Origin of the sequence: Microbispora hainanensis, from assembly GCF_006874475.1 — a bacterium.
Lineage (GTDB): Bacteria > Actinomycetota > Actinomycetes > Streptosporangiales > Streptosporangiaceae > Microbispora > Microbispora hainanensis.
Map to the genome: position 1 here is coordinate 56,703 of NZ_VIRM01000033.1, position 47,237 is coordinate 103,939.

39 protein-coding genes and 2 pseudogenes (1 of these 41 only partly in view) are annotated in these 47,237 nt (G+C 72.6%); 22 read left to right on the forward strand and 19 right to left on the reverse strand.

Annotated elements, in window-relative coordinates; genetic code table 11:
* Both FLX08_RS24825 and FLX08_RS24830 read right to left on the reverse strand, forming a co-directional pair.
* Window positions 1-332: the 5' end (the start) of an LCP family protein gene (locus tag FLX08_RS24825; protein ID WP_142621860.1), read on the reverse strand. 1,195 nt of this gene lie to the left of the window's left edge; the window shows 332 of its 1,527 coding nt (coding positions 1-332); the start codon lies at window positions 330-332; its stop codon lies beyond the left edge, outside the window.
* Between the two features lie 99 nt (window positions 333-431).
* Complete coding sequence (locus tag FLX08_RS24830; RefSeq protein WP_142621862.1) at window positions 432-1,937, reverse strand: alpha/beta hydrolase family protein; 1,506 nt, start codon at window positions 1,935-1,937, stop codon at window positions 432-434.
* Between the two features lie 127 nt (window positions 1,938-2,064).
* Here FLX08_RS24830 and FLX08_RS24835 point away from each other — a divergent pair, with 127 nt between their 5' ends.
* Genes FLX08_RS24835 through FLX08_RS24840 form a run of 3 tightly spaced genes read left to right on the forward strand, consistent with a single transcriptional unit; the run spans window position 2,065 to window position 6,757 of the window.
* Entirely contained in the window at window positions 2,065-3,165 is a 1,101-nt protein-coding gene (locus FLX08_RS24835) for an exonuclease SbcCD subunit D (protein ID WP_142621864.1), read from the forward strand.
* Window positions 3,162-3,284, forward strand: a complete 123-nt coding sequence (locus FLX08_RS43005; RefSeq protein WP_280117129.1) for a hypothetical protein — start codon at window positions 3,162-3,164, stop codon at window positions 3,282-3,284. Before FLX08_RS24835 ends, FLX08_RS43005 begins: the two co-directional genes overlap by 4 nt.
* The gene (locus FLX08_RS24840; RefSeq protein ID WP_142621866.1) at window positions 3,281-6,757 is read left to right on the forward strand and encodes an AAA family ATPase; all 3,477 of its coding nucleotides are present in this window, start codon (window positions 3,281-3,283) and stop codon (window positions 6,755-6,757) included. The genes FLX08_RS43005 and FLX08_RS24840 overlap by 4 nt, the downstream gene beginning before the upstream one ends.
* An 83-nt stretch (window positions 6,758-6,840) precedes the next feature.
* On the opposite strand, the gene FLX08_RS24845 is transcribed toward FLX08_RS24840, so the two are convergent.
* Window positions 6,841-8,124 (reverse strand): hydroxyacid-oxoacid transhydrogenase, encoded by a 1,284-nt coding sequence (locus FLX08_RS24845; protein ID WP_208761639.1) that lies wholly within the window; start codon window positions 8,122-8,124, stop codon window positions 6,841-6,843.
* A 187-nt stretch (window positions 8,125-8,311) separates the two neighbouring features.
* Between FLX08_RS24845 and FLX08_RS43455 the strand changes: the two are divergent.
* Both FLX08_RS43455 and FLX08_RS42340 read left to right on the forward strand, forming a co-directional pair.
* A pseudogene (locus FLX08_RS43455) lies at window positions 8,312-8,392 on the forward strand (GntR family transcriptional regulator); the annotation flags it as partial.
* 59 nt (window positions 8,393-8,451) lie between these two features.
* Entirely contained in the window at window positions 8,452-8,991 is a 540-nt protein-coding gene (locus tag FLX08_RS42340; protein WP_244312870.1) for a GntR family transcriptional regulator, read from the forward strand.
* Window positions 8,992-9,021: 30 nt separating this feature from the next.
* Here FLX08_RS42340 and FLX08_RS41495 read toward each other — a convergent pair whose 3' ends face one another.
* The gene (locus tag FLX08_RS41495; protein WP_208761642.1) at window positions 9,022-9,684 is read right to left on the reverse strand and encodes a MerR family transcriptional regulator; all 663 of its coding nucleotides are present in this window, start codon (window positions 9,682-9,684) and stop codon (window positions 9,022-9,024) included.
* A 41-nt stretch (window positions 9,685-9,725) separates the two neighbouring features.
* Window positions 9,726-10,445: a M50 family metallopeptidase gene (locus tag FLX08_RS24860; protein ID WP_425280640.1), complete on the reverse strand. Its 720-nt coding sequence runs from the start codon at window positions 10,443-10,445 to the stop codon at window positions 9,726-9,728.
* Between the two features lie 75 nt (window positions 10,446-10,520).
* Between FLX08_RS24860 and FLX08_RS24865 the strand changes: the two genes are divergently transcribed.
* Complete coding sequence (locus FLX08_RS24865) at window positions 10,521-12,308, forward strand: GNAT family N-acetyltransferase (RefSeq protein ID WP_142621870.1); 1,788 nt, start codon at window positions 10,521-10,523, stop codon at window positions 12,306-12,308.
* 113 nt (window positions 12,309-12,421) lie between these two features.
* Here FLX08_RS24865 and FLX08_RS24870 read toward each other — a convergent pair whose 3' ends face one another.
* Window positions 12,422-12,649, reverse strand: a complete 228-nt coding sequence (locus tag FLX08_RS24870) for a hypothetical protein (protein WP_142621872.1) — start codon at window positions 12,647-12,649, stop codon at window positions 12,422-12,424.
* Between the two features lie 24 nt (window positions 12,650-12,673).
* Window positions 12,674-13,759, reverse strand: a complete 1,086-nt coding sequence (locus FLX08_RS24875) for a hypothetical protein (RefSeq protein ID WP_142621874.1) — start codon at window positions 13,757-13,759, stop codon at window positions 12,674-12,676.
* A 204-nt stretch (window positions 13,760-13,963) separates the two neighbouring features.
* On the opposite strand from FLX08_RS24875, the gene FLX08_RS24880 reads away from it, so the two are divergent.
* On the forward strand, window positions 13,964-16,177 hold the full coding sequence (locus tag FLX08_RS24880) for a thiamine pyrophosphate-dependent enzyme (protein ID WP_208761643.1): 2,214 nt from the start codon (window positions 13,964-13,966) through the stop codon (window positions 16,175-16,177).
* On the opposite strand, the gene FLX08_RS24885 is transcribed toward FLX08_RS24880, so the two are convergent.
* The 3 genes from FLX08_RS24885 to FLX08_RS24895 all read right to left on the reverse strand — a co-directional run bounded on the left by FLX08_RS24885 (window position 16,103) and on the right by FLX08_RS24895 (window position 19,331).
* Complete coding sequence (locus FLX08_RS24885; protein WP_167530559.1) at window positions 16,103-17,008, reverse strand: helix-turn-helix domain-containing protein; 906 nt, start codon at window positions 17,006-17,008, stop codon at window positions 16,103-16,105. The two genes, FLX08_RS24880 and FLX08_RS24885, sit on opposite strands and share 75 nt — an antisense overlap.
* A 133-nt stretch (window positions 17,009-17,141) precedes the next feature.
* Window positions 17,142-18,632: a carboxylesterase/lipase family protein gene (locus FLX08_RS24890; RefSeq protein ID WP_142621876.1), complete on the reverse strand. Its 1,491-nt coding sequence runs from the start codon at window positions 18,630-18,632 to the stop codon at window positions 17,142-17,144.
* A gap of 108 nt (window positions 18,633-18,740) precedes the next feature.
* Window positions 18,741-19,331: an SACE_7040 family transcriptional regulator gene (locus FLX08_RS24895; protein ID WP_142621878.1), complete on the reverse strand. Its 591-nt coding sequence runs from the start codon at window positions 19,329-19,331 to the stop codon at window positions 18,741-18,743.
* Between the two features lie 46 nt (window positions 19,332-19,377).
* On the opposite strand from FLX08_RS24895, the gene FLX08_RS24900 reads away from it, so the two are divergent.
* The 4 genes from FLX08_RS24900 to FLX08_RS24915 are packed head-to-tail and all read left to right on the forward strand — an operon-like array spanning window position 19,378 to window position 24,985.
* On the forward strand, window positions 19,378-20,952 hold the full coding sequence (locus FLX08_RS24900) for a carboxyl transferase domain-containing protein (RefSeq protein WP_142621880.1): 1,575 nt from the start codon (window positions 19,378-19,380) through the stop codon (window positions 20,950-20,952).
* 13 nt (window positions 20,953-20,965) lie between these two features.
* Entirely contained in the window at window positions 20,966-22,936 is a 1,971-nt protein-coding gene (locus tag FLX08_RS24905) for an acetyl/propionyl/methylcrotonyl-CoA carboxylase subunit alpha (protein ID WP_142621939.1), read from the forward strand.
* A complete protein-coding gene (locus tag FLX08_RS24910) occupies window positions 22,927-23,835 on the forward strand; it encodes a hydroxymethylglutaryl-CoA lyase (RefSeq protein ID WP_142621882.1) in 909 nt (302 codons plus the stop codon). Before FLX08_RS24905 ends, FLX08_RS24910 begins: the two co-directional genes overlap by 10 nt.
* Before the next feature lies 1 nt (window position 23,836).
* The gene (locus tag FLX08_RS24915; protein ID WP_142621884.1) at window positions 23,837-24,985 is read left to right on the forward strand and encodes an acyl-CoA dehydrogenase family protein; all 1,149 of its coding nucleotides are present in this window, start codon (window positions 23,837-23,839) and stop codon (window positions 24,983-24,985) included.
* Window positions 24,986-25,158: 173 nt separating this feature from the next.
* On the opposite strand, the gene FLX08_RS24920 is transcribed toward FLX08_RS24915, so the two are convergent.
* Window positions 25,159-25,689, reverse strand: coding sequence for a GNAT family N-acetyltransferase (locus tag FLX08_RS24920; protein ID WP_142621885.1), 531 nt, complete (start codon window positions 25,687-25,689; stop codon window positions 25,159-25,161).
* A 291-nt stretch (window positions 25,690-25,980) separates the two neighbouring features.
* On the reverse strand, window positions 25,981-28,569 hold the full coding sequence (locus FLX08_RS24925) for a DUF222 domain-containing protein (protein ID WP_142621887.1): 2,589 nt from the start codon (window positions 28,567-28,569) through the stop codon (window positions 25,981-25,983).
* A gap of 571 nt (window positions 28,570-29,140) precedes the next feature.
* Between FLX08_RS24925 and FLX08_RS24930 the strand changes: the two genes are divergently transcribed.
* Window positions 29,141-29,722: a histidine phosphatase family protein gene (locus FLX08_RS24930; RefSeq protein ID WP_142621889.1), complete on the forward strand. Its 582-nt coding sequence runs from the start codon at window positions 29,141-29,143 to the stop codon at window positions 29,720-29,722.
* Between the two features lie 245 nt (window positions 29,723-29,967).
* Window positions 29,968-30,252, forward strand: coding sequence for a hypothetical protein (locus tag FLX08_RS24935; RefSeq protein ID WP_142621891.1), 285 nt, complete (start codon window positions 29,968-29,970; stop codon window positions 30,250-30,252).
* Window positions 30,253-30,261: 9 nt separating this feature from the next.
* Here the strand turns inward: FLX08_RS24935 and FLX08_RS24940 are convergent, their stop codons facing one another.
* Both FLX08_RS24940 and FLX08_RS24945 read right to left on the reverse strand, forming a co-directional pair.
* A complete protein-coding gene (locus FLX08_RS24940) occupies window positions 30,262-30,933 on the reverse strand; it encodes a response regulator (protein ID WP_142621893.1) in 672 nt (223 codons plus the stop codon).
* The gene (locus FLX08_RS24945; RefSeq protein WP_142621941.1) at window positions 30,930-32,600 is read right to left on the reverse strand and encodes an ATP-binding protein; all 1,671 of its coding nucleotides are present in this window, start codon (window positions 32,598-32,600) and stop codon (window positions 30,930-30,932) included. Before FLX08_RS24945 ends, FLX08_RS24940 begins: the two co-directional genes overlap by 4 nt.
* Window positions 32,601-32,809: 209 nt before the next feature.
* On the opposite strand from FLX08_RS24945, the gene FLX08_RS24950 reads away from it, so the two are divergent.
* Window positions 32,810-34,171 carry a cation:dicarboxylate symporter family transporter gene (locus FLX08_RS24950; RefSeq protein WP_142621895.1) on the forward strand — a complete coding sequence of 454 codons (1,362 nt, stop codon included), beginning with the start codon at window positions 32,810-32,812 and terminating at the stop codon, window positions 34,169-34,171.
* A 60-nt stretch (window positions 34,172-34,231) separates the two neighbouring features.
* Here the strand turns inward: FLX08_RS24950 and FLX08_RS24955 are convergent, their stop codons facing one another.
* Window positions 34,232-34,597 (reverse strand): YybH family protein, encoded by a 366-nt coding sequence (locus tag FLX08_RS24955; protein WP_142621897.1) that lies wholly within the window; start codon window positions 34,595-34,597, stop codon window positions 34,232-34,234.
* Between the two features lie 94 nt (window positions 34,598-34,691).
* Between FLX08_RS24955 and FLX08_RS24960 the strand changes: the two genes are divergently transcribed.
* Window positions 34,692-35,576, forward strand: coding sequence for a LysR family transcriptional regulator (locus FLX08_RS24960; protein ID WP_142621899.1), 885 nt, complete (start codon window positions 34,692-34,694; stop codon window positions 35,574-35,576).
* Window positions 35,577-35,632: 56 nt separating this feature from the next.
* A complete protein-coding gene (locus FLX08_RS24965) occupies window positions 35,633-36,076 on the forward strand; it encodes a GNAT family N-acetyltransferase (protein ID WP_142621901.1) in 444 nt (147 codons plus the stop codon).
* Here FLX08_RS24965 and FLX08_RS40815 read toward each other — a convergent pair.
* Genes FLX08_RS40815 through FLX08_RS24985 form a run of 3 tightly spaced genes read right to left on the reverse strand, consistent with a single transcriptional unit; the run spans window position 36,060 to window position 40,112 of the window.
* Window positions 36,060-38,237: a hypothetical protein gene (locus FLX08_RS40815; RefSeq protein WP_167530560.1), complete on the reverse strand. Its 2,178-nt coding sequence runs from the start codon at window positions 38,235-38,237 to the stop codon at window positions 36,060-36,062. The genes FLX08_RS24965 and FLX08_RS40815 overlap by 17 nt on opposite strands.
* Before the next feature lie 37 nt (window positions 38,238-38,274).
* Complete coding sequence (locus FLX08_RS24980) at window positions 38,275-39,213, reverse strand: carbohydrate kinase family protein (protein ID WP_142621905.1); 939 nt, start codon at window positions 39,211-39,213, stop codon at window positions 38,275-38,277.
* Window positions 39,210-40,112 carry a pseudouridine-5'-phosphate glycosidase gene (locus tag FLX08_RS24985; protein WP_142621907.1) on the reverse strand — a complete coding sequence of 301 codons (903 nt, stop codon included), beginning with the start codon at window positions 40,110-40,112 and terminating at the stop codon, window positions 39,210-39,212. Before FLX08_RS24985 ends, FLX08_RS24980 begins: the two co-directional genes overlap by 4 nt.
* Window positions 40,113-40,367: 255 nt before the next feature.
* On the opposite strand from FLX08_RS24985, the gene FLX08_RS24990 reads away from it, so the two are divergent.
* From FLX08_RS24990 to FLX08_RS25010, 5 genes are all read left to right on the forward strand, one after another.
* A complete protein-coding gene (locus FLX08_RS24990) occupies window positions 40,368-41,906 on the forward strand; it encodes a phytoene desaturase family protein (protein ID WP_142621909.1) in 1,539 nt (512 codons plus the stop codon).
* Between the two features lie 20 nt (window positions 41,907-41,926).
* The gene (locus FLX08_RS24995; RefSeq protein WP_167530561.1) at window positions 41,927-42,646 is read left to right on the forward strand and encodes a response regulator transcription factor; all 720 of its coding nucleotides are present in this window, start codon (window positions 41,927-41,929) and stop codon (window positions 42,644-42,646) included.
* Window positions 42,643-44,070 carry a sensor histidine kinase gene (locus FLX08_RS25000; RefSeq protein WP_142621919.1) on the forward strand — a complete coding sequence of 476 codons (1,428 nt, stop codon included), beginning with the start codon at window positions 42,643-42,645 and terminating at the stop codon, window positions 44,068-44,070. Before FLX08_RS24995 ends, FLX08_RS25000 begins: the two co-directional genes overlap by 4 nt.
* Window positions 44,071-44,158: 88 nt before the next feature.
* On the forward strand, window positions 44,159-44,665 hold the full coding sequence (locus FLX08_RS25005; protein ID WP_142621921.1) for a hypothetical protein: 507 nt from the start codon (window positions 44,159-44,161) through the stop codon (window positions 44,663-44,665).
* Between the two features lie 76 nt (window positions 44,666-44,741).
* On the forward strand, window positions 44,742-45,425 hold the full coding sequence (locus FLX08_RS25010; protein ID WP_142621923.1) for a hypothetical protein: 684 nt from the start codon (window positions 44,742-44,744) through the stop codon (window positions 45,423-45,425).
* Window positions 45,426-45,618: 193 nt separating this feature from the next.
* Here the strand turns inward: FLX08_RS25010 and FLX08_RS25015 are convergent, their stop codons facing one another.
* Window positions 45,619-46,725 (reverse strand): S1 RNA-binding domain-containing protein, encoded by a 1,107-nt coding sequence (locus tag FLX08_RS25015; RefSeq protein ID WP_142621925.1) that lies wholly within the window; start codon window positions 46,723-46,725, stop codon window positions 45,619-45,621.
* A 269-nt stretch (window positions 46,726-46,994) separates the two neighbouring features.
* Here FLX08_RS25015 and FLX08_RS25025 point away from each other — a divergent pair.
* Window positions 46,995-47,237: pseudogene (locus FLX08_RS25025) on the forward strand (hypothetical protein); the annotation flags it as partial.

The window sequence follows — 47,237 nt, forward strand, 5'->3', positions numbered from 1 at the left end:
CGCAGGACGACGTACGAACGGATGACCAGCCAGAACCAGGCGACGGCACAGGCCCCGAACACCAGCGAGATCTGGCCCAGCCATCCCAGCGCGCGTCCGGCGAGGCCGGCGTCCGCGCCGAGGGCCACGCACACGACGGCGACGACCACGGTCAGGTAGCCGCCGAGCAGGAGCAGCCCACTGCGCCACCGGCCCGCGCGCAGGTGCGCCGCCCCGGGCAGCACCGCCGACAGCGCCACCCAGCCGATGAGCGCGGTGGCGTCGAACGCCGGCCCGCCGCGACGCGTCGCCGGCGGGGCGCCGTTCCGGGGTGCGAGATCAGGGGTGACCACGCGTCAATTGAAGCGACACCGGCCGCGGAAAACCCGTCGGCGGCACCAGCCGGAACAGTCCATACCGGCATTTGACCGGGACTCGACCTTGGCCTCGGCCTACCAGGGGAAAGCGAACAGCCCGTAGTAGGCGGCGGTCAGCAGCAGCAGCGCGGTCCCGCCGAGCACACCGGCGAGGACGCTCTTCTGCCAGGGCGTCGGCTCCCAGCCGTCCCGCAGGCCGCCGGTCACCGCCGCGAACGTCGTGACCGTCTGCACGAGCATCAGGAGGGCGAGCAGGCGCACGACCAGCCACCCGGCCTGTACGGCGGGCCAGGCGCCGGCCTGGTTGACCGAGAACAGCACGATGAGCGTGATGAACGCCAGGACCGCGGCGAGCTCGCCGAGGCCGGTCCAGGCCATCCTGCGCAGCCGCCGCCGGAGGGCCGGCCACAGTTGCACGGTGGCCTCCAACCTGGCCTGCAGCCGCAGGTCGCGCCCGCGCAGCCGGACGACCATCTCGGTGACCGGCGCCGCGACGTAACCCACCGCGGCCAGGCAGAGCGTCAGCCACAGGATCGTGCTGTTGCCCCACCACGGCGCGGCCGGCACGTCGGCGGCCTCGAAGCGCTGCACCGGCGTCGCCCCCGCGATCGCCACCGAGGGCCTGGCCGTACGCGGCAGGTCGTTCATCCAGTTGGCCAGCGTGGGCAGGTAGTCCGGGACGTACGGCCCGCCGTGGATCCGCATGGCGTGGTCGGCCCCGGCGAGGAAGCGGATCGTGTAGTCGGTGTTGCCGCCCTCGGCCAGGGCCGTGGTGAGCGTCACGGTGCTCTCCACGAAGGGGATGGACGGGTCGTCGGTGCCGTACAGCGCCAGGACGGGCTGGGTGATCCCGCGCAGGGCGGGCACACCGTCGTAGCGCAGGAAGTCGAAGCCGACCCCGCCCATCGCCCGCGTGAGCAGGTCGCGTACGCCGGTCGGGGCGTGCAGGCGCAGCAGTTGCTCGTTCAGCGCCCAGGCGACCTGGCGCAGCGGGGAGACGTTCGGGGAGGAGACCAGCACCACGAACGCGGCCTGCGGATCACGCGCGGCGGCGATCGGGACGACCCAGCCGCCCTCGCTGACGCCCCACAGGCCGGCTCGCGCCGGGTCGACGTCGGGCCGTCCGCGCAGCACCCGCAGCATGCGCAGGGCGTCGTCGGCGAGCAGGCCGAAGTCGCGGCTGCGGAAGGAGTAGCCCACCGTCCGCTTGTCGTACGCCAGCGTGACGATGCCCGCGCCGGCCAGCCACTCGGCCTGCTGGGTGAACTCGCCACCGTCGCCCGACCCCGAGCCCTGCACGAACACCATCGCGGGATGGCGTCCGGGGGACAGGGGCGCCCTGATCGTCGCCTTCAGCGTCTCGTTCTTGGCCGGCACGAGGAGCGTCTCGGTGCGGAACCTGTCGGTGCGGGCGACGGGCCGCACTTCGGCGGCGGGCTGAGGAGGTAAGTCGCGGAACTGGGGCGAAGCGGATAGAGGCGGGGGATCGAAGGCCGGCGGGGAGAGCAAGTGACCGACGGCGGCGAGTGCCACCATCAGCACACCGGCGATCACTCCGAGAGTGCCCCGGCCGACGTTCATGAGGCCGCTCCCCCATGCGTACTCGCGATACCGAACCCAGGCTAAGTCATTACCCTTTCTTTGCGTCATGCACCAGAGGGGCCGTTGGGGCCGCGTTTGTCGGAGGGACCTGTTAGCTTCCTGCGACATGCGTGTCCTGCACAGCTCCGACTGGCACCTCGGCCGGTCGTTCCACCGGGAGAGCCTGCTCGGCGCCCAGGCGGCGTTCGTCGACCACCTGGTCGAGACCGTCCGGGCCGAGCAGGTGGACGTCGTCGTGGTCTCCGGCGACGTCTACGACCGCGCCCTTCCTCCCGTCGACGCGGTCGCGCTGTGCAACGAGGCGCTGGCCAGGCTCAAGGCGCTCGGCGTGCACACCGTGCTGATCAGCGGCAACCACGACTCCGCCGTACGGCTGGGCTTCGGCGCCGACCTCATGGAGCGGGTGCACCTGCGCACCGACCCCGCCAGGGCCTGGGAGCCGGTGATGATCGGCGACGTGGCGTTCTTCGGCATCCCCTACCTTGAGCCCGAGCTGGTCAGGGGGCCGTGGGAGCTGGCCGAGCGCAGCCACACGGCCGCGATCACGTACGCGATGGATCGGGTGCGGGCGCATCCGGCGGCACGCAAGGTCGTGCTCGCCCACGCGTTCGTCACCGGGGGAGAGGCCAGCGACAGCGAGCGGGACATCAGCGTCGGCGGGGTCGCGCACGTGCCGGTGAGCGCGTTCTCGGGGGTCGCCTACGCGGCGCTGGGGCACCTGCACGGCCGTCAGGTGATGAGCGAGACGGTCCGCTACAGCGGCTCGCCGATCGTCTACTCCTTCTCCGAGGCCGGCCACACCAAGGGCTCCTGGCTGGCCGACCTCGATTCGGGTGTGACGGAGTTCGTCCCGGCGCCCGTGCCCCGGCCGGTGAGCACGGTGCGGGGCCGCATCGACGACCTGCTGACCGACCCCCGTTTCGAGCGGTACGAGGACCACTGGCTGCAGGTCACGCTCACCGATCCGGTGCGTCCGCGCGAGGCGATGGAGCGCCTGCGCCGGCGCTTCCCGCACACGCTGGCGCTCGTCTTCCAGCCGGACGGCGTTGTCGAGGGACCCGCGGCCCGGGCGAGGATCACCGGCCGGGCCGAGATCGACGTGGCGCTCGACTTCGTCCGAGAGGTCCGCGGTGAGCCCGCGGACGACGACGAACGGCGCCTGCTGCAGGAGGCGGTCGAGGCGTGCCGCATCAAGGAGAGCACGTGAACGGCCGCCCGGTCGTGCGGGACGGCACGACGGCCGGGCGGGCGAGGCCGTCGTCCGCCGGGCGGCCTGAGGTCCGGGAGCGCGGGGTCGTCCCGCGGGCGAGCGAGGAGGTCCGGTGAGGCTGCATCGGCTGCGCATGGTCGCGTTCGGGTCGTTCCCCGGCACCGAGGAGGTCGACTTCGACGCGCTCGGCGAGGCGGGCCTGTTCCTGATCCACGGTCCGACCGGCGCCGGGAAGACGACCGTGCTCGACGCCGTCTGCTACGCCCTGTACGGCAGGGTGCCCGGTCAGCGGGAGAGCGCCCGGAGCCTGCGCTGCGACCACGCGCCGCCCGACCGCGGGCCGTCGGTCATGCTGGAGCTGACGATCCGGGGCAGGCGTCTGCGCATCACCCGTTCGCCCGCCTGGATGCGGCCGAAGCTGCGGGGTTCCGGCCTGGTCGAGGAGAAGGCCAAGGCCCGCGTCGAGGAGCTGACCGAGCCCGGCGGGCAGTGGGTCGTGCGCAGCACCCGCAGCGACGAGGCCGGCGACTTCGTGAACACGCTGACGGGCATGACCGCGGCCCAGTTCTGCCAGGTCGCGATGCTGCCGCAGGGCGAGTTCGCGAAGTTCCTGCGGGCCGGCGGCGAGGAGCGGCGGGAACTGCTGGAACGGCTCTTCTCCGTGCGGGTGTTCAGCGACGTCGAGCGGTGGCTGGCCGACCACCGCACGCGCACGTGGCGGGAGGAGCAGGAGCTTCGCCAGCGGGTCGAGTCGGTGCTCGACCGAATGCGCGGCGCGGCGGGCGACGACCTGCCGTTGCCGGAGGAGGCCGACGATCCCGCGGCCTGGGCGGGGGGGCTGCTCGACCTCGCCCGCGGTGTGCTCGCCGACGCGGTCGCGGCGCGCGCGGGGAGCCAGGAGACGCTGCTGTCGGCCCGCGCCCGGCTGGAGGAGGGCCGCGCCCTGGCCGACCGGCAGCGCAGGCACGCCACCGCCCTCGCCCGGCGGCAGGAGCTCGACGCGGCGGCGGACGAGCGGTCGGACCTGGAGGCGATGCTCGACGAGGCCGCCCGCGCCGACCGGGTGGCGCCGCTGATCCGGCAGGCCGTCCAGCGGGCGGAGACCGCCGCCAAGGCGCGGTGGGTGGCCGCCGACGCCGTGCTCCGCGTGCTCCCCGGCCTCGGCCCGGAGCCCGACGGGGAACCGGACGTGGACCGGCCGGAGAGCACGCGGCAACGTGTCGTGCGGCAGGGTGTCATGCGGCTGCATACGGAGCGGATCGACACCGAGCTGCCGGATCCGGAGCGGCTGGCCGGGCTGGAGCGGCAGCGGCGCGACGAGATCGCCCGGGTAAGCCAGATCCTCCCGGAGGAGGCGCGCCTGCGGCAGGTGCGAGGCGAGCGCGCCGACGCCGAGCGCGCGCTGGCGGAGCTGACCGAGGAGGAGGCGGAGCTGACGCGGCGGCTGGCGGCGCTGCCGGCCGAGCGGCTCGACGTCGAGGAACGGCTCGCCGGGGCGCGTACGGCGGCGGCGAGCCTGCCGGGCCTGACCGCCGTCAGGGACGCCGCGCTGCGCCTGCGGGAGGTCACCGGACAGGCCGAGCGGCTGGACGCCGACCTGGCACGGCTCGCCGAGGACGAGGCACGGGCCAGGGCCGCGCAGGCGGAGCTGCCGGAGCTGCTGGCCGGGGCCGAGGAGCGGCTCAGAGGCCTGCGCGACATGGCCGCGCGCGTCCCCGCGCTGGAGGCCGCCGCGCAGATGGCGGGCGACCGGCTGGAGGCCGCGCGGTTGCGCGACGCCCTGACCACCGAGCTGGAGGAGGCCGAGCACGACCGGCGCGCCGCCGTCGACCTGGCCCAGGAGCGTCGCGACCGGCTGCAGGAGGTCCGCCAGGCCAGGATCGACGGGATGGCCGCCGAGCTGGCGGCCGGGCTCGTGCCCGGGACGCCCTGCGCCGTCTGCGGCGCCACCGAACACCCCAGCCCCGCCGCGTCCGCCGCACGGGCCGCGACCGCGGACGACGAACAGGCGGCGCAGGAGGCGTTCGAGGCCGCCCAGCGAGCACGCGAGGAGGCGGAGACGACCGTCGCCGCGCTCTCGTCGCGGCTCGGCGACGCGGCGGCGCGCGCCGGGGACCTGTCCCAGGACGACGCGTCCGCCGCCCTCGCCGACGCCCGTGAGGAGCTGGCGCGGCTGCGCGCCGCGGAGACGGCGGTCGCGGCGGCCGAGGCGGAGGCCGGGCGGCTCGCGGCGGAGCTGGAGTCGGCCCGCGAGCGGGCGGCGGAGCTGACCGGGCTGCTGACCGAGACCAGGACCAGGCGGGACGCCCTGCTCGCGGAGGGCGAGCGGCTCGCCGCCGGTCTGGAGGGCGACCTCGTGACGGCGGAGGCGGAGCTGGAACGCGCCCGCTCCCTGGCGGCTGCCGAAGAGGACCTGGCCGCCCGCGCCGCACGGCTCGCGGCCGAGCTGGAGGAGCTGGGCGCGCGGGCCGCGCGCACCGGTGCGGCGCTCGCCGAGGCCCGCGCGCAGCGGGACGGGCTGGAGGCCGGCGAGCGCAGGCTGGCCGAGGTGATCGACGCCGCCCGGGGTGAGGATCCCTCGCTCGCCGCCCGCCTCGATCGGCTGCGTGAGGAGGCGGATCTGCTCAGGGAGGCCGCCGAGACGGCGGCCACGGCGGCCGCCGCCGATCGCGAGAGCGAGACCGCGCTGGCCGAGGCGGCCAGGGCCGCCGGCACGGAAGGGTTCGCGAGCGTGGAGCACGCCTCGGCCGCCGTGCGCACGCCGGAGGAACGGGAGGCGATGTCCGAGCGGCTGGGACACCTGGACGCAGAACGGGCCACGGTCGAAGGGCTGCTCGCCGATCCCGAACTGGTCGCGGCGGCGGCCGAGCCCCCCGCGGACCTGCGGGAGCTGGAAGCCGGTCACGAGCGCGCCGAGCGGGACCACACCGCCCGCACCTCCGCCCACGACCGGGCGAAGGCCAGGCTCGACCAGCTCACGGGGCTCGCCGCCGAACTGGACGCCGCGCTGCGCGCCTACCGGCCCGCCGAGGAACGGCACCGCCTGGCGCGCCGGCTCGCCGAGCTGGCGACCGGCACGTCCGGCGACAACCGGTGGCACATGAGGCTGTCGGCGTACGTGCTGGGCGAGCGCCTCCGCCAGGTCGTCGACGCGGCGAACGATCGGCTCGATCACATGTCGAGTGGGCGCTATCTGCTGCGGCACGACCTGAACCGGTCGGCGGGCGACCGGGGCCGGTCGGGCGGCGGCCTGGGCCTGCGCGTGCTCGACGCCTGGACCGGCGTGGAACGCGACCCGGCCACGCTCTCCGGTGGCGAGAGCTTCATCACCTCGCTCGCCCTGGCGCTGGGCCTGGCCGACGTGGTGACCGACGAGGCGGGCGGGGCGGAGATCGGCACCCTCTTCGTGGACGAGGGCTTCGGCACCCTCGACGACGAGACGCTCGACGACGTGCTCGACATCCTCGACGGCCTGCGTGAGGGCGGCCGGGCCGTCGGCGTGGTCAGCCACGTGGCCGAGCTCCGGGTGCGCATCCCCGCGCAGCTCCGTGTGGTCAAGGGCCGCTCCGGCTCCACCCTCCACCACTGAGCCCTGCCGGAGAAGCCCGCCCCCGAAGTCCTGCCGCCGCAGCCCGCCCCCGAAGCCCGTGCGGCGGGGGTGGCCGCGAGGCCTCACCAGAGAGCGAGCGAGCGGGTGAGGATGCGGGCGAGGTCCTCCTCTCGCACGGGCCTGGGGGAGGTGGTGAGCAGCCGCTGCTGCTTCATCGCTCCCTCGACCAGCGCCGGCACGTCGGCCTCCGTGTATCCCACGCCGCCGATGCCGTTCGGGATGCCGACGTCGCGCATGAGCGCGGTCAGCACGCCGGGCAGGAACTCCGACGGCTCGTCCGGCTTCGCCGCCGAGGGATCGAGCAGCTCGGCCACGCGCAGGTGCCGCGCGGGGTCCGCGTCGAAGGTGAACCGGAACGCCTCCGGAGCGGTCAGCGCCACGGCCATGCCGTGCGGCACCATCGGCTCGCCGCCGGGATAGCCGCGTGGGCGGAAGTCCTTCACCCGGCCCGCGATCGGATAGGCGGTGGCGTGCGGGATGTGCACGCCCGCGTTGCCGAACCCGAGCCCGGCGAACGTCGCCGCCAGCGCCATCGCGCCCCGCGCCTGCGCGTCGTCGCCGTGCCGTACGGCGGCGCGGAACGAGCCCGCGAGCAGCCGGATCGCCTGCTCCGACCACATGTCCGCCACCGGGTTCGACCCGCAGTAGGGCACGCGCTCCTCCGGCCGCCTGCGCTCATAGGATGTGTAAGGCCGGGCGGTGTAGCTCTCCAGCGCGTGACAGAGGATGTCCATCCCCGCCGCCGCGGTCACCTCGGGCGGCTGGGTCATCGTGAGGTCCGGGTCCACGACGGCCAGCACGGGACGGAGACGGGCGTGGCTGATCCCCGTCTTGACCTTCAGGCCGAGCACGTCGAGCACGCAGATCGTCGTGCTCTCCGAGCCGGTGCCCGTGGTCGTGGGCACCGCGACCAGCGGCTTGAGCGGCCGGGAGGGGGCACGCCCGGCACCGATCGGCGCGTTGACGTAGTCCATCAGCTCGCCCGGATTCGTCGTGAGCAGGTTGACGGCCTTGGCCGTGTCGATGCTCGATCCCCCGCCGACCGCGACGAAGGCGTCCCACGGGCCGCTCGCGCGGGCGTGCCCGATCGCCGCGAGCAGGCTCTCGTCGGCGGGCTCGACGTGCACGCCGTCGTACACCTCCGCATGGATGCCGAACCCGGCGATCTGTTCGGCGATCCGCGCCGGAGCGCCCGTCGCCGCCACGCCCGCGTCGGTCACCACCAGCACGCGGCGCACGCCGTACTGCCCGAGGTCGAAGCCGATCTCGGCGGACGCGCCGGGGCCGAACTTCAGGGCGGGGGCGCCGTACGTGAAGACGGACTCGGGAGTGCTCGGGACGATCACGATCGCTGGCCTTCCATCCGGGGCTCACGCGGGCAGGGCGCGATGCCGGTTGCGGGGCGTTCCCGATGGGAACCTGGCATGTGGCATGCTGCATGTCAATGCGCCGCCGTACGCGGGCGGGCCCACTCCGGAGGGTGATCAGACGGTGCGAGCGGTCGCCGGCACGTCCAGTCTCACCGAGCAGGTCATGGAGGCGGTCAGGGAGGCCATCCAGGCGGGGGAGCTGCGGCCCGGGGAGCTCTATTCGGTCTATCGGCTGGCCGCGCAGCTCAATGTCTCCCGCACTCCCGTACGCGAGGCGATGCTCCGGCTGGCGAGGCGGGCCTGGTGCGGTTCGAGCGGAGCCGGGGTTTCCGGGTGCTGCGCCGCGATCCCCGGGAGATCGCCGAGGTGTTCCACCTGCGGCTGCTGCTGGAGGTGCCGGCGACCAGGCGGGCGGCCCGCGACGCCGGTCCCGGCCTCGCCCGGTTGCTGCGCGAGGAGCTGGAGGCCATGCGCGCCGCCGCGGCCGGACACGACGAGCCGCGCTTCATGCGGCACGACAGGGCGTTCCACGACGCGATCCTCGCCGCGGGGGCCAACCGGCGGCTCGCCGAGGTCGTCGCCGGGCTCAGGGACGCCACGGTGACGCTGGGCGCCTCCACCGTGGACCGCTCCCGCTCCCTGGCGGACGTGGCCGCGGAGCACGAGCCGATCCTCGCCGCCGTCCTCGGCGGCGATCCGGACGCCGCCGCCGCGGCGATGCACGCCCACGTGGCGCACACCGGCGAGCTCCTCGTGTCTCAGGCCGCCGCCGAGAACGGCCGGCCTGCCGCCCCCGCCGACATCGCCCTCATCCGCGACGCAGCGGACGGATCTACAACGTAAAGGGCAAACCGCCCTCTGCCGCCGAACAGATCAGGAAGTGCCGCGCTCGCCCGTGGCCGTCGTGCTGAGCGCGGCGACGGCCCGCAGCGCCGCGGCCGGGTCGTCGGCGAAGAACCGCACCCGCCGCACGGCCACCGCAGGGCGGACGGCCTGCCAGGGACGGCGCGGAGGAGGCACCTCGATCGGTTCGCGCAGCTCGACCACGAGGTTGGTCTGGGACGAGACCGCGAGGGCGAGCTCGCCGTCCGACAGGCGCACGAGCTTCTTCTCGTCGTAGCGGCGGTCGATCCGCGCCGACGCGATGAGCTCCGCCGGGACGTCCAGGCCGAACAGCCGGCCGTACCGCAGGCGCAGCCCGTCCGGCGACGGCGACTCCTCGCGCAGCAGCGCGGCGAGCCGCTCGCGCCTGGACCGGATCTCCGCCTCCTGCCGGGCGAGGTCGGCGTCCAGCTCCAGCAGGATCTCCCGCAGCTCACGGGCGGAGTCACCGGTCAGCGCGTCGCGGACCTCGTCGAGCGACAGGCCCAGCTCGGTCAGCCTGCGCGCCCGGCCTAGGCGGAGGGCGTCGCGCAGGCCATACTCGCGATAGCCGTTGACCCGTCTCGGCGGCTCGGGCAGCACGCCCTGGTGGTGATAGTGCCGCACGGTACGGGTGGACACCCCGGCCAGCGCGGCGAGTTCTCCGATCCGCATGCCCCCATTAGAGACGTTGACGTCGCGTCAAGGTCAACGGCTCACAGAGGCAACCAGCGGGCGGTGAGGAGATAGCCGCCGTAGACGAACGCGGCGGCGGAGACGAGCAGGAACAGCAGCACCCACAGCGTGCCGGGCACGCGGGTCAGCCGGGCGAGCTGGTCGGCGTCGGAGTCCGGGGCGCGGCCGAGGCGGCGCTTGGCCTGCAGCTCCAGGATCGGCCGCACCCCGCCGAGCAGCAGGAACCACGCGGCGACGTACGCGCAGGACGACTGGACATGGGGCGGCGCGAACCACGACAGCGCGAAGACCGCGCCGCCCACGGCGAGCAGCGTCACGGCGCCGAAGAAGTTCCTGATCATCAGCAGCATGCAGGTCAGCAGCGCGAGCACGGCCCACAACAGCATCGTGATCCGGCCGTCGGAGACCAGCCAGGCCGATCCGAGCCCGATCAGCGAGGGCGCGACGTACCCCGCCGCGGCTGTGGCGACCATGCCGGGGCCCGTCGGCCTGCCCTTGGTGAGCGTCACGCCCGAGGTGTCCGAGTGGAGGCGGATGCCCCGCAGCTTGCGCCGGGTCAGCACCGCGACCAGCGCGTGGCCCCCCTCGTGCGCGATCGTGATCAGGCCGCGTGAGATGTGCCACGACGCCGGGTAGGCGACGACGGCGAGAGCGGCGAACCCGGACAGCACGACCAGCCAGAGCGGGGGCGCGATCTGGACGGCGGTCAGGTGGTTCCACAGGGCCTTCAGGGGGTTCACCCCGAGATCGTACGGCGGCGGCCCTCCGGCTGCGGACCTGTCCTCCCGGCCGGCGTCGATCGGTACGCTCCGGGCATGTCCACCGCCGAGCGAGCCGTCACCGTCGATCCGGCGGAGCCGGCCGACGCGGAGTCCGTCAGGAGCATTCTCGCCGAGTCATGGGACGGCCCTCATGTCGCCGTCCACGGCGAACTCATCGACGCGTCCGCGCAGCGGGCGCTCCTCGCGAGGGCGGAGGGGCGGCCCGTGGGACTGCTGACATACCGGGCGGTGTCGGACGCCGAGTGGGAGATCGTGACACTCGACGCGACGGAGGCCGGGCGGGGTGTCGGGCGGGCACTGCTGGACGGGGTGCGCGCCGAGGCGGAGCGCGCGGGCGTCAGGCGGCTCTGGCTGGTCACCACGAACGAGAACACCCGTGCCCTGCGCTTCTATCAGCGGTACGGATTCGACCTGGTGGCGGTCCACCGCGACGCGGTCGAGGCCGCGCGCCGGCTGAAGCCCTCGATCCCCACCCACGCCGACGGCATCCCGATCCGTCACGAACTCGAACTCGAACTGCTTCTCTGGTGTGACGGCCGAGACGGTGTGCGGCCGTCCTCGACGAGCCGCCCGAAAGCCGGGCCCCCCGGGCAGGAACAGCAGGATCGCCGCGATGACCAGCCGGTCCGCGTGGTCCGCCTGGGTAAGGGCGACGAGGGCGGTTACCTTCTACGTGTGGCTGAGCGGCGTATGCGTGGACTGCGCGGATTGAGTGGATTGAGCGGGCTGATGAGGGCGAAACCGGAGCAGGCTCCCGAGCACTCCATGGATCCCCGCGCGGACCAGGGGGAGACGTTCCGGCAGAGCGTGGTCGACAACGCCGTGTACGTGGACGGCGAGCGCGTGGACTCGCCGCCGTCGCTGGCCGACGCGATCGCCTCGCTGCGCTCGCGGCCGGGGGCGATGGCGTGGATCGGCCTCTACCGGCCGGAGGAGACCGAGCTGATCAAGGCGGCCGAGGAGTTCGGCCTGCACGAGCTCGCCATCGAGGACGCCATCGTCGCCCACCAGCGGCCCAAGGCCGACCGCTATGGCGACACGCTGTTCGTGGTGCTGCGGGCCGCACAGTATCTCGACCAGCCCGAGAAGGTCGCCTTCGGCGAGCTGCACGTCTTCGTCGGCCCCGACTTCGTGCTGACCGTACGGCACAGCGAGGCGCCCGACCTGTCCAAGGTGCGCCGCCGCATGGAGTCGGACCCCGACCTGCTCCGCCAGGGGCCGCAGGCCGTGCTGTACGCGATCCTCGACGCGGTGGTGGACGGCTACGCCCCCGTGGTCGCCGGGCTGCAGAACGACGTCGACGAGATCGAGGTGCAGGTCTTCGGCGGCGACCCGGCCGCGCCCCGGCGCATCTACAGCCTCTCGCGTGAGGTCATCGAGTTTCAGCGGGCGACCAGTCCGCTGGTCCCCATGCTCGACGGCTTCATCGCCGGCTCGCCCAAATATGGCGTGAACGAGGAGCTGCAGCGCTACCTGCGCGACGTGTCCGACCACGTCATCACGGTCACCGAGCGGGTGGCGGGCTTCCGGCAGATGCTCCAGGACATCCTCGTCGTCAACTCCACCCTCGTCAGCCAGCAGCAGAACGAGGAGATGACCAAGCTCACGGCCGCGAGCATCGCCCAGGGCGACGAGGTCAAGAAGATCTCGGCGTGGGCGGCCATCCTGTTCGCCCCGACGCTGGTCGGCACGATCTACGGGATGAACTTCGACCACATGCCCGAGCTGCACTGGCTGCTCGGATATCCCATGGCGATCATGCTCATGGGCGTCGTCTGCCTCACGCTCTATCTGGTCTTCAAACGCCGCGACTGGCTCTGACCCGGGCACGTGACGCGAACCGGCCCGGGGCGTGGGCACGCCCCGGGCCGGCTCTGACCCTCAAGCAGGATCCTCAAGCACGATCCTCAAGCAGGACCCTCAAGCGCGGTCCTCTAGCGCTTCACGCGCACCCAGTCGATCCGGCTCTTGGAGCCGTCGGCCTCGCCGTTGCCGCCGAAGACGACCCTCCAGTAGCCGGACGCCGACGCCGTGGTCTTGCCCCAGAACCTGCCGGTGCTGTTCGTCCACAGCGTCTTGACGTAGTGCCAGGAGCCGCCGGGCTTCTTGAACCACACGGTCACCCGCTGGTGGCCGTAGCCCTCCCAGGGGTGGTCCCACACCTGGAGCTGGCCGCGGAAGGTGAGCTACTTGTGGTACTTCACCGGCTCGGGCGAGGCGTTGAACTGGACGATCCGGGTGTCGGCCTTGGGCGCGGGCGGCGGAGGCGTCGGCCGCGGCACGCGGACCGTCACATAGTCGGTCGCGCTCGCCGAGTAGCCCGCGCCGGTGGCGCCCGCGAACTCGGCCCGCCACCAGCCGGAGGTCCTGGCCCTGACGTCCGCCGAGAAGCGGCCGTGGGAGTCGGTCCAGTCGGTGGTGACGTGCTGCCAGCGATCACCGCCGGCCGGCTTGAACAGGATCTTCACCTGCCGGCCTGGGTAGCCGCTCCAGCCGGCGAAGCCGGAGATCTCCAGCCGGCCGCGCAGGTGCAGCGTCTTACCGGCGTCGACGGGCTCGGGGGAGGCGTCGAAACCGGTGATCCGGGTGCGGCTGGCCCGGGCCCTGACGTCGACCCGGTCGCTGTCGCTCGTCGCGGGCTCGGCGTCGGACGCACCTGCGAACTCGGCGCGCCACCAGCCGGTCCTGTCCGCCGTACGCTCGACCGAGAAGCGGCCGTCGCGGTCGGTCGTCACCGAGCCGACCCGGCTGTAGGAGCCGCCGACCGGCTTGAAGGCGAGGTAGACCCGCTGCCCGTCGTACGCCTGCCGGCCGGCGCCGTCCCGGAAGGTCAGGGCGCCGGTCAGCCTGAGCCGGTCGCCCCGGTCGACGACGTCGGGCGCCGCGTCGAAGTCGAGGTCGGTGGTCCAGTGGACCTGGAACTCCTTGGTCGCGACCCCGCCGTCGGCCCGCACCTGCAGCCTCCAGACGCCCGGCTCGTCCCTGAAGGTGAAGCCGTACTTGGCCGTGTAGGCGCCGGAGCCCGCGGGGTCGGGATCGAGCCTGACGGTGCGGCCGTCGCGGTCGACCAGCCGCGCCGCGCCCTCCTCGGACGCCTTGTAGGTGAAGGTCGCCGTCGTGCCGGCGCCGCCGGCGACGACGACGGGGCTGGGGGAGACGGCCAGGTCGCTCGGACCCGCTGCCGTCGCCGCGCCGGCGGTGGCCGGGAGCGCGACGAGGACCGCCCCTCCCAGAGCCACTGCCGCGATCACGGCATGGATGCGTTTCAACATTCCGGTGAACCATCCTTCCGGTGGTTGAACGCGGCATGAGGGTGCCACGTCATTCGTAATGAGTAGACGGGCGAATACCCGGGGTGGTTTAACCCTCTGACTTATCGTCATCGTTTCGTGTCGGAGTGCGTGATCGATAACCGGTTGTGTACGGAGTTGTCGCTGTGCGGGACGGAGCGTGCATCGTGCGACATAATCGACCGTGTGGTGCGGGACGCTGTGGAGACCCATTTCGCCGAGGTTGTCGGGGCGCTGACCCCCGGACCGGCCCGGGATCCGGACCTGCCGGTGCGGCCGGGCACGGGCCTGACGGGCACGCGGTGCCGTGAGCTGTTCGCGGTGCAGCTGGGCAGCCGCCTCCTCGACGTCGCCGCCCGCGTCATGCGTGAGCGCGACGAGGGCTTCTACACGATCGGGTCGTCGGGGCACGAGGGCAACGCCGCCGTCGCCGCCGCGCTCCGGGTGGACGACCCCGCGCTGCTGCACTACCGGTCCGGCGCCTTCTATCTGACCCGTTCGGCACAGGCGGGGCGGCTGGCGGAGGAAGGGCTGCGCGACGTCCTGCTGGGGATCGCGGCGTCATCCGAGGAGCCGATCGCGGGCGGCCGGCACAAGGTGTTCGGTCACCCCGAGCTCGCCGTCATCCCGCAGACCTCCACGATCGCCAGCCACCTGCCGCGCGCCGTCGGCGTCGGCTTCGCGATCGAGCGGGCGCGCGTGCTCGGCCTGCCCTCACCCTGGCCCGGGGACGCCGTCGCCGTCTGCAGTTTCGGCGACGCGTCGATGAACCACGCCTCCGCGCTGACGGGGCTCAACACCGCCGCGTACGGCCGCTTCCGCGGGCTGCAGATCCCGGTGCTCTTCGTGTGCGAGGACAACGGCCTCGGCATCAGCGTGAAGACGCCGCCGGAGTGGGTCGCGCAGGCCCGGCACCCCCTGCTGGAGTATTTCCAGGCCGACGGCTGCGACCTGGCCGAGACCTACGACATGGCGCTGCGCGCCGTCGATCACGTGCGCGCCAACCGCGCCCCGGCGTTCCTGCACCTGCGCACCGTGCGGCTGATGGGCCACGCCGGCTCCGACGTGGAGATCGGCTACCGCACCCGCAAGGAGATCGCCGCCGACCTGGAGCGCGACCCCCTCGTCCGTACGGCGCGGCTGCTCGTGGAGGCGGGCCTGGCCGAGCCCGACGAGCTGCTCGCGCGCTACGAGGCCGAGCGCGACCACGTGCTGAAGCTGGCGTCGGAGTGCGCCCGGCGGCCCCGGCTCACGACGGCCACGGAGGTGATGGCCCCGCTCGCGCCGCGCCGTCCCGAGGCGGTGACCGCCGAGGTCGGGCGGTGCGCGCCCGCCGAGGCGCGCGAGCGCGCCTTCACCACCCTGCCGGAGCAGGAGGGCAGGCTGACGGTCGCCCAGGCGATCAACCGCGCGCTGGCCGACGCGATGGCGGTGGACCCTGGTGTCCTGGTGTTCGGCGAGGACGTGGCCCGCAAGGGCGGGGTGTACGGCGTGACGCGCGGGCTGCTGCGCAGGTTCGGGGCCGAGCGGGTCTTCGACATGCTCCTGGACGAGCAGGCGATCCTCGGCCTCGCGCTCGGGGCCGGGGTGTCGGGGCTGCTGCCGGTGCCGGAGATCCAATACCTCGCCTACCTGCACAACGCGCTTGATCAGATTCGCGGCGAGGCGTCGACCATGCAGTTCTTCTCGCAGGGCGCGTATCGCAATCCGCTTGTCGTACGAGTCGCCTCTTATGCCTACCAAAAGGGCTTTGGGGGACATTTCCACAATGACAACTCAATTGCCGCATTGCGCGATATTCCCGGTGTGATCGTCGCGTCTCCGGCCCGGCCCGACGACGCGGCCGCGATGCTGCGCACGTGCCTGGCCGCCGCCCGTACGGACGGCAGCGTCTGCGTGTTCCTCGAACCCATCGCGCTCTACCACACGCGTGATCTCTTCGACGAGGGTGACGACGGCTGGCTCGCGCCGTACGCGCCGCCCGCGCGCTGGGCCGAGACGCACGTCCCGGTGGGCCGCGCCCGCTCGTACGGCGACGGCCGCGACCTGACCATCGTCACGTACGGCAACGGCCTGCGGATGAGCCTGCGGGCGGCGGTCAGGCTCACGGCGGAGGACATGAGCTGCCGGGTGCTCGACCTGAGGTGGCTGTCGCCGCTGCCGGTCGACGACCTCATGCGCGCGGCCGAGCTGACCGGCCGTGTGCTGATCGCCGACGAGACCCGCCACAGCGGCGGCGTGTCCGAGAGCGTGATCGCGGCACTCGTCGACAACGGCTTCCGCGGCCCGATCGCCCGGGTGACCTCGCAGGACAGCTTCGTGCCGCTAGGCCCGGCCGCCGGCACCGTTCTGCTGTCGGAGTCCGACATCGAACGCGCCGCCCGCAAGCTGCTCGTCTGAGGGCCAGGCGACACCGTCGAGCGCGAGGAACGGCGCGACCGCGACCGCGGCCGGCGTCATCCCGGTGAAGGCCACGACGTCTCTGTGCAGGTGGGACTGGTCGGCATACCCGCTCTCCGCCGCGACCAGGGCCGTGCTGTGCCCGGCGGCGAGACGGTGGGCCACATGGTCGAAGCGGACGAGCTGCGCGCCACGTTTGGGAGTGAGTCCGATCTGGGCGCGGAACCGCGACCAGAGGCGCTTGCGGCTCCATCCGGTCTCGGCGGCCAGTTGTTCGACCCGCACCCGCCCCCGGGTGGCCACTATCCGTCCCCAGGAAAAGGCGACCTCCGGGTCGACGGTCCGGCGCGCGTCCAGCCGCCGGGCCAGCGCGGCCTCCGCGATCGCGAATCGGTCCTGCCACGAACCGGCCGCGCGCAACCGCTCCTGCGTCCGCACGGCCTCGCGTCCCCACAGGTCGTCGAGGGTGACCACGGCCCCGCTCAACTCGGAGGAGGCGCCCAGCACCGCGTGTGCGACCATCGGCGACAGCCGCAACTGGAGGCATTCGAAACTTCTGGCCGTGCCCCGTCCGCGAGCCCTGACGGGCGCGAGGCCGGCGACGACGCGTTCTCGCTGCCGGGAACCGCAGCCGTCTTCGATGACGAACGGCTGGCCGCCGAGGTCGAAGATCACCGTGACCGCGGGGTGCGGGACCATCGCGAGGTCGGAGAACTCGTTCGCGGGGTCGCCGAACCCCGCCATCACGACCCCCGGCACCCGGCCAGGGCGCGAGGGGACCGCGATCTCCCACCGAGGAGCACCGGCGCGAACCGGCTGGGCTGTTCGCACGCCTGCATGGTAGGAGGCGGGTCGCGGCGGCCACAACGCGCCGGCTTTCGAGACGGGTGCGGGACGATACGCACCGCGGGTGCCGGGCACGGGTCCTCCCGTCGGGCCGGTGGGTGGTGGCGGCGGCTTCCGGTCAGCCTCGTGCGGCCCACAGCTCGCGTTCGGCGCCGCCGGGGTCGCCGGCCACGGTGATCTTCTCGCCGATCAGGGCGGTGGACCGGTCGGTCAGGTCGTATCGGGGCCAGCCCGGGTCGCCGCCGGAGACGAAGCGAACCCAGGCGCCGTGGGCCGTGCCGGCGACGGCCTGTGACGGTTCGTCGCCGATGAGGGCGTGACCGGACTTCTCGTCGAGGAGGTCGAACACGTACGGGATCTCCACCGCGTGCGCGGCCCGCAGACGGCCGGCGAAGCTCGGCGACTCGTGGTCGAAGCGATACAGCCACGTGCCGGCCTCGCTTGTCTCCAGGCGTGCCTCGGCGACCCGGGTCACCGGGATGCGGATGAAACAGTCGGTGGTGATGTCGGCGAGCAGGTCCCCGCTGCTCGCTCCCGGCCGGGCCGCCCGGTAGCGCTCGACCGTCCCGTCTGGCGCGCCGAGGGCGCCCGCGATGGCGGGGAGCATGCGCTCGTCGATGAGGTCGATCATGCCGGTGGGGACGAGGCCGATCCGGGTGTCGTCCCGGTTCCAGCCGGTCAGGAGCCGCACGCCGCTGCCGGCGCCCTTTCTCAACGCGTCGAGCGGGTGGCCGGGGAGGGTGTCGCCGTCCACGACCGGGGCGAAGGGGAGGCGCGCCCACGCGGAGGCGTCCGCGGCGCTCTGGGCCTCGTCGGCGAGGGCGGACGCCGTCCGTGCGAGCAGTCCGGGCGGCACCTGCCTGAAGGCCTCGCGGTCCGGGGCGATCCCGAGCGAGCCGGCCAGGTGCGCGGCGACCGCCAGGGCGCTCTCGGCGGTGAGCGTCTGGGCGGCCGCCCCGCTTTGGGCGATCGCCTGGTGGAACAGGCCCCGGGCGCGGGGCATGGTCATGAGGGTGACGACGCTCATGGCCCCGGCGGACTGGCCGGCGACGGTCACCCTCCCCGGATCCCCGCCGAAGGCGGCGATGTTGTCCCGGACCCATTCGAGGGCGGCGATCTGGTCCAGCAACCCCAGGTTGGCGATGCCGTCGCCGAGGTGGAGGAAGCCCTCGGCGCCGAGCCGATAGTTGACGGTGACGCACACGACCCCGTCGCGGGCGAAGGAGGTGCCGCGATAACCGGGGATCGATCCGGATCCCTTCGTGAACACGCCGCCGTGGATCCAGACCAGCACCGGCAGGCCGGACGCCTGGGGGTCGGGGGTCCACACGTTGAGGTTGAGGCATTCCTCACCGGGGATCACGACCTCGGGGAACAGCGCCTCGATCTCCGGACCGTAGTCGCCTTTCGGGCAGGTCGGCCCATAATCGGTCGCGCTGCGCTCGCCCTCCCACGACGCGGGCGGCTCGGGAGGCCGCATGCGAAGCGCCCCGAAGGGCGGGGCCGCGTACGGAATCCCGAGGAACGCCGCCACCCCCTGGTCCAGGCGGCCCCGCAGCCGGCCACTCGCCACCCGGACCACCGGCGCGCTGTCCGTGTCGTTCGTCATCGCCCCTCCTGCCGCTCGCTCGCCGCGCGGCCCCCTGTCCGGGGCCGTGCCGGACGTCGAGCGTCGCAAGCTCAGGGCCGGGGTGTCTTGAAGAAATGTTCCGTCCGGTCAGAGCCGTGCCAGCGCGGCGCGGGCCATGTCGCGGAGCAGGCCGGCCATGGCCTCGGGGGCGAGCTCTCCGGCGCTGCGCGGGGTGGAGTTGAGCAGGCCGAAGACCGCGTGCGTCGCGGCGCGCAGCCGCGCGGGCGGGCACGCGGGGTGCAGCTCGGACAGCACGGTCACCCACTCCTCCACGTAGAGCCGCTGCAGCCGCCGGATGGCCCGCCGGGCCTGCTCCGGCACGTTGTCGAGCTCGCGCTCGTGGACGCGGATGAGCGCGGGGTGAGTCAGCGCGAACGCGATGTGCCCGGACAGCAGCGCGTCGAGCGCGGCCTCCGCGGTGTCCGGGTCGGCGGTGGTGGCCAGCCGCGCCCCCTGCTCGCGCAGCCGTTCGCTGATGTCGAGCAGCATCTCGGCGAGCAGCGCCTCCTTGCCGCTGAAGTGCCGGTAGAGCGCCGGTCCCGACACCCCCACGGCCGCACCGATGTCCTCGATGGACACCCCGTGGAAGCCGCGCGCCGCGAAGAGCTCTGCGGCCGCCTCCAGGATCTCGGCCCGCCGATTGCGGGTAGGGGTCTTCTCGGTCCTCCCGGTCTTCACGGCACCATGGTAGACGGAGTCTGTTAATGATGACTAACATCCGAGCATGAGTACGAGTGACTGGCCGGTGCTGGAGAGCCGGTGCGACCCGGGCGGCGAGCCGTACAAGCGCAACGCGGAGGCGAACGAACGCCTGGTCGCGGAGCTGCGGGAACGGCTCGCGGCGGCGGCGCGCGGCGGCCCCGAGCGGGCTCGGACCAGGCACGTCCAGCGCGGCAAGCTGCTGCCCAGGGACCGCGTCGACACGCTCCTCGACCCCGGCGGGCGCTTCCTGGAGCTGTCCCCGCTCGCGGCCACCGGCATGTACGGCGAGCAGGCCCCGGCCGCCGGGATCATCACCGGCGTGGGGCGGGTGAGCGGGCGCGAGGTCGTGATCGTGGCCAACGACGCCACCGTCAAGGGCGGCACGTACTACCCGATCACGGTCAAGAAGCACCTGCGCGCCCAGGAGGTCGCCCTTCACAACCACCTGCCGTGTGTCTACCTGGTCGACTCGGGCGGCGCTTTCCTGCCGAAACAGGACGAGGTCTTCCCCGACCGCGAGCACTTCGGCCGCATCTTCTACAACCAGGCCACCATGTCGGCGCGCGGCATCCCGCAGATCGCGGCCGTGCTCGGCTCCTGCACCGCCGGCGGCGCGTACGTCCCCGCGATGAGCGACGAGGCCGTGATCGTCCGCGACCAGGGCACGATCTTCCTGGGCGGGCCGCCGCTGGTGAAGGCCGCGACCGGCGAGACCGTCACGGCCGAGGAGCTGGGCGGCGGCGAGGTGCACGCCCGCGTCAGCGGCGTCACCGACCACCTCGCCGAGGACGACGCGCACGCCCTGAAGATCGTGCGCGACATCGTGTCGACGCTCGCGCCGAAGAGCCCCCGCCCCTGGGACGTCGCGCCCGCCGAGCCGCCGCTGCACGACCCGCACGACCTGTACGGAATCGTCCCCCAGGACACGCGGCAGCCGTACGACGTGCGCGAGGTGATCGCCCGGGTGGTCGACGGCAGCCGGTTCCTGGAGTTCAAGGCCGAGTACGGCCCGACCCTGGTCACCGGGTTCGCCCGGATCCACGGGCACCCCGTGGGGATCGTGGCCAACAACGGCATCCTGTTCAGCGAGTCGGCGCTCAAGGGCGCGCACTTCATCGAGCTGTGCGACCGGCGGTCGATCCCGCTGGTGTTCCTGCAGAACATCAGCGGCTTCATGGTCGGCAAGGCGTACGAGGCCGGGGGCATCGCCAAGCACGGCGCGAAGATGGTGACGGCGGTCGCCTGCGCCCGCGTGCCGAAGTTCACCGTGATCATCGGCGGCTCGTTCGGCGCGGGCAACTACGCGATGGCCGGCCGCGCCTACTCGCCCCGCTTCCTGTGGATGTGGCCGAACGCCCGCATCTCGGTCATGGGCGGCGAGCAGGCCGCCACCGTGCTCACCATGGTCGGCGACGCCGACGCCGACGAGATCCGGGCCCAGTATGAGCACCAGGGCAACCCCTACTACTCGACCGCGCGCCTGTGGGACGACGGGGTGATCGACCCCGCGGACACCAGGACCGTGCTCGGCCTGGCGCTCGGCGCCGCCGCGAACGCCCCCCTCGAACCCGTCGGCTACGGCGTCTTCCGGATGTGAGGTCGGCCTCGTGATGTTCACCAGTGTCCTGATCGCCAACCGGGGTGAGATCGCCGTCCGGATCATCCGTACGCTGCGGGCCCTGGGCGTGCGCGCCGTCGCCGTGCACAGCGACGCCGACCGCGACGCGCGCCACGTGCGCGAGGCCGACCTCGCCGTACGGCTCCCGCGCGGCTACCTCGACATCGACGGGATCATCGAGGCGGCCCGGGCGAGCGGCGCCGAGGCCGTCCACCCCGGCTATGGCTTCCTCGCCGAGAACGCCGGGTTCGCCCGGCGCTGCGCGGCCGAGGGCCTGGTGTTCGTCGGCCCGCCCGCCGCGTCCATCGAGGCCATGGGCGACAAGATCCGGGCCAAGGAGACGGTCGCCCGCGCGGGCGTGCCGGTCGTGCCCGGCGGCGCGGAACCGCACGACGACCTGGCCGAGGTCGCCGCGCGCATCGGCTTCCCGGTGCTGATCAAGCCGTCCGCGGGCGGGGGCGGCAAGGGCATGCTGCGGGTCGAGTCCGCCGACGCCCTGGCCGCCGCCGTCGAGTCGGCCCGCCGTACGGCGACGGCGGCCTTCGGGGACGGCACCCTGCTGATCGAGCGGTTCGTGGACCGGCCCCGGCACATCGAGATCCAGGTCATGGCCGACGGCCACGGCGACGTCGTCCACCTCGGCGAGCGCGAGTGCAGCCTGCAGCGCCGCCACCAGAAGATCGTGGAGGAGGCGCCGTCGCCGCTGCTCGACGAGGAGACGCGGGCCCGGATGGGCGCGGCGGCGGTGGAGGCCGCGCGGTCGGTCGGCTACGTCGGCGCGGGCACGGTCGAGTTCATCGTCCCCGGCGACCGGCCCGGCGAGTTCTTCTTCATGGAGATGAACACCCGGCTGCAGGTCGAGCACCCGGTCACCGAGATGGTCACCGGCCTCGACCTGGTCGAGCTGCAACTGCGGATCGCCGCGGGGGAGCCGCTGCCGTTCGGGCAGGACGCGGTGCGCCTGCGCGGCCACGCCGTCGAGGCCCGCGTCTACGCCGAGGACCCGGCCCGCGACTTCCTGCCCACGGGCGGGCGCGTGCTGCGGTTGCACGAGCCAGCGGGGGAGGGCGTGCGGTTCGATTCCGGGCTGGCCGAGGGAACGGTCGTGGGCAGCGACTACGACCCCATGCTGGCCAAGGCGGTCGCCTGGGCCCCCGGCCGGGCGGGCGCGCTCGCGGCCCTCGACCGGGCGCTCGGCTCGACCGTGATCCTCGGGGTCACCACCAACATCGGGTTCCTGCGCGCGCTGCTGGCCGACCCGGAGGTCGCGGCCGGGCGGCTCGACACCGGGCTGGTCGAACGGCGGATCGGCGGCCTGGTGAGCGGCGAGGTGCCCGGCGAGGTGCTCGCCGCCGCCGCGCTCGTCGTCCACTCCGGCTTTGATCACTCGGGCTTCGACCGCTCCGCCTCGGGCGATCCCTGGGACGTCGCGGACGGCTGGCGCGTCGGGGAGCCCGCCTGGACCGTGCACCGGCTCGGCGTGCCCGTACGCGTGCGGGGCGCCGCCGGCGATGCGGAGATCGAAGTTAACGATCGTTCACTCGGCCGTGCCCGGCTGGAGTGGACGGGCACGGATGAGGCGACGGATGAGGCGGCTGTCACCCTCGGCGGCGTCACCCGGAGATACGCGGTGGCCCGTGACCGCGACACGGTCTGGCTCGCCGAGGGCGGCCGTGCCTGGTCCGTCACGCGGCACGAGCCCGGCGACCCGAAGGACCGGCAGGGCGGGGCGCTCGCCGGCGACGGAGTCGTACGCAGCCCGATGCCGGGAACGGTGCTGCTCGTGAAGGCGGCGGAGGGCGACCGGGTCACCGCGGGGCAGCCGCTGGTCGTCGTGGAGGCGATGAAGATGGAACACACCCTGACGGCGCCGGCCGACGGCGTGCTCGCCGAGCTGCGGGCCCGGCCGGGACAGACGGTGGAGCTGGACGCGATCGTGGCCAAGGTGACGCCGTGCGAGTGACGATCTACGAGGTCGGCCCGCGTGACGGCCTGCAGAACGAGTCGGCCATCGTGCCCGTCGAGGTCAAGCGCGAGTTCATCGGACGGCTGGCCGAGGCGGGGCTGACGACCATCGAGGCGACGAGCTTCGTCCACCCCAAGTGGATTCCCCAGCTCGCCGACGCCGGGGAACTGCTGGAGAGCCTGCCCCGGGTGCCCGGGGTGCGCTATCCGGTGCTCGTCCCCAACGAGCGGGGCCTCGACCGAGCCCTTGGCTGTGCTCTCGGCCACGGGGGCGTGACCGACATCGCGATCTTCGGCAGCGCCACCGAGTCGTTCGCCCGGCGCAACCTCAACCGGACCGTCGAGTCGCAGTTCGAGATGTTCGCCCCCGTCGTCGAACGGGCCCTCGCCCACGGCATGCGGGTCAGGGCGTACGTGTCGATGTGCTTCGGCGACCCCTGGGAGGGGCCGGTCGCGCCCGAGCAGGTCGCCCGGGTCGGGCGCAGGCTGCTCGATCTCGGCTGTTACGAGCTGTCGCTCGGCGACACGATCGGCGTCGGCACGCCCCGGCACGTCGAGGCGCTGCTCGACGCGTTCGCCGAGGCGGGGGTCGGGCCCGATCGGCTGGCCGTCCACTTCCACGACACCTACGGACAGGCCCTCGCCAACACGCTCACCGCGATCAAGCGGGGGATCGCGGTCGTGGACTCCTCCGCGGGCGGCATCGGCGGCTGCCCGTACGCCAAGAGCGCCACCGGCAACCTCGCGACCGAGGACCTGGTGTGGATGCTCGACGGTCTCGGTGTCGAAACCGGGGTGGACGTCAGGTCGCTGACCGCCACCAGCCTCTGGCTCGCCGAGATCCTGGGCCGGCCGAGCCCCTCCCGCGTCGTCCAGGCCCTGGCGAAGGAGATCTGAGATGCTCAACGACGAGCACATCGAGCTGCGCAAGTCGGTCGAGGAGTTCGCCCGCGAGGTGGTGGCCCCCGTCATCGGGGACTACTACGAGCGGTGCGAGTTCCCGTACGAGATCGTCCGCAGGATGGGCGCGATGGGCCTGTTCGGCCTGCCCGTCCCGGAGGAGTACGGCGGCATGGGCGGCGACTACTTCGCGCTGTGCCTCGCCCTGGAGGAGCTGGCCAGGGTCGACTCCTCGGTGGCGATCACCCTGGAGGCGGCGGTCTCGCTGGGCGCGATGCCGATCCTGCGGTTCGGCACCGACGCACAGAAGGAGCGCTGGCTGCCGAAGATGGCGGCGGGGGAGATCCTCGGGGCATTCGGGCTGACCGAGCCCGGCGGCGGGTCCGATGTCCCGGGCGGCATGCGCACCACGGCCGTCCTCGACGGCGGCGAATGGGTGATCAACGGCTCGAAGGCGTTCATCACCAACTCGGGCACCGACATCACCGGCGTCGTCGCCGTGGCGGCGATCACCGGCCGCCGCGAGGACGGCAGGCCGGAGATCTCCACGATCCTCGTGCCGTCGGGCACGCCCGGCTTCACCGTGTCGAAGAAATACTCCAAGGTCGGATGGTCGGCGTCCGACACCCGGGAGCTGTCGTTCACCGACTGCCGGGTGCCCGAGGAGAACCTGCTGGGCGAGCGCGGCCGGGGCTACGCGCAGTTCCTCCAGACCCTCGACGAGGGCCGGGTGGCCATCGCCGCGCTGTCGGTCGGCCTCGCCCAGGGGTGCGTGGACGAGTCCCTCGGGTACGTGCGAGAGCGCCGGGCCTTCGGCCAGGAGATCGGCCACTACCAGGCCATCCAGTTCAAGATCGCCGATATGGAGGCCCGGGTGCACACCGCCCGCCTGGCCTACTACCACGCCGCCGAGCGCATGCTGGCCGGCCTGCCGTTCAAGAAGGAGGCCGCGATCGCCAAGCTTGTCTCGTCCAACGCCGCGATGGACAACGCCCGCGACGCCACCCAGATCTTCGGCGGCTACGGCTTCATGAACGAGTTCCCCGTCGGCCGCTTCTACCGCGACGCGAAGATCCTGGAGATCGGTGAGGGCACCAGCGAGGTGCAGCGCATGCTCATCGCCCGCGAACTCGGCCTGCCCGCCTGAACCCGTCCCGCCGTGGCCGGACCAGCCGGCCTCGGCGGCTCGCGCGTTGACCGCGATTCCTCCCCGTCGTCCCCAGCGACCGAATTTTCTGCGCCGTTTTTTCTGGGCCGTTTTTTCTGCGCCGCTTTTCTGCGCCGCTCTTCTGGGCCGCGTTCGTGATCGGCCTGGCCTCGTCACATGGCCGGCGGGCGCATGCCAAGCCACTGCTCGGCGTCCCAGGCATGGAAGCGCTCGACCTCGCTGAACCCCAGCTTCGCCGCGAGGCGCATCGAGGCGACGTTGGCGCTTTGGGTGGTGAGCACCACCGGCTCGCCGGGAAGAGCGGCGTCGAACCAGTCGAGCGCCGCCGCGCACGCCTCGGCGGCGTACCCGTGCCCCCAGGCCGTCGGCAGGAACAGGTAACCGAGATCGGCCTTCCCCACGGCGGCCGGGCGACGGTGTTCGGTCGCTCTCCTGAGCAGGATGTGGCCGATCATCACCCCACCGAGCTCGACGACGAAACTCCCGGGCCATCGCTCGGGCACCTCGGGAAGCTCACGCTCAAGCACGTCACGCGGGCGGGGACCACCGAGGTAGGCGTGCACCTCCGGCGAGGCGAGCAGCTCGACGAACCTCGTACGGTCCCGCGCCTCGGGCTCACGGAGCACGAGCCGCTCGGTCCGGATCGGCTCGGGCGGCCACGCCACATGTCCAAGATCTGCCATGCGCGCACGCTAACAACCCCCTAGAACGACCTCGAACGCGGGGCGGGACGCGATGCCCACGTGGCCGAGCCATGAGCGCGGCCGGAACTGCCGGCGCCTGAGCCCCTGGGGAGCAAGCGCTGCTGGTACCGGCTCACCTGCGTAACGGAGACAACCTACGCATGGCGGAGATACTGGAGGAGCCGGCGCCATAGGCGGTGAAGTCGCGGTCGTGTACGTCCCGTAGGTAGGACAGAGACTCGGCGAACAATCGCCGATCGAAGCCCGGCCTGTCCGCGCGCCGCCCCTCCCTCACTCGCGTAGTCGCCGGGCTCTCCCGAGACGGTGGTAGGTGAAGGCCCAGCGGTCGGTGCCTTCTTTGCGGCGGGTGTAGCGCTCGGGGTGCTGGTAGCGGTCGCGGTTGTGGAACTGGCAGGCCGGGCCCAGCAGCTTCAGGTCGGTCAGGCCGCCGCTGCTCCAGTTGTCGGCGTGGTCGATCTGGCACATGGTCGCGGGCAGGGGGCAGCCGTCGATCCAGCAGGTGGCATACCGGGCGAAGATGGCCCTGCGCTGGGCGGGGGTGGCCAGGCGGACTTTGCGGCCCATGTCGAGGACCTGCCCGTCGGCGTTCATGACGATCCGCACCAACGTGCTGGTGCGGGCGAGGCGGTGCACGCTGGAGACGGGCAGCACCTGCCCGGTCGCCAGCAGCAACCCCGGCACCATCCCCAACGACGCCCCCAACGCTGGTCCTAGTGACGCCCCCAGCGCTCCCGGTATGCCCTGGCCATGCCGGCAGTCCCCCGCAGGCCGAGGCCCGGCGTGGGTGTGATGCGCGGAGGCATCCTCGGGAGGAGGATCCGGCTGCGCCGCCTCCGAAGCCTGTGATGGCGGTGCGTCCGAAGCCGTCGCGCCCGAAGACGCTGTGTCCGAAGACGCTGTGTCCGAAGACGCTGTGTCCGAAGGGGCTGTGTGCGAAGGGGCTGTGTGCGGACGCCCGCCACCGTCGGCAGACCAGGCCGACGCGGGCCGCGTGGCGTAGGTCGCTCCAGACTGGGCCGCAGCACGCTCGCCGTCTCGGTCCTCGGCGGACGCGGTCTCGTCGCCCTCGGCAGAGCTGGTGTTCACGGTCTCGTCGTCCCCGGCATCGTCGACCTCGGCGGAGGCGGTGCTTGCGGTGTCGCGGGGCTCGCACTCGCCGGGCCGCCGCTCACCGGCCTCGCGCTCACCGACTCCGTAGCCGCGAGAGTGCGCATCGCGTCCGGCCGAGCCGTCGCCGGAGCCGGTGGCGTCGTCGGCGGTGTGGTCGGCCTCGGCTTCGCGCACGTCACCGAGGCCGGTCTCTGCGGTAGCGCAGGCGTCGTCGAAGGCTTCCTCGCTCGGGCCATCGGCGCTGCTCGGGCTGTCGGCGCTGGCGACACCGGCGTTCGCGTCTCCATCGACACCGGCATCGCTCCCCGCACCGGCCTCGGCAGGGCCGAGCTCGTCCAGGGCGTCGGAGTGGTCGGTGCCACCCGCAGCGGGACCGCCCATGGCGCCGGAGACGTCGTCGTCAGCCTGACTGGGGTCATCAGCGCTCTCGGCGTCGCTGCCACAGTCGCCGGTGGCAGCAGCCTCGCTCGGGGTCTCGGCGCTTCCGGCGGCGTCGGCGGCGTAGTCGCTGCTGTCGTCGGCCTCACCACGAGCGGAGTCCCTGGCGTCTTCTGTGGCGGGGCCGGTGTTTTCGGGGCCGGTGTTTTCGGGGCCGGTGTTTTCGGGGTCGGTGGGGAGGGATTCGGCGCTGACCACGACGAGGAGTTCGGTGACGATCTGCTGCTCGAGTGCGGCGATGAGGGCGTCCGCTTGGCGCTCTGTCAGCGTGCGGTCATCGCCGTCGGCCTTCTTCTTGGCGTACTCCTGCAACAGGGTCATCAGGCGGGCGCCGGGTTCACGGGGAATGTAGAACTCCCCTTCCACGCCGCCGCCCTTGCCCGGGCGGACCCGCAGGAACCGCCGCCCGTAATCGGCCTGCTCATCGCGTTCTTCGCCGTCGGGGTCGAGCACCGCCCGCAAATGGCGGCCGGCCTTGGCCACTTCGGCCGCCCCGGCTTTGCCCGCCAGCTCCACCAGGATCGGCTCCGCCAACCCGGCCTGCTCATCGGTCAGCCCGGCGACAGCGGCGCAGATGGCCTCCACCACCCCCGCCGCCAACTCACCCACGGCGAACTTCTCCCGCACCACCGGTAGGCGCGGCAGCTCCGCGCCCAGCATGAGCAGGCGTCCCGCACCGCCCACCGTCATCCCGGCGGCGGTACGCAGCCAGGAGCGGGTGGAGGCATGCCCATGCTGCTTGGCCTGACCGGTCGCATGCACCCGGCCTACGCGGTCGGCCAGGGCACACGTGATCCGGTCAAGGGCGAACAGCAACTCCTCCGCCTCAGCAAGGCAGACGTCCACGTCATCGGGAAGCGGCGCCAGCGCCAGCTCCTGCGCCACCTCACGAACACACCCCACCACCACCCACGACGACCGTGCACGGCCGCGACCACGGCCGCCCGCATCGGAGGTACCCGTGTCAGAGCCATCCGCGCCAGCGGCGTCCGCACCATCAGCATTCCCACGGGCGGCATCCGCGCCAGCGCCGTCCACGCCAGCGGCCTTCGCGCCGGTGGCAGCCCAACGCGTGGCATCCGCGCCGTCAGCATCCGCGCCGTCCGTGCTCGTGCGCGGGCTCGCTGGGCTTGCGGCGCCGGGGGCATCCGCGGAGTGCCGGGGCTCGAAGCCGATGATCGGGAAGGGTTCGCGGGCGGATGAACCGTCGGACGACCACAGCGGGGAATTGGCGATCAGACGGTCCCACCACTCACCGTCGCCATCGTTCGAACGACGAAGGCGCTCAGGATCGATGTTGAACAGATCCATCACACCCTCCTCACTTGATTCGAACTGATGTATGCATTCTCTCACGCTAAGTGAGTGAGTGGCAACCGTCCGCAGCGAAGGGTTGGGGCCGCAGGTCAACCCGAAAAGGGCGTGCCGGCCGGGTTGGGCCCGGTGACGAGGTCGGCTTTGGCTTCAGCGAAAGCGCCTCAGACGGGAGCTGAACAGATCGATGTCGTCTGAGGGGTGGGCCCCATCCCGTGGAGCTGGACGGCATGCGCCGGCCCAGGACAAGCCGCCCAGGAGAAGCAACCCAGGACAAGCCGCCCAGGAGAAGCAACCCAGGACAAGCCGCCCCAGGACAAGCCGCCCCAGGACAAGCCGTAGGCAGCGGCGACCTTGCGCCCGACGCGAGTCCGAGATTCGAGGTCGTCCGTTACGCAGCGTGGCGCGGATCGGGGAAGCGTTGTTCCCAACGGGAGCGGACCTGGCGTGCGGGCCGGAGGCCGGGCCAGTGCCGCCGGAGCAGCGCTTTGTTTAGCGGAGGGCGAAGTGCCGGGCCTCGTACCAGGGGGTCGCGCAGTGTGGGAGTCCTACGGGGACGGAGAGTGGCATGGCGGTCGAGATCGTGTACGAGACGCATTCGATCACGGAGGACAACGAGAGGGGCATCGCCACCGGCCGGCTGCCGGGCAGGCTCTCGGAAGCGGGGCGGCGGCTCGCGGCCGAGCTGGGCGAGCGGCGCAGGGACACGGGTCTTTCGGCCGTGTTCGTCTCCGACCTGCACCGGGCGGTGGAGACGGCCCGGATCGCATTCGACGGCACGGCGATCCCCATCCACCAGGACCCACGGCTGCGCGAATGCGACTACGGCCCGCTCAACGGCGGCCCGGTCTCACTGGTGGCCGCCCGGCGGGCCGCGCACATCGACGTGCCCTTCCCAGGGGGCCAGAGCTATCACCAGGTGGTCGAGGCCACGGAGAGCTTCCTGCGTGATCTCGCCGTGGGCTGGGACGGCGCCCGCGTGCTCGTCGTGGCCCACTCGGCCAACAGGTGGGCGCTCGACTGCCTGCTGACCGGCGCGCGCCTGGAAGACCTGGTGGACGCCCCCTTCGCCTGGCAGCCGGGCTGGCACTACACGCTGCCCACCGGCTGGCGCGGGACGATCGGCTCCGCCTCCGGTCGGCTGCCGTGAGGGCGGAGTGAGGCGTAGGGTCCCGATCATGAGACGGATGCTCGTACTCATGGGTGCGGGAGTCGGGGTCCTGGCCGTCGCGGGGGCCGCCGCCCAGGTCGTGGCCTACCCCACCGGGTCGGCCGGGTCGCCCGCCTCCGGCTGCACGGCCGCGGAGGAGACGCTCGCCGCCTCCCTCGGGGCGCTTCCCATCCTGGACGCCCGCCCGGACAGCGTGACGCCGCGCGGCGGACGCGAGATCGGGTGTGATCACGACGACGCGCTCGTCTCCGCCGGGCAGTCCTACGGCCTCCCAGGGGCCACGCGCGGAGGTCCTCTCCTTCTATCGGAAGGCGGGGCTGCGAGAGGGCTGGACGCCGTCCCCCGAAGAGGAGGGCGACGGCACCGTCTGCATGGTCAGGCGGACCGGCGGCCGGGACGTCCACCTGTCGGTGTGGTTCGCCGGCCCGGAGCAGGGGCGGGCCGGCGACGGATATGACGGATATCACGTGAGCGCCACCTCGTCCCTGGACGGTGGCGGGCGCTGCTGACGGCCTCGGTCAGGCGAGCGTGTAGCAGAGCTCCGGGCGGCCGGGGCCGCCGTATCGGGGGACCCGGCGCGCGACGCCGGTGTCGACGAGGTGTTCCAGGTAGCGCCGGGCCGTCACCCGGGACACGCCCACGACCGTGCCCACGGCCTGGGCCGACATGCCGTCGGAGGCGTCCCGCAGCGCGCCCGCCACCGCCTCCAGGGTGTCGGCGGTCATCCCCTTCGGCAGGTGGGGGCGGGCGGTCCCGCGCAGGGTGGACAGCGCCCGGTCCACCTCGCCCTGGCCGCTGACCTCGCCCGGCCCGCTGATCGACGACCGGAACGCCGCGTATCGCTCGAGCTTCTCCTGCAGCAGGGCGAAGGTGAAGGGTTTCAGCAGATACTGCACGACCCCGGCGGAGACGGCCGACCTGACCACCGACAGATCCCGCGCCGAGGTGACGGCGATGACGTCGGAGGGCAGGCCCGCGGCCCGCATGGCCCGGCAGACGTCCAGCCCGTGCATGTCCGGCAGGTAGAGGTCGAGCAGCACCAGATCCACCGGCTCGCGGCGCAGCGCGCGTACGGCCTCGCCGCCCGACCTGGCCACGCCCGCGACGCGGAAGCCGGGCACCCGCTCGACGTACAGGCGGTTGGCCTCGGCGGTGAGCTCCTCGTCCTCCACGATCAGAACCGAGATCACGGCCGCACCTCCGCGCGCACCGGGCCGCCGCCGGGAACGTCCACCGTCGCCTCGCCCGGCCGGTCGGGCCGGCCCGGCAGCGGGAGCCGTACGGTGAACACCGCCCCCTGACCACCGGCGCCCGCCTCGATGTCACCGCCAAGACGCCGGGCCGCCTGCTCCGCCATCGCGAGGCCGAGCCCCCGGCCGTCACCCTTGGTGGACCAGCCGCGCCGGAACACGTCCCGTACGACGCCGGGGTCGATCCCGGGACCGCTGTCGGCGACCCTGATCAGGAACGTGCCGTCCTCGGCGCGCAGGTGGACGCGGACCCGGGCGGGCGGCGTGCCCTGAACGGCGCCCTGAACGGCGCCCTGAACAGCGGCGTCGATCGCGTTGTCGATCAGGTTGCCGACGATGGTCACGAGGTCGCGGGCGTCGAGGGCGACGTCGTCGAGCTCGCTGTCCGGGCTGATCACGAGGTCGACTCCGCGCTCGGCGGCCGCCGCGCTCTTGCCGAGCAGCAGCGCCGCGAGGACGGGTTCGCGGATCGCGCCCACCACGCGGTCAGTGAGCCGCTGGGCCGCCCGCAGCTCCGCGGTGGCGAACTCCACCGCCTCGTCGGCGCGGCCCAGCTCGACGAGCGCGACGACCGTGTGCAGCCGGTTGGCCGCCTCGTGGGCGGCCGAGCGGAGCGACTCGGCGAAGCCGCGTTCGGCGTCGAGCTGCCCGGCGAGGGCCTGCAGCTCGGTGTGGTCGCGGAGCGTGACCACCGTGCCGAGTGAGCGGGCGCCCGACCGCACCACGGCGGCGCTCGCCACCAGCACGCGCTCCCCGGTCAGGTGGATCTCGTCGGACCGGCTCTCCCCGGAGCCGAGCATCTCGGCCAGCGAGGGCGACATGCCCAGGTCGCGCACGTGCCGTCCCTCCGCGTCCATGGGCAGGCCGAGCAGCTCGCGGGCGCCGTCGTTGGCGAGAGTCAGCCGGCCGTCCCGGTCGACGAGCAGCAGCCCCTCGCGCACCGCGTGCAGGATCGCGTTGTGGTACTCGTACATGCGGCTCAGCTCCGCCGGGCCCAGCCCGTGCGTCTGACGGCGCAGGCGGGCGCCCACCAGGTAGGCGCCGGCGATGCCCGCCGCCAGGCCGAGCAGGCCGGTGAGGACGGCCGAGCCGAGCTGCCCGCGCATCTCGGCACTGATCTTCGCCACCGTGATGCCGGCGCTGACCAGCGCCACGACCCGGCCGGTGGCATCCCGCACGGGGGTGACGGCCCGCACGGACGCCCCCAGCGTGCCGGTGTAGGTCTCGGTGAACGTGCGCCCGGCCAGCGCCGGCGCCGTGGTGCCGAGGAAGTGCCCGCCGATCTGCCGGGGGTTGGGGTGCGTGTATCTGCGGCCCTCCGTGTTCATGATCGTGATGAAGTCCAGGCCGGCCTCTTTGCGCACCCGTTCCGCGTACGGCTGGAGCACGGCCGAGGGATCGGGGTCGTCCAGCGCGTCGAGCACGGTGGGCGCGTCGGCCACGCTGATCGCCACCGCCCTGCTCGTCCTCGCGGCCTCGTCGTCGAGCAGCTCGCGGGTACGCAGGAAACCGAGGAAGGTGGCGCCGGCCACGGTGACAGCGACGACCAGGATCTGGAGCACGAGCACCTGCCGGGCCAGACTCCAGCGTTCGAGTCTGGCGGTCATCGTCGTCACGGCCTCAGCGTCCTCGCTCCCGGTGCGGTCCTGCGCGGTCTTGCGCGGATTCACGGGCCGCGGCGGCGCGTGCCGGTGAAAACCGCCGTGAACGAAATGTACGCAATAGTGACCCAGGTCACTACCGGGCGCATAGTCACCGACCAGATCGCATTGTCGCCCGCGTCTGTCGCGGGCCACATGAGGACGAGGAGGGTCGCGTGACGACCACACTGAGCCCGGCACCCCGTGACCGGACCCATTATCTCTACCTGGCGGTGATCGTCGCGGTCCTGCTCGGGATCGTCCTGGGCCTGGTGGCGCCGGACGCCGGGGTGGCGCTGAAGCCGCTGGGCACGGCCTTCGTGGCATTGATCAAGATGATGATCAGCCCGATCATCTTCTGCACGATCGTGCTCGGCGTCGGATCGGTGGCCCAGGCCGCGAAGGTCGGCAAGGTGGGCGGGCTGGCCATCGGCTACTTCCTCGTGATGTCCACGGTGGCGCTGGCCATCGGCCTGCTCGTGGGCAACGTGCTGCACCCCGGCGAGGGGCTTCAGCTGACCGACGAGCTGCGCAAGGCCGCCGAGGAGCAGGCGGCCAAGGGCGGCGAGAGCGACACCACGTCGTTCCTGCTCGGCATCATCCCCGCGACGTTCGTCTCGGCGTTCACCGAGGGCCAGGTGCTCCAGACCCTGCTGGTCGCGCTGCTGACCGGCTTCGCGCTGCAGGCCATGGGGGAGCGGGGGGCGCCCATCCTGCGGGGGCTCGGCCACGTGCAGCGGCTCGTCTTCCGCGTCCTGGCGATGATCATGTGGGCGGCCCCGGTCGGCGCGTTCGGCGCGATGGCCGCAGTGGTCGGCGCGGGCGGTTTCGACGCGCTGCGCAGCCTGGCCCTGCTGATGGGCGGCTTCTACCTGACGTGCCTGCTCTTCGTGGGAGTCGTGCTCGGCGCGGTGCTGTGGCTCGGCGCGCGGATCAACCTGCTGTCGCTGCTGCGCTACCTCGGCCGGGAGTTCCTGCTCATCCTGTCCACGTCCTCCTCCGAGTCGGCGCTGCCGCGCCTGATCGCCAAGATGGAGCACCTGGGGGTGAGCCGCGCCGTCGCCGGCATCACGGTGCCGACCGGCTACTCCTTCAACCTCGACGGCACCGCCATCTATCTGACCATGGCGACGCTGTTCGTCGCGCGGGCGACCGGTTTCCCGCTCTCCGCGGGGGAGCAGATCGGCCTGCTGGTATTCATGATCATCGCGTCCAAGGGGGCGGCGGGTGTCACCGGCGCGGGACTCGCCACGCTGGCGGGAGGCCTGCAGGCGCACCGGCCGGCCCTCGTGGACGGCGTCGGCCTGATCGTGGGCATCGACCGGTTCATGTCGGAGGCCCGGGCGCTGACCAACTTCGCGGGAAACGCGGTCGCCACCGTCCTGATCGGCTCGTGGGTGGGCGACTTCGACCGCTCCCGTGCCGAGGAGGTGCTGGCCGGCCGGATCCCCTTCGACGAGGCGACGTTCGTGGACGACGAGGGCGCGGGCCCGGACCCGGAGGCCGAGCCTGCCGCCGCTACGCCGGTCCACTCCTGACCTCTCCGGCTGACCCCGCCGGCACGCCCCGGGGGCTTCGGCCTGCCGGCGGGACGTCGCTCAGCGGCGGGGCGGCTGGAACTCCGGCTGGTCGAGCACCCGCAGCCAGCTGCCGTCGGGCTGGCGCCGTACGACCTGGGCGCGGGCGCCGGCGCCGTCCTTGGGCGGGGTCGAGGTGAGCGCGATGTCGCCGCTGACCAGCGTCGGAAGGGGCTCCTCCGGCTCGAAGCGGGGGCGGTTCGCCAGCACCTTCTCCCAGAGGGCGCGGATCGCCTCCCGGCCGACCGTCACGCCGCCCGGCGGGTAGGCGAGCACGGCGTTCTCCTCGTAGAGCGCCGCCACGCCTGCGGCGTCCCCGGCGTTGGACCGCTCGACGAACAGGCGGGTGATGTCCTCGGGCCGCATGGCCTTCTCGTGTTCCGGCATCGGTTCCTCCCCGAATCTCGTACGGCCTCCAGCCTGCCGAGGCGCCTGTCAGAAGTCCAACAGATCGTTCTGCTGGTAACTAGAATCAGCGGTTATGGAGCTGCGCCAGCTGGAGTATTTCGTCGCGGTCGCCGAGGAGCGCAACTTCACCCGCGCCGCCGAGCGGGTGCACATCAGCCAGCCGGGCGTCAGCGCCCAGATCAGGCAGCTCGAACGCGAGCTCGGCGCCGAGCTATTCGACCGGTCCGCGCGGAGCGTCACGCTCACCGTCGCGGGGAAGGCGGCGCTCGACCACGCCCGCGCCGCGCTCGCCGCGGCCGGGGCGCTGGGACAGGCGGTGGGCGAGGTGACCGGCCTCATCCGGGGCCGGCTCACCGTCGGAATGGTCGTCGGCTGCACCGTCACGCCGCTGTTCGACGCCCTCGCCGCCTTCCATCAGGCCCATCCGGGGGTCGAGATCTCCCTGCTGGAGGACAACTCCGACCGGCTCGTCGACGGGGTGCGCTCGGGCGCTCTCGACCTGGCCCTCGCCGGCCTCGCCGCCGCCCCGGACGGCCTGGAGACGCTGACGGTCGTCAGTGAGCGGCTCGTCGCCGCCGTCCCTCCGGATCACCCCCTCTCGGGACGGGACGGCGTCACCCTCGGCGACCTCGCCGCGCACCCGATCGTCTGCATGCCGTACGGCACCGGCCTGCGCACCGTGTTCGATCGCGCCTGCGCGGCCCGGGGCCTCCAGCCGGTGATCGCGCTGCAGGCCGGGGCGGCCGACGCGGTCGCCGGCCTCGCAGCCCGCGGGCTCGGCGTCGCCGTCCTCAGCGAGTCGATGGCCGCGGCCTACCGGGACAGGCTCACCGCGCTCACCATCGAGGACGTCGAGACGCCCGCCCTGCTCGCGCTGCTGTGGCGCGGCGGCCAGGGCCCGGCCGTACGCGAGTTCGTGCGGCACGCCCGGCGATCCTTCGCCGTGCCACCGGCGTGAGAATCGCCGGGCTCCGGATTGGACGTATGTGCCTGGGCACTCCTAGAGTCCCTTTCATGACGTCTGGTGATCTCCAGTTCCGGAGGGCCGAGAAGAGCGACGCGGACGAGATCTTCGCGCTCGCCCGCGAGTTTGCGGTGACGTTCCGGCCCGAGCGGGCGCCGTTCGACGCCGCGCTGCCGCAACTCCTGGAGAACGAGGACGCCTTCCTGATCGTCGCCACCGTCGACGGGACCGTACGCGGCTACCTGCTGGGCTTCACCCACCTCACGCTGTTCGCCAACGGCAGGGTCGCGTGGGTGGAGGAGGCGATGATCGAGAGCGGTTATCGCCGTCTCGGCATCGGGCGGCGGCTCCTTGAGGAGTTCGAGACGTGGGCGCGCTCACGGCAGGCCGGATACGTCGCGCTGGCGACCCGGCGGGCCGCCGAGTTCTACGGCGCACTCGGCTACGAGGTGTCGGCCACCTACTACCGCAAGATGCTCAGACCGAAGACGTGAGCTGGGCGTCCAGCCGGTAGCCGTCCACGGTCACGTACACCGAGTCGCCGGGCCGCGCGTTCAGCCGCATCAGGACCGGCTGGAGCGAGTCGAACACCGGCTGCCGGTCGCGCCACACCAGCACGACGGCGTTGTCCCCCGGGCCGGTGACCGACAGCAGCGTCCCCGGGCGCATGCCGAGCTGGGCGGCGTACCCCTCGGGGACCGCCACCGGCTCGCCCCGCAGGTGGCCGCTGGTGACGTCGATCCGCTGCCAGCGGCGCGGGTCGGAGGCCGGGCTGGAGGTCGGACGGGGGTTCGGCACCAGATGGGGCCGCGGCACGCCCCCGTTGAGATTGCCGCCCAGGGTTCCGTTCTGGTTCCCGTTCTGGTGCCCGTTCATGTTGCCGTTGAGGTTGCCGTTCGTGAGCGCGTTGAGCGCGGCGAGCGCGGTGGCGGCGTCGGGCCCGTTGTTGGCCTGCGAGGGGATCGGGACCCCGCCGCGGCCGTGGTGGTGCCCGTTCGCGCCCGGCGTACGGCGGGGCAGCGGCGCGGGCTGCGCGGACTGGTCGGGGCCGCGCCGGGTGGGCAGGGGGCCGGGCTCGGCCGGGGAGCTCGCCTGCGGCATGGAGTCGAGCCACGCCTTGGCGGAGTGGGCGCGGATGCCGAGCTGGCCGAGCAGTTCCACGACGTCGGCGTCCGCCGGCTTGTTCGCCAGGAGCTGGCGGGTCTTCTCCCGCAGTCCCGCCAGGTCGCCGACCACGAGCCAGCCGTCCTGGAGACGGCGGTCGGGCATCAGCGTCACCAGCACCCGCCACAGCGGCGTGCCGAGGGCCGGGACCTCGATGGGATGGGACGGGTCGGCCGCGATGAGCTGCTCCTGGGTGGCCGCCGCGCCCAGCCATTCGGTGAGCCCGAACAGGTGGCCGGTGAGCGGCGCCGAGTCGGGGGAGCGCAGCCACAGCAGCACCCGCTCCTCGGCCGCGCGCTGGGCCTGGGAGAGCAGCTCACGGTCCACGTTGAGGTTGTGCGCCAGCGTGCGCAGGCTCACCGGCTCGGCGGCGAACAGCCGCTCGGCCGCGACGGCCCTGGCGAGCGGGTCCCAGCCGCGGAACAGGCCCTCGATGACCGCGACCATCGGGTGCGCGCTGAGGTCGGCGGGCTGCCGCTCCCGCGACGCCTCGGGGGCGGGCGGCGCGGCGGACTGAGCGGCGGGCTGGGCGGGGGGCTGCGCGGAGGGCTGAACAGGGGCGGCCGGGGGCTGCGGGAGCGCGGCTCCGGGCTGCCGGGCGAAGGGCTGGGTGGCGGGCCTGACCGGCCCTGCCCCCGGCGCCGGCATCGAAGGCGAGGGCGCGGCGGGGGCGGCGGGCGGCGGCGTGCCCTGTCCCGGCCGGACGGGCGCCTGCCCCTGCGGTACCTGCCCCTGCTGCGGGGGCGTCTGGGCGGGTGCCTGAGCCGGTGCCTGCGCGGCCTGCCCGGGCGCCGGCGGGGCGAACGGCTGCGAGGTGGTCCCCGGGGCGGCGACCTGGGGGAACGCCTGAGAGGAGGTCCCCGGCGCGGCCTGCGGGAAGGGCTGGGAGGCGGTCCCGGGTGCGGCCTGCGGGAAGGGCACGGAGGCGGGGCCGGCAGGCGCCTGCGTCTGGCCCTGAGCCTGTGCCGGGGTCTGTGCCTGTGCCTGTGCCTGTGCCTGTGCTTGGGCCTGGGGCGCGGCCTCGCTTCCGGCGAGGGCCTCCGCGGACCGCCCGGACGCCAGCTCGCTCTCCAGACGTCCGAACACCTCCCGGAACACCGTGGTCAGGAGGACCTCGGGCGAGGCGGGGGCGGCCGGGGCCTGGAGGTCGCACGGCGTCAGGCGGCGCAGCCGATACCAGCCGCCGAGATGGTTGACCACCGTGCGTACGGGATCGGGCCAGCCGGGCATGGCCGGGTCCATGGTGTGCACCTGGAGCGCCGGAAGCAGGTCGGTGAGGGGCAGGTGGTCCCAGCGCCCGACCGCCAGGCGGGCGAGCCGCTCGCAGAGCCAGTCGACGCCGGTCGCCCGCATCGCGCGGCCGATTCCGACGGATGCCCACCAGCCGCCGGGCAGGCGCGGGTCGGCCAGCAGCTCGGCCACCTGCTGAGGACGGCTCCAGCGCAGGGCCGGGACCAGGTCGCTCAGGCAGATCGTTGACTCGGCGTCCATCGGTATGACCGCACCCTCCCGAGAGTGACGCATGTTGCTAATGGTGCAGCTTACGCCGCAAACCAGCAATTGGTGTCAATAGGGTAAAGTTCCCAGGATCCGGCCGGGCACCGACCTGCGCGACCGCCGCAGCGCCCGCCTCACACCCCTTGTGCAGGGCTTCCTCGGGCGTGCTCCCGGCCATGAAGGCGACCAGGAACCCCGCGGCGAACGCGTCTCCCGCGCCCGTCGAGTCGACGACCTCCGCCGTGGGCGCGGCCGCTCTGGCGACTATACGGCCATCGCGGGCCAGCAGGGCACCACCGGCCCCCAGCTTGACCACCGCCGTCCCGTAGTGGGCGCTGAGCGTGCCGGCGGCCGTCTCGGGATCCGCGGCGTCCGCGAGCAGCAGCGCCTCCTCCAGGTTGGGGATCACGATTTTCGCCGGGGCGCTCTCGCGGAGGAACCGCTCGGGCCCGAAGGCGCGCAGCGGCCCGCTGGAGGCCGGATCGACGCTGACGGTGATCCCGCGCCCGGCGGCCTCGCGCATGGCGAGCCGTACGAGCTCCAGGCCCGGCTCGGCGAACATCGTGTACGCCGACACGTGCAGGTGCCCGACCCCGTCGAGCAGGTCGGGCGTCCAGTCGCCGACCCCGATGTGGCCGCTCGCCCCGCGGTTGGTGAGCATGGACCGCTCCCCGGTGGAGTCGACCATCGCGATCACGACGGCCGAGGGCCGTTCCGGGTCGATCCGCAGGTGTGGCCGGACCCCGGCCTTGGTGAGCTGGGCCGCGTGCCACTCGCCGGTGTCATACCCGGCCCGCGCGAGCAGGCGGGTGTCCGCGCCGAGCCGGGCGGCCCAGGAGGCGGTGTTCGCCCCCGAGCCGCCCGGGCGCAGCGCGATGTCGGCCGGCGTGTCGGTGCCGGTGGCCGCCGGGCCGTCGTGCAGCGCGACGACGTCGGTGACCACGTCGCCGATCACCAGCAGACCGCTCACCCGGCCGCCCAGGCGGCCGCGATCTCCCCGGCCAGGCGGGTGTTGCCGCGTACGGCCGCGAGGTTGGCCTCCAGCGACGCGCCGCCCGTGCCTTCGACCAGGTATTCCAGCAGGAACGGCGTGATGGCCTGCCCGGTGACCCCGCGCTCCTCGGCGGCGCGCAGGCCCTCCGCGAGCACCCGGTCGTGCAGGCCGGGGTCGAGCTGGAGATCGACCGGCACCGGGTTCGCCACGATCAGCGCCGTGTCGAGCCCGCCGAGCGCGTCCTGGGCCCGCATGACGCCGGCGGCCTCCTGCGGCGTCTCGATGCGCCAGTCCACCGGCTCACCGGAGGTGTGCAGGTAGAAGCCGGGGAACTCGTCCGTGCGGTAGCCCACGACGGTGACCTGCTTGGTCTCCAGCCGCTGGAGCGTCGCGGGCACGTCGAGGATCGACTTCACCCCGGCGCACACGACGGTGATCCTCGTGCGGCTGAGCGTGTCGATGTCGGCCGACTCGTCCTGCACCGTGGTCCAGCCGCGGTGGACGCCGCCGAGGCCCCCGGTGGCGAACACCCGCACGCCCGCGCGGGCGGCCAGGAACGAGGTGCCCGAGACGGTCGTGGCGCCGCTCAGCCCGAGCGCGGCCGCCGGGGCGAGATCGCGGAAGCCGAGCTTGCGCAGGCCCGGCTCGGTCGCGATCCGCTCCAGCCCGTCCTTGTCCAGGCCCACCCGGGCGACGCCGTCCAGCACCGCCACCGTCGCGGGCACGGCTCCCGCCTGCCGGACGATGTCCTCCAGTTCGAGGGCGACCTGAAGGTTGCGGGGCTGGGGAAGCCCGTGGGAGATGATGGTGGACTCCAGGGCGACCACCGGACGGCCGGTGGCCAGCGCCTCGGCGACCTCATCGGAAACGCGCATGTCTCTCCTGTGTTTCCCGCTGTGTTTCCCGCTTGGGGTTCTTTCGTTGGCGGAAGATTGTCCGCTTCGGCATATTCTGCCCGGGTATTGAGGGGGAACTTGCGATAAGTTGCGGGCGTCCGCCCAGCCTCACCGGTCGCCAGCCCCCGTCAGCCTCTCCGAGACCTTCCCACGCCCGCCGTCACGACCTTCATGCGGCCCCACCCCGCACACACCTGAGACACCGAGCCACGTACGACCCGGGAGAACGCCTTCATGCCACGCTCGCACTACGACGTCGTCATCGCCGGCGCCGGGCACAACGGCCTCGTCGCCGCTGCCTACCTCGCCCGCGCAGGGCGCAGCGTGCTGGTCCTGGAACGCCTCGGCCACGTGGGCGGACTCGCCGTGTCGGCCCGCGCCTTCCCCGGCGTGGACGCGCGGCTGTCGCGCTACTCCTACCTGGTCAGCCTGCTGCCCACGAAGATCGTGAAGGATCTCGGGCTCCGTCTCGACCTGCGCAGCCGCCGCTTCGCCTCCTACACCCCGGCCGGCGTCACCGGTCTGCTCGTGGACAACGAGGACGCCGCGCGCACCGCCGCCTCCTTCGAGGCGGTGACCGGGGGACGGCACGACCTGGCGGCCTGGGAGCGGTTCTACGGGATGACCGCCCACGTCGCCCGGCGGGTCGCGCCGACGCTGCTCGAACCGCTGCGCGGCCGTACGGCCCTGCGGGAGGTCGTGGGGGACGACGAGGCGTGGCGCGACCTGTTCGAACGGCCCGTCGGCGAGGTGGTGGACGAGCGGTTCGCCGACGACACCGTGCGCGGGGTCGTCCTCACCGACTCCCTGATCGGCACCTTCGCCGACCCGGCCACCGACCTGCTGGCCAACCGGTGCTTCCTCTACCACGTCATCGGCGACGGCACGGGCGACTGGAACGTCCCGGTCGGCGGCATGGGCGCGGTGACCGCCGAGCTCGCCGAGGTCGCGCGGCGGCACGGCGCCGAGATCCGCACCGGCGCCGAGGTGCTGGCCGTCGACCCCGACACGGGAGAAGTCACGTTCGACGACGGCGCGCAGCACGCGGTGACCGCGGGGAAGGTGCTGGCCAACCTGCCGCCCGCCGTGCTCGCCCGCCTGCTCGGGGAGACGCCCGAGCAGCCCGAAGGCGCCCAGCTCAAAATCAACATGGTGCTGTCGCGGCTGCCCCGGCTGCGCGACCCCGCCGTGGACCCCACGGAGGCGTTCAGCGGCACCTTCCACATCAACGAGACCCGCGACCAGCTCGCCGCGGCGTACGCGCAGGCCGCCGCGGGGAAGGTGCCGGACCTGCCGCCCGCCGAGGTCTACTGCCACTCGCTCACCGACCCCTCGATCCTCGGCCCCGAGCTGCGGGAGGCGGGGGCGCACACGATGACGCTGTTCGGCCTGCACATGCCGGCGCGCCTGTTCGCCGACCCGGCGGCCAAGAAAGAGGCGCTGGCCCGCACGCTCGCCTCGATCGACTCCGTGCTCGCCGAGCCCATCGAGGACTGCCTGCTGCGCACGCCCTCGGGCGAGCCCTGCCTGGAGGTCAAGACGCCGCTCGACCTGGAGCGCGACGCGGGTCTGCCCGGCGGCCACATCTTCCACCGCGACCTGTCCTGGCCGTACGCCGAGGAGGGCGGCCACGGGGACCGGCCCGCTCAGTGGGGCGTCGAGACGGCGCACGAGCGGGTGCTGCTGTGCGGCGCGGGCGCCCGGCGCGGCGGCGGCGTCAGCGGCATCCCCGGCCACAACGCCGCGATGGCCGTTCTAACGGAACCTTCATGACGCTCGGGTAGCTTGTGCCGGTGCGTGAGGAATCGGCGAAACTGCTGGTAGTGGACGACGAGCCCGCCCTCAGGGAGGCGTTGCGCAGCAGCCTGGAGTTCGAGGGCTACGCGGTCGAGACCGCCGCCGACGGGCTCACCGCGCTCGACCTCCTCGGCCGCGCCGGACAGACCGGGAGGACGTACGACGCGGTGCTCCTCGACGTCATGATGCCCCGGCTCGACGGGCTGACGGCCTGCCGGCGGTTGCGCGCCGCGGGCAACCTGCTGCCGGTCCTCATGCTGACCGCCCGCGACGCCGTCGGCGACCGCGTCTCCGGCCTGGACGCCGGGGCGGACGACTACCTCGTCAAGCCGTTCGAGCTCGACGAGCTGCTCGCCCGGGTGCGGGCGCTGCTGCGGCGCGGCGGGCAGTACGTGCGGAACGAGAGCGGCGGCGACGTCCTCGCCTGCGGCGACCTGCGCATGGACACCGTGAGCTGGGAGGTCACCCGGGCCGGCCGCAGGCTCGACCTCACCCGCACCGAGCACCTGCTGCTCGAACTGTTCCTCGCCCACCCCCGCCAGGTGCTCACGCGCGAGCAGATCCTGCGGGAGGTGTGGGGCTTCGACTTCGAGCCGTCGTCGAACTCGCTGGACGTGTACGTGATGTACCTGCGGCGCAAGACCGAGGCGGGCGGGCTGCCCCGCGTGATCCACACCGTGCGCGGCGTGGGCTACGTGCTCCGGCCGTCGCCGTGAGACGGCGTTCGCTCCGGTCGCGGCTCACGCTGCTGATCGCGGCCGGAGTCGCCCTGGCCGTCGCGGTGGCGGCGGCCGTGTGCTGGCTGCTCGTCCGCGGCGAGATACGCGGCCAGATCGTCGGCTCGATCACGCACCTCAGGCCACCGGCACAACAGGTCGCGTTCGCGCTGCGGGACTGCGCCGGTCAGGGGCGCAAGGAGGGCCGCCCCCGGCCCGACTGGGACCCCTCAGGGCGTAGCTGGCAGGTCGTGCTGCCGGACGGCTCGGTGTGCGTCGCGTCCGGATCGGCCCAGGTGACGCCGACGGCGCAGGAGCGGATGATGGCCGTCTCCGGCGGTGCGGCCGTGCTGCGCGACGCGGTCGCCACCGACGGCACCTCCGTGCTCGTCTACACCTTCAGATATGAGCCGCGTCCCGGCCTCCCGCCGGGTGACGTCGCCCAGTTCGCGGAGCCGTCCCTGCCACAGGGCCCGGTTACGGTGAGCGTGTTCCGCTCCACCGCCGAGATGGACCAGACGCTCCGCATCCTCGCCCTCGTCTTCGGCTCGGTCAGCGTGCTCGGCGTGCTCGGCGCCGCCGTGGCCGGTCTCTGGCTGGCCCGTACGGCGCTGCGCCCGGTGGAGCGGCTGACCCGCGCGGTCGAGCACGTCGCCAGGACCGAGGACCTCAGCGTGACGATCCCGGTGGAGGGGGAGGACGAGATCGCCCGCCTCAGCCGGTCGTTCAACACGATGACCGCCGCCCTGTCCAGCTCACAGGAGCGCCAGCGGCGGCTCGTGGCCGACGCGGGACACGAGCTGCGCACCCCGCTGACGAGCCTGCGCACCAACATCGACCTGCTGCTGCGCAGCGAGAACACCGGCCGCGCCATCGAGCCCTCGGCCAAGCGGCGCCTGCTGGCGAACGTCAAGGAGCAGTTCGAGGAGATGTCGAGCCTCATCGGCGACCTTCTTGAGCTGTCGCGCAAGGCGGAGAGCGGCGAGCTGTCGTCCGACATCGACCTGCACGAGGTGGTGGCCTCGGCGGTCGAGCGGGCCAGGCGGCGCGGTCCCGGGCTGCGCTTCGAGGTCGACCTGGAGCCGTGGCAGGTGCACGGGGACGCCCGGGGCCTGCAGCGGGCCGCGGTGAACGTGCTCGACAACGCCGTGAAGTTCAGCCCGCCCGGGGGCCTGGTGACCGTGCGGCTCAAGGGCGGCGTGCTGACCGTGCGCGACGAGGGCCCCGGCATCCCCGAGGACGAGCTGCCGCACGTCTTCGAGCGGTTCTGGCGCTCGCCGTCGGCGCGCAGCCTGCCCGGCTCCGGCCTCGGCCTGTCGATCGTGGCGCAGGCCGTACGGGACGCCGGGGGCCGGGTCGCGATCGAGAACGCCCCCGGCGGCGGCACCCTCGCCACCGTCGAGCTCCCCGGCAACTCTGGTTGAGACTCCTTCTACCGAGGAGGAGACAACGATCCCGAGCAGGTCATCGCCCTTCGACGTACGCCCGATTACCGGCGGTAACCTCCTGGCCATGACAGCGATCGACCGCGGAGCGCTCCTGGAGCTCGTCCGCGCCCGCCCCCTGCTCGCGGCAGAGCTTCTCGGGGCCGCCCTCGCCGTCGGCGAGGAAGAACCGATCGACGGGGAAGCGCTCCGGCGACGGTTCACCGGGACGGACCTCACGAGCACGGACGAGCCGGCTCTCGCCAGCCGATACCGGGAGGTCTTGGCCGAGGCGCGCCGGTCCCGCGCGCAGCTGAGCTGCGTGATATTCGAGCCGTTGATCGCGTTTCTGCTCGCCCGCATCGACGAGGAGCTGGACCAGGTGTACGCCGCTGCGGACGCGGGTGAGCCGGGCTGGCACAAGGCGGAGCAGGACCTGGACGCGAAACGGCACCGCGTGCGCTTCCTGGAGTCCGTGCTCGTCCAAGGCCTCTACCTGACGGTCGAGGAGCACCTCCAGGCGGAGCACCTGCTGAAGCTGGAGGCCGCCGCGTACGACTGGCACACCGACTACCAGGACGCCTGGCGCCCCTGAATCGGTACAGGGCCCCAGCATCTGGCCGCACAGCGGCGACGTCGCCGAGTTCGTGCTCGACCAGGGGCACGTCACCGTGTCCGTGGAGAAGCTAACCCTCTTGGCCGAGCCCCGTGTGAACGTCCACTGTCTCTCCGCCGACACCCGCGTCGCCGATGAGACTGCCGAACTCGACCTCGTCACCGCCGATACCCTCGCCCGAATCCTCGGACACCACCCACTAGGGCAGGCACTCACCGAAGCGGTGACCCTTCTCGGCGGCGTCGAGACGGTGGACATAAGCGGGCCGCTCCCGACGCCGTTCCTCATCCGTGTCCCGTTCGACCGCGCCACCGCGGACGACGACCTCGGCTGGGCCAAGGACGCGACCGAGCAGTGGCTGGCGGCCGCGAGGAACGTTGGCCTCAAGGTCGATATCGCCTCGTACGAGGTGCCCGAACCGGACACGCACGCCGCGGTCGTCCTGGTGGACGGCGCGCACTACGTGCTGTCCACCATCGACGGCGAGATCCGCGCGCTGGAAATGGAGATGGACTGGCGGCAGCGGAACGGCGAACTGGCGCAGGTCCTCATGGACCTCGACCGGTGCGAGCACGGGCGGCACGCCGCCGACTCGTGCACGCACTGCCCGGATGGCCAGTCCACGGGGAACCTGCTGCTGCCGCCGGGCACGGTCATCGGGACCGGGCGGCGCAGCACGAAGATCGTGGTGCCGTCACCGGACCGGCGACGCGACCCGACCGCATGGCGGACACTATAAGATCAGCAACTCGATGGATATGGGGTCCACGAGACCCCAATCCGGTGGCGACTAGTAATCGAAGTCGCAGTGCACGACAAGGCCAGCCAGTTCAGTGGCATGCTTGACGGGGTGCCCGTAGTCTCGGCCGAAAATCCAACGACCTATCCGTGAGCTGGGCTTACTCGGACTGATCGGGAGCGCTCGCGGGCCTTTAGGGCCTGCGGGTGAGTTGGATCCTGCGTCTCATGGTGTCTACTTGGGCGATCTTTACGGTGAGCACGTCACCGACCTGGATGTGGATGCCTGCGAGTTCAGATCTGTGAAGGAGTCCCTCGAAGCCGTCGCTCCTGTCTTCGACGCGGACGAAGGCGCCGAAGGGGACGATCTTGGTGGCGGGTCCGGTGACGGTCTGGCCGATGCGCTGCTGGAGTTGGATCAGCGGGTCGTCCTGGAGGGCTTTGAGGGAGAGCGGTACGCGTCGGCGCTCGACGTCGACGTCAAGGATCTCGGCGGTGACTTCCTGGCCGACGGTGACGACGTCGGAGGGGTGGTTGATGGGCCGCCATGAGAGTTCGGGAATGTTGATCATTGCGGTGAACTCGCCGATGTCCACGCAAGTCACGCCGAAGCCAGCGATCTCGATGACGGTTCCCGTGACGAGCTGGCCACGGCGAAGGGCTCGTAGGAAGACCAGATCCGGATCGCCATGCGCTTGTTCGGTCATCACGGGCGGCCCGGCCGCGTCCTCTGCCGGGTTGGGCTTGGCAGCTGCAGAGTCGTCCAGCGCTTCGAGTGCTGCAGCGTAGTAGCGGCGGCGCTCGGCGATGAGCTGCTCGACTTGCTCGTCGGTGACGTCGGACAGCTTGCGGAGGTCTTCGAGGAGGAGGTCTCGGTGGGGGTGGTCGCTGTCGGTGGCGTGTCGCCGGGTGCGTTCGACGCCGGCGCTGTACAGGAGTTGGTGGGGCATGATGCCCCAGGTGTCGAAGCTCCGGTAGACCGCTTCCCACAGGAGCCAGACGTCCTGGACCTGGCGGTGTTCGGCGACCAGGATCGCGGCGAGCTCGATGCCATGCCGAAAACCCCATGAGTGCCCGTGTGAGTGCGTCTCCTGCACGAGCAGGAATCGCGCGAAGTCGATGTCAACGGGCCCTGGGCGGCGGATCAGGTCTTCGAGGACCTGCTGCCGATCTGTCCAGGTGGCGTCGACGGGTCGGCCGTATTCGTCGGCACCGCCCTCGAACGCGAGCAACGGCCAGAGCTCGGGATCTTCGAGCCACCAGTGGGAATCGGGGAGGGGGGCGTCGTCGGGGCCGGTCATGTTGTCGCTCCCGTGGTCTCCTGATCGGCGGTGAGGTAGCGGTGCAGTGAGGTTTTGGGCATGCCGGTCTTGGTGGCGATGACGCCCAGGGAGTCGCCTGGGTTTTGAGGAGCCGAGCATATTCGATCTTGTCTGCGGGATGGGCGATGGGACGGCCGATGTGCCGGTCGTGGGCTTCAGCGACGGCGCGGGCATGGCCCTACCGATATTGATCAACTAGCGATAAGCTCACTTATCGATAGTTGATCAACTGCAGGGGGGCGGGCGGGATGGAGCGCCAGATCGACGGGGTAGTGCTGCACGGGAAGATGGTTCCCGTCGGAGACGATCTCCCCGTTCCCGGCACTCCCCTCGAGTACCTCACCGCCGAGGCGGCCGCGCTGATCTACGACGGCGTCGCGGAGAACACCCGCACCGCCTACCGGCGCGCCTGGACACAGTTCGAGTCCTGGTGCGAGCAGTACGGCTTCACTCCGATGCCGTGCGGTGAGCTGACCCTGGCGAACTATGTC

Coding starts and splice junctions, on each gene's coding strand:
- FLX08_RS24830 (WP_142621862.1), bottom strand. CDS start 1,937: ATGAACGTCGGCCGGGGCACTCTCGGAGTGATCGCCGGTGTGCTGATG.
- FLX08_RS24835 (WP_142621864.1), top strand. CDS start 2,065: ATGCGTGTCCTGCACAGCTCCGACTGGCACCTCGGCCGGTCGTTCCAC.
- FLX08_RS41495 (WP_208761642.1), bottom strand. CDS start 9,684: ATGCGGATCGGAGAACTCGCCGCGCTGGCCGGGGTGTCCACCCGTACC.
- FLX08_RS24865 (WP_142621870.1), top strand. CDS start 10,521: ATGTCCACCGCCGAGCGAGCCGTCACCGTCGATCCGGCGGAGCCGGCC.
- FLX08_RS24875 (WP_142621874.1), bottom strand. CDS start 13,759: ATGTTGAAACGCATCCATGCCGTGATCGCGGCAGTGGCTCTGGGAGGG.
- FLX08_RS24890 (WP_142621876.1), bottom strand. CDS start 18,632: ATGACGAACGACACGGACAGCGCGCCGGTGGTCCGGGTGGCGAGTGGC.
- FLX08_RS24900 (WP_142621880.1), top strand. CDS start 19,378: ATGAGTACGAGTGACTGGCCGGTGCTGGAGAGCCGGTGCGACCCGGGC.
- FLX08_RS24905 (WP_142621939.1), top strand. CDS start 20,966: ATGTTCACCAGTGTCCTGATCGCCAACCGGGGTGAGATCGCCGTCCGG.
- FLX08_RS24915 (WP_142621884.1), top strand. CDS start 23,837: ATGCTCAACGACGAGCACATCGAGCTGCGCAAGTCGGTCGAGGAGTTC.
- FLX08_RS24920 (WP_142621885.1), bottom strand. CDS start 25,689: ATGGCAGATCTTGGACATGTGGCGTGGCCGCCCGAGCCGATCCGGACC.
- FLX08_RS24925 (WP_142621887.1), bottom strand. CDS start 28,569: ATGGATCTGTTCAACATCGATCCTGAGCGCCTTCGTCGTTCGAACGAT.
- FLX08_RS24930 (WP_142621889.1), top strand. CDS start 29,141: ATGGCGGTCGAGATCGTGTACGAGACGCATTCGATCACGGAGGACAAC.
- FLX08_RS24945 (WP_142621941.1), bottom strand. CDS start 32,600: ATGACCGCCAGACTCGAACGCTGGAGTCTGGCCCGGCAGGTGCTCGTG.
- FLX08_RS24955 (WP_142621897.1), bottom strand. CDS start 34,597: ATGCCGGAACACGAGAAGGCCATGCGGCCCGAGGACATCACCCGCCTG.
- FLX08_RS24960 (WP_142621899.1), top strand. CDS start 34,692: ATGGAGCTGCGCCAGCTGGAGTATTTCGTCGCGGTCGCCGAGGAGCGC.
- FLX08_RS24965 (WP_142621901.1), top strand. CDS start 35,633: ATGACGTCTGGTGATCTCCAGTTCCGGAGGGCCGAGAAGAGCGACGCG.
- FLX08_RS40815 (WP_167530560.1), bottom strand. CDS start 38,237: ATGGACGCCGAGTCAACGATCTGCCTGAGCGACCTGGTCCCGGCCCTG.
- FLX08_RS24985 (WP_142621907.1), bottom strand. CDS start 40,112: ATGCGCGTTTCCGATGAGGTCGCCGAGGCGCTGGCCACCGGCCGTCCG.
- FLX08_RS24990 (WP_142621909.1), top strand. CDS start 40,368: ATGCCACGCTCGCACTACGACGTCGTCATCGCCGGCGCCGGGCACAAC.
- FLX08_RS25005 (WP_142621921.1), top strand. CDS start 44,159: ATGACAGCGATCGACCGCGGAGCGCTCCTGGAGCTCGTCCGCGCCCGC.
- FLX08_RS25015 (WP_142621925.1), bottom strand. CDS start 46,725: ATGACCGGCCCCGACGACGCCCCCCTCCCCGATTCCCACTGGTGGCTC.